This is a genomic window from Halorubrum persicum (assembly GCF_002727125.1).
GTDB lineage: Archaea > Halobacteriota > Halobacteria > Halobacteriales > Haloferacaceae > Halorubrum > Halorubrum persicum.
Genome location: NZ_NHOA01000043.1, coordinates 1 through 52191 on the forward strand (window position 1 = coordinate 1; position 52191 = coordinate 52191).

General features: G+C 69.1%; 65 protein-coding genes and 1 tRNA gene (1 of these 66 only partly in view). 35 read left to right on the forward strand and 31 right to left on the reverse strand.

Translation table 11 applies throughout. From position 1 onward, the window contains the following. Nucleotides 1–46: 46 nt before the first annotated feature. The 4 genes from DJ69_RS06745 to DJ69_RS06760 form a co-directional block, all read right to left on the reverse strand. Nucleotides 47–589 carry a DUF2249 domain-containing protein gene (locus tag DJ69_RS06745; RefSeq protein WP_099254917.1) on the reverse strand — a complete coding sequence of 181 codons (543 nt, stop codon included), beginning with the start codon at nucleotides 587–589 and terminating at the stop codon, nucleotides 47–49. Between the two features lie 71 nt (nucleotides 590–660). Further along, nucleotides 661–1374 carry an alpha/beta hydrolase gene (locus DJ69_RS06750; RefSeq protein ID WP_099254918.1) on the reverse strand — a complete coding sequence of 238 codons (714 nt, stop codon included), beginning with the start codon at nucleotides 1372–1374 and terminating at the stop codon, nucleotides 661–663. Next, a complete protein-coding gene (locus DJ69_RS06755; RefSeq protein WP_099254919.1) occupies nucleotides 1371–2369 on the reverse strand; it encodes a VOC family protein in 999 nt (332 codons plus the stop codon). Before DJ69_RS06755 ends, DJ69_RS06750 begins: the two co-directional genes overlap by 4 nt. 63 nt (nucleotides 2370–2432) lie before the next feature. Then, nucleotides 2433–2798 carry a hypothetical protein gene (locus tag DJ69_RS06760; RefSeq protein ID WP_099254920.1) on the reverse strand — a complete coding sequence of 122 codons (366 nt, stop codon included), beginning with the start codon at nucleotides 2796–2798 and terminating at the stop codon, nucleotides 2433–2435. A gap of 111 nt (nucleotides 2799–2909) precedes the next feature. On the opposite strand from DJ69_RS06760, the gene nth reads away from it, so the two are divergent. The 7 genes from nth (at nucleotide 2910) to DJ69_RS06795 (ending at nucleotide 8290) form a co-directional block, all read left to right on the forward strand. Further along, entirely contained in the window at nucleotides 2910–3593 is a 684-nt protein-coding gene (gene nth / locus DJ69_RS06765; protein WP_099254921.1) for an endonuclease III, read from the forward strand. Between the two features lie 176 nt (nucleotides 3594–3769). After that, entirely contained in the window at nucleotides 3770–4327 is a 558-nt protein-coding gene (locus DJ69_RS06770) for a DoxX family protein (RefSeq protein WP_099254922.1), read from the forward strand. A 312-nt stretch (nucleotides 4328–4639) separates the two neighbouring features. Further along, a complete protein-coding gene (locus tag DJ69_RS06775; RefSeq protein ID WP_245851550.1) occupies nucleotides 4640–5209 on the forward strand; it encodes a hypothetical protein in 570 nt (189 codons plus the stop codon). Between the two features lie 229 nt (nucleotides 5210–5438). Further along, the gene (locus DJ69_RS06780) at nucleotides 5439–6518 is read left to right on the forward strand and encodes a glutamate--cysteine ligase (RefSeq protein ID WP_099254924.1); all 1080 of its coding nucleotides are present in this window, start codon (nucleotides 5439–5441) and stop codon (nucleotides 6516–6518) included. 105 nt (nucleotides 6519–6623) lie between these two features. Next, entirely contained in the window at nucleotides 6624–7217 is a 594-nt protein-coding gene (locus tag DJ69_RS06785) for a winged helix-turn-helix domain-containing protein (RefSeq protein ID WP_099254925.1), read from the forward strand. Between the two features lie 60 nt (nucleotides 7218–7277). Continuing rightward, complete coding sequence (locus tag DJ69_RS06790; RefSeq protein WP_099254926.1) at nucleotides 7278–7772, forward strand: phosphopantetheine adenylyltransferase; 495 nt, start codon at nucleotides 7278–7280, stop codon at nucleotides 7770–7772. After that, complete coding sequence (locus DJ69_RS06795) at nucleotides 7769–8290, forward strand: hypothetical protein (RefSeq protein WP_099254927.1); 522 nt, start codon at nucleotides 7769–7771, stop codon at nucleotides 8288–8290. Before DJ69_RS06790 ends, DJ69_RS06795 begins: the two co-directional genes overlap by 4 nt. Nucleotides 8291–8299: 9 nt before the next feature. Here DJ69_RS06795 and DJ69_RS06800 read toward each other — a convergent pair whose 3' ends face one another. The 5 genes from DJ69_RS06800 to DJ69_RS06820 all read right to left on the reverse strand — a co-directional run bounded on the left by DJ69_RS06800 (nucleotide 8300) and on the right by DJ69_RS06820 (nucleotide 11432). Then, nucleotides 8300–9742, reverse strand: a complete 1443-nt coding sequence (locus DJ69_RS06800; RefSeq protein WP_099254928.1) for an FAD-dependent oxidoreductase — start codon at nucleotides 9740–9742, stop codon at nucleotides 8300–8302. A gap of 80 nt (nucleotides 9743–9822) precedes the next feature. Further along, a complete protein-coding gene (locus tag DJ69_RS06805; RefSeq protein WP_099254929.1) occupies nucleotides 9823–10263 on the reverse strand; it encodes an RNA-binding protein in 441 nt (146 codons plus the stop codon). Between the two features lie 18 nt (nucleotides 10264–10281). Next, a complete protein-coding gene (locus tag DJ69_RS06810) occupies nucleotides 10282–10470 on the reverse strand; it encodes a DUF1918 domain-containing protein (RefSeq protein ID WP_099254930.1) in 189 nt (62 codons plus the stop codon). A gap of 101 nt (nucleotides 10471–10571) precedes the next feature. Further along, nucleotides 10572–11153, reverse strand: coding sequence for a DUF7524 family protein (locus DJ69_RS06815; protein ID WP_099254931.1), 582 nt, complete (start codon nucleotides 11151–11153; stop codon nucleotides 10572–10574). A gap of 84 nt (nucleotides 11154–11237) precedes the next feature. Next, the gene (locus DJ69_RS06820; RefSeq protein WP_180271742.1) at nucleotides 11238–11432 is read right to left on the reverse strand and encodes a methytransferase partner Trm112; all 195 of its coding nucleotides are present in this window, start codon (nucleotides 11430–11432) and stop codon (nucleotides 11238–11240) included. A gap of 133 nt (nucleotides 11433–11565) precedes the next feature. Here DJ69_RS06820 and DJ69_RS06825 point away from each other — a divergent pair, with 133 nt between their 5' ends. From DJ69_RS06825 to DJ69_RS17815, 6 genes are all read left to right on the forward strand, one after another. Continuing rightward, nucleotides 11566–11844, forward strand: coding sequence for a ribonuclease P protein component 4 (locus DJ69_RS06825; protein WP_099254932.1), 279 nt, complete (start codon nucleotides 11566–11568; stop codon nucleotides 11842–11844). A gap of 110 nt (nucleotides 11845–11954) precedes the next feature. Further along, nucleotides 11955–12944 carry a class I SAM-dependent methyltransferase gene (locus DJ69_RS06830; RefSeq protein ID WP_099254933.1) on the forward strand — a complete coding sequence of 330 codons (990 nt, stop codon included), beginning with the start codon at nucleotides 11955–11957 and terminating at the stop codon, nucleotides 12942–12944. A 157-nt stretch (nucleotides 12945–13101) separates the two neighbouring features. Next, entirely contained in the window at nucleotides 13102–13323 is a 222-nt protein-coding gene (locus DJ69_RS06835; RefSeq protein WP_099254934.1) for a hypothetical protein, read from the forward strand. Beyond that, a complete protein-coding gene (locus tag DJ69_RS06840) occupies nucleotides 13310–13696 on the forward strand; it encodes a peptide ABC transporter ATP-binding protein (RefSeq protein WP_099254935.1) in 387 nt (128 codons plus the stop codon). Before DJ69_RS06835 ends, DJ69_RS06840 begins: the two co-directional genes overlap by 14 nt. Nucleotides 13697–14305: 609 nt before the next feature. Further along, a tRNA-Thr gene (locus DJ69_RS06845) sits at nucleotides 14306–14378 on the forward strand. A 123-nt stretch (nucleotides 14379–14501) separates the two neighbouring features. Then, nucleotides 14502–14633: a rubrerythrin-like domain-containing protein gene (locus tag DJ69_RS17815; protein WP_144050396.1), complete on the forward strand. Its 132-nt coding sequence runs from the start codon at nucleotides 14502–14504 to the stop codon at nucleotides 14631–14633. Between the two features lie 8 nt (nucleotides 14634–14641). Here the strand turns inward: DJ69_RS17815 and DJ69_RS06850 are convergent, their stop codons facing one another. The 3 genes from DJ69_RS06850 to proS all read right to left on the reverse strand — a co-directional run bounded on the left by DJ69_RS06850 (nucleotide 14642) and on the right by proS (nucleotide 18845). Then, nucleotides 14642–15838 carry a helix-turn-helix transcriptional regulator gene (locus DJ69_RS06850; RefSeq protein WP_099254936.1) on the reverse strand — a complete coding sequence of 399 codons (1197 nt, stop codon included), beginning with the start codon at nucleotides 15836–15838 and terminating at the stop codon, nucleotides 14642–14644. Nucleotides 15839–15993: 155 nt separating this feature from the next. Next, nucleotides 15994–17265, reverse strand: coding sequence for a hypothetical protein (locus DJ69_RS19005; RefSeq protein WP_099254937.1), 1272 nt, complete (start codon nucleotides 17263–17265; stop codon nucleotides 15994–15996). 104 nt (nucleotides 17266–17369) lie between these two features. Then, nucleotides 17370–18845, reverse strand: a complete 1476-nt coding sequence (gene proS / locus DJ69_RS06860) for a proline--tRNA ligase (RefSeq protein WP_099254938.1) — start codon at nucleotides 18843–18845, stop codon at nucleotides 17370–17372. A gap of 130 nt (nucleotides 18846–18975) precedes the next feature. Between proS and DJ69_RS06865 the strand changes: the two genes are divergently transcribed. After that, on the forward strand, nucleotides 18976–19578 hold the full coding sequence (locus tag DJ69_RS06865) for an NUDIX hydrolase (protein WP_099254939.1): 603 nt from the start codon (nucleotides 18976–18978) through the stop codon (nucleotides 19576–19578). A gap of 24 nt (nucleotides 19579–19602) precedes the next feature. On the opposite strand, the gene DJ69_RS06870 is transcribed toward DJ69_RS06865, so the two are convergent. Together DJ69_RS06870 and DJ69_RS06875 are read right to left on the reverse strand one after the other, a co-directional pair. Continuing rightward, the gene (locus DJ69_RS06870; protein WP_099254940.1) at nucleotides 19603–20130 is read right to left on the reverse strand and encodes a DUF371 domain-containing protein; all 528 of its coding nucleotides are present in this window, start codon (nucleotides 20128–20130) and stop codon (nucleotides 19603–19605) included. Nucleotides 20131–20170: 40 nt separating this feature from the next. Further along, the gene (locus DJ69_RS06875; RefSeq protein WP_099254941.1) at nucleotides 20171–21001 is read right to left on the reverse strand and encodes an amidohydrolase family protein; all 831 of its coding nucleotides are present in this window, start codon (nucleotides 20999–21001) and stop codon (nucleotides 20171–20173) included. 28 nt (nucleotides 21002–21029) lie between these two features. Here DJ69_RS06875 and DJ69_RS06880 point away from each other — a divergent pair, with 28 nt between their 5' ends. Beyond that, nucleotides 21030–21200 (forward strand): N-acetyltransferase, encoded by a 171-nt coding sequence (locus tag DJ69_RS06880; RefSeq protein ID WP_245851552.1) that lies wholly within the window; start codon nucleotides 21030–21032, stop codon nucleotides 21198–21200. Nucleotides 21201–21239: 39 nt separating this feature from the next. On the opposite strand, the gene DJ69_RS06885 is transcribed toward DJ69_RS06880, so the two are convergent. Both DJ69_RS06885 and DJ69_RS06890 read right to left on the reverse strand, forming a co-directional pair. Further along, nucleotides 21240–22427 carry a redox-regulated ATPase YchF gene (locus tag DJ69_RS06885; protein WP_099254942.1) on the reverse strand — a complete coding sequence of 396 codons (1188 nt, stop codon included), beginning with the start codon at nucleotides 22425–22427 and terminating at the stop codon, nucleotides 21240–21242. Between the two features lie 97 nt (nucleotides 22428–22524). After that, nucleotides 22525–23634, reverse strand: coding sequence for an OBG GTPase family GTP-binding protein (locus tag DJ69_RS06890; RefSeq protein ID WP_099254943.1), 1110 nt, complete (start codon nucleotides 23632–23634; stop codon nucleotides 22525–22527). 211 nt (nucleotides 23635–23845) lie between these two features. Between DJ69_RS06890 and DJ69_RS06895 the strand changes: the two genes are divergently transcribed. After that, the gene (locus DJ69_RS06895; RefSeq protein ID WP_099254944.1) at nucleotides 23846–24046 is read left to right on the forward strand and encodes a VNG_1110C family protein; all 201 of its coding nucleotides are present in this window, start codon (nucleotides 23846–23848) and stop codon (nucleotides 24044–24046) included. Between the two features lie 168 nt (nucleotides 24047–24214). On the opposite strand, the gene DJ69_RS06900 is transcribed toward DJ69_RS06895, so the two are convergent. Beyond that, nucleotides 24215–24667 carry a hypothetical protein gene (locus DJ69_RS06900; protein WP_099254945.1) on the reverse strand — a complete coding sequence of 151 codons (453 nt, stop codon included), beginning with the start codon at nucleotides 24665–24667 and terminating at the stop codon, nucleotides 24215–24217. Between the two features lie 272 nt (nucleotides 24668–24939). Between DJ69_RS06900 and coxB the strand changes: the two genes are divergently transcribed. Together coxB and DJ69_RS06910 are read left to right on the forward strand one after the other, a co-directional pair. Then, a complete protein-coding gene (gene coxB / locus DJ69_RS06905; RefSeq protein WP_099254946.1) occupies nucleotides 24940–25728 on the forward strand; it encodes a cytochrome c oxidase subunit II in 789 nt (262 codons plus the stop codon). Next, a complete protein-coding gene (locus DJ69_RS06910; RefSeq protein WP_099254947.1) occupies nucleotides 25725–28223 on the forward strand; it encodes a cbb3-type cytochrome c oxidase subunit I in 2499 nt (832 codons plus the stop codon). The genes coxB and DJ69_RS06910 overlap by 4 nt, the downstream gene beginning before the upstream one ends. Nucleotides 28224–28267: 44 nt before the next feature. Here the strand turns inward: DJ69_RS06910 and DJ69_RS06915 are convergent, their stop codons facing one another. Continuing rightward, on the reverse strand, nucleotides 28268–28741 hold the full coding sequence (locus DJ69_RS06915) for a zinc ribbon domain-containing protein (RefSeq protein ID WP_099254948.1): 474 nt from the start codon (nucleotides 28739–28741) through the stop codon (nucleotides 28268–28270). 79 nt (nucleotides 28742–28820) lie between these two features. Here DJ69_RS06915 and DJ69_RS06920 point away from each other — a divergent pair, with 79 nt between their 5' ends. Together DJ69_RS06920 and DJ69_RS06925 are read left to right on the forward strand one after the other, a co-directional pair. Continuing rightward, on the forward strand, nucleotides 28821–29003 hold the full coding sequence (locus DJ69_RS06920; RefSeq protein WP_099254949.1) for a hypothetical protein: 183 nt from the start codon (nucleotides 28821–28823) through the stop codon (nucleotides 29001–29003). Between the two features lie 52 nt (nucleotides 29004–29055). Next, on the forward strand, nucleotides 29056–30048 hold the full coding sequence (locus tag DJ69_RS06925; RefSeq protein ID WP_099254950.1) for an NAD-dependent epimerase/dehydratase family protein: 993 nt from the start codon (nucleotides 29056–29058) through the stop codon (nucleotides 30046–30048). A gap of 20 nt (nucleotides 30049–30068) precedes the next feature. On the opposite strand, the gene DJ69_RS06930 is transcribed toward DJ69_RS06925, so the two are convergent. Then, the gene (locus DJ69_RS06930) at nucleotides 30069–30818 is read right to left on the reverse strand and encodes a GNAT family N-acetyltransferase (protein WP_099254951.1); all 750 of its coding nucleotides are present in this window, start codon (nucleotides 30816–30818) and stop codon (nucleotides 30069–30071) included. 130 nt (nucleotides 30819–30948) lie between these two features. Next, complete coding sequence (locus DJ69_RS06935) at nucleotides 30949–31224, reverse strand: cytochrome C oxidase subunit IV family protein (protein WP_099254952.1); 276 nt, start codon at nucleotides 31222–31224, stop codon at nucleotides 30949–30951. A 165-nt stretch (nucleotides 31225–31389) separates the two neighbouring features. Between DJ69_RS06935 and DJ69_RS06940 the strand changes: the two genes are divergently transcribed. Beyond that, nucleotides 31390–31908 carry a hypothetical protein gene (locus DJ69_RS06940; RefSeq protein ID WP_099255057.1) on the forward strand — a complete coding sequence of 173 codons (519 nt, stop codon included), beginning with the start codon at nucleotides 31390–31392 and terminating at the stop codon, nucleotides 31906–31908. 101 nt (nucleotides 31909–32009) lie between these two features. Here DJ69_RS06940 and DJ69_RS06945 read toward each other — a convergent pair whose 3' ends face one another. After that, the gene (locus DJ69_RS06945) at nucleotides 32010–32582 is read right to left on the reverse strand and encodes a halocyanin domain-containing protein (protein ID WP_099254953.1); all 573 of its coding nucleotides are present in this window, start codon (nucleotides 32580–32582) and stop codon (nucleotides 32010–32012) included. 135 nt (nucleotides 32583–32717) lie between these two features. Between DJ69_RS06945 and DJ69_RS06950 the strand changes: the two genes are divergently transcribed. After that, complete coding sequence (locus tag DJ69_RS06950; protein ID WP_099254954.1) at nucleotides 32718–33317, forward strand: hypothetical protein; 600 nt, start codon at nucleotides 32718–32720, stop codon at nucleotides 33315–33317. An 11-nt stretch (nucleotides 33318–33328) separates the two neighbouring features. Here the strand turns inward: DJ69_RS06950 and DJ69_RS06955 are convergent, their stop codons facing one another. Continuing rightward, complete coding sequence (locus tag DJ69_RS06955) at nucleotides 33329–33682, reverse strand: helix-turn-helix transcriptional regulator (protein ID WP_004050160.1); 354 nt, start codon at nucleotides 33680–33682, stop codon at nucleotides 33329–33331. Nucleotides 33683–33818: 136 nt separating this feature from the next. Then, nucleotides 33819–34643: an NRDE family protein gene (locus DJ69_RS06960; RefSeq protein ID WP_099254955.1), complete on the reverse strand. Its 825-nt coding sequence runs from the start codon at nucleotides 34641–34643 to the stop codon at nucleotides 33819–33821. Nucleotides 34644–34750: 107 nt separating this feature from the next. Here DJ69_RS06960 and DJ69_RS06965 point away from each other — a divergent pair, with 107 nt between their 5' ends. From DJ69_RS06965 to DJ69_RS06985, 5 genes are all read left to right on the forward strand, one after another. Further along, a complete protein-coding gene (locus DJ69_RS06965) occupies nucleotides 34751–35821 on the forward strand; it encodes a glucose 1-dehydrogenase (protein ID WP_099254956.1) in 1071 nt (356 codons plus the stop codon). Continuing rightward, entirely contained in the window at nucleotides 35808–36443 is a 636-nt protein-coding gene (gene gfcR / locus DJ69_RS06970) for a transcriptional regulator GfcR (protein ID WP_099254957.1), read from the forward strand. The genes DJ69_RS06965 and gfcR overlap by 14 nt, the downstream gene beginning before the upstream one ends. A gap of 109 nt (nucleotides 36444–36552) precedes the next feature. Continuing rightward, nucleotides 36553–36897, forward strand: a complete 345-nt coding sequence (locus DJ69_RS06975; RefSeq protein ID WP_099254958.1) for a glutaredoxin family protein — start codon at nucleotides 36553–36555, stop codon at nucleotides 36895–36897. 268 nt (nucleotides 36898–37165) lie between these two features. Then, nucleotides 37166–37735, forward strand: coding sequence for a DUF7110 family protein (locus tag DJ69_RS06980; RefSeq protein ID WP_008849440.1), 570 nt, complete (start codon nucleotides 37166–37168; stop codon nucleotides 37733–37735). 136 nt (nucleotides 37736–37871) lie between these two features. Then, nucleotides 37872–38588, forward strand: a complete 717-nt coding sequence (locus DJ69_RS06985; RefSeq protein ID WP_099254959.1) for a diphthine--ammonia ligase — start codon at nucleotides 37872–37874, stop codon at nucleotides 38586–38588. Between the two features lie 21 nt (nucleotides 38589–38609). Here DJ69_RS06985 and DJ69_RS06990 read toward each other — a convergent pair whose 3' ends face one another. Continuing rightward, nucleotides 38610–39863: a Glu/Leu/Phe/Val family dehydrogenase gene (locus DJ69_RS06990; protein ID WP_099254960.1), complete on the reverse strand. Its 1254-nt coding sequence runs from the start codon at nucleotides 39861–39863 to the stop codon at nucleotides 38610–38612. Between the two features lie 55 nt (nucleotides 39864–39918). Next, entirely contained in the window at nucleotides 39919–40812 is an 894-nt protein-coding gene (locus tag DJ69_RS06995; RefSeq protein ID WP_099254961.1) for an HpcH/HpaI aldolase/citrate lyase family protein, read from the reverse strand. Nucleotides 40813–40898: 86 nt separating this feature from the next. On the opposite strand from DJ69_RS06995, the gene DJ69_RS07000 reads away from it, so the two are divergent. Beyond that, nucleotides 40899–41366, forward strand: a complete 468-nt coding sequence (locus DJ69_RS07000) for a MaoC family dehydratase (RefSeq protein ID WP_099254962.1) — start codon at nucleotides 40899–40901, stop codon at nucleotides 41364–41366. Nucleotides 41367–41399: 33 nt separating this feature from the next. On the opposite strand, the gene cyaB is transcribed toward DJ69_RS07000, so the two are convergent. Next, a complete protein-coding gene (cyaB, locus tag DJ69_RS07005; protein ID WP_099254963.1) occupies nucleotides 41400–41996 on the reverse strand; it encodes a class IV adenylate cyclase in 597 nt (198 codons plus the stop codon). Nucleotides 41997–42157: 161 nt separating this feature from the next. Here cyaB and DJ69_RS07010 point away from each other — a divergent pair, with 161 nt between their 5' ends. Both DJ69_RS07010 and DJ69_RS07015 read left to right on the forward strand, forming a co-directional pair. Continuing rightward, nucleotides 42158–43075: an FKBP-type peptidyl-prolyl cis-trans isomerase gene (locus DJ69_RS07010; protein ID WP_099254964.1), complete on the forward strand. Its 918-nt coding sequence runs from the start codon at nucleotides 42158–42160 to the stop codon at nucleotides 43073–43075. Between the two features lie 101 nt (nucleotides 43076–43176). Next, entirely contained in the window at nucleotides 43177–43440 is a 264-nt protein-coding gene (locus tag DJ69_RS07015) for a hypothetical protein (protein WP_099254965.1), read from the forward strand. 19 nt (nucleotides 43441–43459) lie between these two features. On the opposite strand, the gene DJ69_RS07020 is transcribed toward DJ69_RS07015, so the two are convergent. From DJ69_RS07020 to DJ69_RS07035, 4 genes are all read right to left on the reverse strand, one after another. After that, complete coding sequence (locus DJ69_RS07020) at nucleotides 43460–44113, reverse strand: RAD55 family ATPase (RefSeq protein ID WP_099254966.1); 654 nt, start codon at nucleotides 44111–44113, stop codon at nucleotides 43460–43462. Nucleotides 44114–44187: 74 nt separating this feature from the next. Next, nucleotides 44188–44862 (reverse strand): MinD/ParA family ATP-binding protein, encoded by a 675-nt coding sequence (locus DJ69_RS07025; RefSeq protein ID WP_180271743.1) that lies wholly within the window; start codon nucleotides 44860–44862, stop codon nucleotides 44188–44190. Between the two features lie 82 nt (nucleotides 44863–44944). After that, nucleotides 44945–45337, reverse strand: a complete 393-nt coding sequence (locus tag DJ69_RS07030; RefSeq protein ID WP_099254968.1) for a YlbF family regulator — start codon at nucleotides 45335–45337, stop codon at nucleotides 44945–44947. A gap of 98 nt (nucleotides 45338–45435) precedes the next feature. Further along, complete coding sequence (locus DJ69_RS07035) at nucleotides 45436–46098, reverse strand: alpha/beta hydrolase (protein WP_099254969.1); 663 nt, start codon at nucleotides 46096–46098, stop codon at nucleotides 45436–45438. 190 nt (nucleotides 46099–46288) lie between these two features. Between DJ69_RS07035 and DJ69_RS07040 the strand changes: the two genes are divergently transcribed. From DJ69_RS07040 to DJ69_RS07050, 3 genes are all read left to right on the forward strand, one after another. Next, on the forward strand, nucleotides 46289–46990 hold the full coding sequence (locus DJ69_RS07040) for a hypothetical protein (RefSeq protein ID WP_099254970.1): 702 nt from the start codon (nucleotides 46289–46291) through the stop codon (nucleotides 46988–46990). Between the two features lie 96 nt (nucleotides 46991–47086). Continuing rightward, nucleotides 47087–48130 carry a diphthamide biosynthesis enzyme Dph2 gene (gene dph2, locus DJ69_RS07045; protein ID WP_099254971.1) on the forward strand — a complete coding sequence of 348 codons (1044 nt, stop codon included), beginning with the start codon at nucleotides 47087–47089 and terminating at the stop codon, nucleotides 48128–48130. Nucleotides 48131–48346: 216 nt separating this feature from the next. Further along, nucleotides 48347–49423, forward strand: coding sequence for a receiver/sensor box histidine kinase (locus DJ69_RS07050; protein ID WP_099254972.1), 1077 nt, complete (start codon nucleotides 48347–48349; stop codon nucleotides 49421–49423). A gap of 11 nt (nucleotides 49424–49434) precedes the next feature. On the opposite strand, the gene DJ69_RS07055 is transcribed toward DJ69_RS07050, so the two are convergent. Continuing rightward, nucleotides 49435–49884 carry a TIGR00725 family protein gene (locus tag DJ69_RS07055; RefSeq protein ID WP_099254973.1) on the reverse strand — a complete coding sequence of 150 codons (450 nt, stop codon included), beginning with the start codon at nucleotides 49882–49884 and terminating at the stop codon, nucleotides 49435–49437. Between the two features lie 93 nt (nucleotides 49885–49977). Between DJ69_RS07055 and DJ69_RS07060 the strand changes: the two genes are divergently transcribed. Then, on the forward strand, nucleotides 49978–50634 hold the full coding sequence (locus DJ69_RS07060; protein ID WP_099254974.1) for an HAD family hydrolase: 657 nt from the start codon (nucleotides 49978–49980) through the stop codon (nucleotides 50632–50634). A 65-nt stretch (nucleotides 50635–50699) separates the two neighbouring features. Next, nucleotides 50700–52191, forward strand: the 5' portion of a protein-coding gene (locus DJ69_RS07065) for an ATP-dependent DNA helicase (RefSeq protein ID WP_099254975.1). Its footprint extends 881 nt past the window's final position; only the first 1492 of its 2373 coding nucleotides appear in the window; its start codon is at nucleotides 50700–50702; its stop codon lies off the right edge, out of view.

A 52191-nucleotide genomic window follows, 5' to 3' on the forward strand; every position in this document is an offset into this window, starting at 1 on the left:
CGTTTTATCTACTCCCCCCAAAACCGACCCATGGAGACGACCCGCCTCACTCGTCCGTGGTCGGCGCCAGCACCACGAGCGCCGCGGCGTCCTCGGTCGCGGTCGGCTCGACCGCCGTCTCACCGTCGAATCGGACGATCTCGCCGGCCTCGACGGCGTGTTGTTCGCCGTCGAGTCGGAGCGCGAACGCCCCGCTCAACGCGTGGAACAGCACCGTCCGGTCGGGATGGGTGTGCTCGGGGACGCTCTCTCCGGCGTCCAGCGACAGCCGAACCGTCTTCGGCTCGCGTCCCGGGAAGACCGCCGCGTGCGGCTCGCCGTCGAGGCCCGCGAGCCGCACGGTCTCCGGACCGGACGCGGGCTCGACCTTCGGGAACTCGGCGACGAACCGAGACGCCTCCTCGCGCTCGACCGCGTAGCCGTCCGCGTCGAACGCGGGTTCCTCCGCCGCCAGCTCGCGGTAGAGCGGCGTCGGCTCGTGGTCGTTGACGACGGTGAGCGTCTCGCCGGGATCGAGGTCAGCAAACGCGGTGCGTATCCGGTCGTGTCGCTCGCTCGGCGGGAGCTGCCTGACATCGAGTTCGGACATCACGCGTCACTCGCCGTCCGGGGACGATGGGTCGTGTCGCGAACACGTTCGGCTCTCCCGCTCTCCGGCTCTCAGTCGTGGACGGCGGAGCTATCGCCGTCGTCGCCGTCACCGTCGACCAGCGCCGCGATCCGGTCGCCGATCCGCGCCATGGTCGCGTCCGAGAGCCCGTGGCCGTCGCCCTCGTCGATCCGGAGATCGACCGCCGCGCCGCCCCGGCGGAACGCCGCCGCGGTCGCGCGAACGCGCTCGGGCGGGACGTACGGGTCGCCCTCGCTGCTGTCGATCGCGACCGGCGTTCCCGCGAGCCCCCCGTTCTCCCCGTCGTCGGCCACCGAGCACGGGATCAGGTCGCCTCCCGGGAGCGCCGCGGAAACGACGAACGCGCCGCCGTACCGCCGCGGACGACGGCGGAGGAACTCGCTCGCGACGGCGCCGCCCTGCGAGACGCCGACGAGCACGACGCGCTCGGGCGGGATCCCGATCTCGGCGGCGGCGTCGACGGCCGCGGCGACGCAGTCGACCGCCGAGGTCAACGCCGGCTCGTTGGCGGCGATCGGTGCCTCATGGCCCGCCGGGAACCAGTTCGAGCGGACCGCGTTCGGGGCGATCAGCGCCGCGCCCGGCCGGTAGAACTCGTCGGCGAGGCGGAGCAGCCCGTCGGCGGTCCCGCCGCGACCGTGGACGAGCACGACCGCGACCGACGCGGCCGCGGCCGGGGCGCCGCCCGTCTCCAGCGTGGCGTCAGCGTGGGGGCCCTCGACGCCGGAGAGCGCCCGCGTCATCGTGGTCGGGAACGGTCGCCTTCGATGTCGAAGTCGGGGAGCTGGCTCTCGATGAGCTCGCGGTCGTCCTCGAACCGCGGCGGGAGGTACAGCTCCGTCGCGTGACCGGTCGCGTCGGGGTCGGCGAGCCCGGGACCCCGCGGCCCGTCGGGCGTCGGCGCCTCCGTCGCGAGCTCGACGAGGAGCCCGCCGGGGCCGCGCACGTACAGCGAGTGGAAGAAGTGGCGGTCCTTCACCCGCGACACGTCGTAGCCGCGCTCGCGGAAGAGGTCGTGCCAGTCGAGCAGCGCCTCGCGGTCGGGGACGCGCACCGCGGCGTGATGGAGCGCGCCCGGCCCCTCGCGGAGGTACGGCGCGTCCCGGTCGAGGAGGTCGACGACCGTCGCGCGGTCGCCCGGGGCGCGGTAGCGGATCCGGTCGCCGGCCTCCGCCTCGTACTCGAAGCCGAGCGTGTCGAGGACGCTCGCCGTCCCGTACGGGTCGGCGGGGAGCGCCGTGACGCCGTACAGCCCGCGGATCGCGGCCGATTCGGGGACCGAGTCGGCGTCCGCGGCCGCCTCCTCATCGCCGAGCCACGGGTCGCCGCCCGCGTCGCTCTCGACCAGTTCGACGCGGGTACCGGAAGGGTCGGCGACCGAGAGCGCGGCGTCGCCGAACCGATCGGACGCCGGGAGGTCCTCGACCGCGACACCCCGATCGGTCAGTCGGTCGCGCCAGTAGCCGAGCGAGTCGGGCGGGACCGCGAAGGCGACGGCGGCGTACCCGGGCTTCCCGGCGCGTCCGGAGTCGCCGTGAGGGTCCGGGAAGACGGTGAACACGGAGCCGGGCGAGCCCGTCGCGTCGCCGAAGTAGAGGTGGTGTTGGTGGATATCCTCGTAGTTCACGGTCCGGCGGAGCAGCCGGAGTCCGAGGGTCTCAGCGTAGAACGAGGCGTGAGCGCCGGCGTCGCCGACGATCCCCGTCACGTGGTGGAGGCCCGGGGTGTCCGAGAGCATGCCCGAACATGATCGCGCCGACGCAAACCGATGTCGGTGGGGACAGTCCGGGGTCGCGACGACTCACGCCATCAGCAGGAGCCGCATATTGCTCGCGGTGAGGTAGGTGCCGACGATCGTCAGCAGCACCGGCGGGAAGTAGTAGAGGAGACCGTCGCCATCGCGGGCGCCGCTGACGCTGATCCAGAGCATGACCAGGTAGACGGCGATCTTCAGGGCGACGAGGCCGCCGAGCCCGAACGAATCGAGCGCGAACGCGACCACCGGATTCGCCTCTTGAATCGTCGGCACGTACTCCAAGAAGGCGATCGTCGAGACCACGTCGCCGACGCCGTACGTCGCCGTCGCGGCGATCCACAGCCAGTAGAACTCCTGTGGCCGCTGGAGGTAGGCCGGGCGTCGGCGCCGTCGGTTTCGGGACCGGGACACGCCTCGACATGTCGAGGAGACGACCTGAATCTATCGGTTCGAAACGGGGGCGCGGGCCGAGAAGCGCGTCGTTTCCGGATCGTTCAATGGCGCCCGCGCGGAGGGATCGCTATGGGCACGCCACTGGAGCCGCGGGAGGAGCAGGTCGAGGAGGTCCTCGACCGGCTCTACGAGGAGTACCCCGATTCGACCATCTCGCTGAACTACTCGAACCGGCTTGAGCTGCTCATCGCCGTGATCCTCTCCGCGCAGTGCACGGACGAGCGCGTGAACGAGGTGTGCGCCGACCTGTTCGAGACGTACGAGACGCCCGAGGAGTACGCGAACGCGCCACAGGAGGAGCTCGCGGAGGCGATCAACTCGATCACCTACTACAACAGCAAGGCGGAGTACATCCGGTCGTCCTGCGCCGACATCGCCGAGAAGCACGGCGGCGAGGTTCCGGACACGATGTCGGCGCTGACCGATCTGGCGGGCGTCGGCCGGAAGACCGCCAACGTCGTGCTCCAGCACGGCCACGACGTTGTCGAGGGGATCGTCGTCGACACTCACGTCCAGCGGCTCACTCGCCGACTCGCGATCACGGAAGAGGAGAGTCCGACGAAGATCGAACAGGACCTCCTCGACGTGGTCCCCGAAGACGACTGGCAGCAGTTCACGCACCTCATGATCGACCACGGCCGCGCGACGTGCACCGCGATCAACCCGGACTGCGGCGACTGCGTGCTCGCGGACATCTGTCCCTCGGAGAAGGGCGACGGCGACGTGGACCTGGCGAGCGGCGAGGCGTGGTGAAACGGGCGACGCACGGGCAGCGTGGCCGAGAAGCGACGAGACGCGACGGTTCGGCTGAGTGGAGTATTTAAAGACCCAACCGACCGGGGGAAGTCGCCGATCCCTTCCACCGGAAAGGGAACTCGCTTCCGTGTTTATCACTGCAACCGGTGTATCCGTAAGTGAGGAGAAACACAATGTCCACAAAAACCACAAACGAGTTCGGCGGAGAGATCGGCGGCGTCACGCTTCTGGGCAAGGCCCACTCGCTGTCGGCGCTGTTCATCGTCATGCTCCGGGCGACGATCGGCGGGATGATCCTGTTTGCCGGACTCGGGAAGATCACCGGGGAGGCGTTCGACGCGAGCGGCTACCTCGTCCACGGCGTCGACGCGGCGAGCCCGGTGAGCGGGCTGTACGCCGCCATGGGCTCGACGGCGTGGTTCGTCGAGTTCGCGAACGTCTTCGTCCCGGCCACGCAGCTGCTCATCGGCATGGCGCTCATCGCCGGGGCGTTCGTCCGGCTGGCCGCGCTCGGCGGCGCGATGCAGATGACGCTGTTCTACCTCGGCGGGTGGAGCGGCGACGCGCTCGCGCTGTTCGACTCGACGCTGGTGTACGCGGTCGTGTTCCTCACGGTCGCCGCGTTCGGCGCTGGCCGCGTCCTCGGCCTCGACGCCTACATCGAGCGGCTCGAGGTGGGCGGGCAGGCGCTGGTCGAGAAGTTCCCGGTGCTCCGCTACGTCCTCGGGTGAACTGAGGCGCGTCGCGAGGGCGTCTGACAAGTGACCGCTCGTCGCCGGCTCGGTTTTCGCTACCTGTTGCGGGCTCGTTTTTCGCTGTCTGTCGTCAGCTCGCTTTTGCGCTGCCTGTCGTCAGTTCGTGTTCGGCTACCGCCTCCAGCCAGCCACCTCGCGCAGACACGGATTCGGTTCGGCGTGTCTGCCGAACCGGTCAACGGGCCGCAGCCGTCGACTCCGAGCGCGCCGGGTCACGGGCCGCGGCCCGTCGTCGACGTCGAGAGCGACAGGTAGGCACATAACCCGAGAGGCAGACGGGACGAGGTGATGACCCGCACTGAATCGCCCGGGGGCGATCGGAACGCCGACATCGATGACGTGCTGACCGAGTTGGACGAACTGGAGGAGATGGTCGACAAAGACGAGGAGTTACAGCAGGTCCGAGAGACCATGCGGACCGCGCGAAAGGTCCGTCCGAGCGGCGTCATCGGCCGATTCCGGACGCAGTTCGGCCTCCGTGACGCCGGCGAAGCGCTGGTGGGAAGTTTCGTCTTCGGCCTGCCGATGATCGTCGAGGACGGCGCGCTCGACATCGGCCGGTTCATCGCCGAGCGGCCGCTGGCTCTCGCCCTCACGCTCCTGTTCGGCGGGGCGGTCGTCTTCGGGATACTGCGCGCCGGCGAGTTCGAGCGCGTCGTCGAAGACCGGATCGGGGGCGTCGTTCCCCTGCGACCCGTCGCGATCGTTACCATCGCGAGCGGGTTGGCCGTCGCGTTGATGACCGGTTGGGGCCGGGTCTCGTGGAGCGAGCCGACGGTCGCGGGCGCACAGACGCTGCTGATCGCCATCGTGATGAGCGTCGGCGCCTCCGTCGGCGACATCCTCCCGGAGAACTAACTGCGGCGGGCCGGGGTGGCCGACCTCGGAGGCGTCCGCGCGGAGTGGGTGGAGTATCGCGGGACGGAGCGAAGGGGCGTGAAACGGCACAGAGCGAACGGGAGTGAAACGGAACAGAAGGGTGTGAAGTGGCGCAGATCTGCGGACCGTTTCGCGTTCGACGACGGCGTCACCGCGCCGCTTTCGGGTTCCAATCCATATAAGACCGCGCGGCCGGTACGGAGCGGTAATGGAACTCGGTTCGCGGGACGCGTTCGCTCGGATGGGGACCCTCGGCATCGAGGAGGAGTTCTACATCGTCGATGCCGACGGCCGCCCGACCTCGGGGACCGACGATCTCGTCTACGGCCGCGATCCGCCGGCTGCGGTGCCGGAGGGGTTCGACCACGAGCTGTTCAAATGCACCATCGAGGCGCAGACGGAACTGATCGAGGATCCGTCGAACGCGGGCGACGCCCTCTCGACGGTGCGGGAGGCGCTCGTCGACCACGCCGCCGCCGACGGCTACCGGATCGCGGCGGCGGGCCTCCATCCGGCGGCGAAGTGGCGCGAGCTGGATCACGCCGAGAAGCCGCGCTACCAGGCGCAGTTGGACCGGATCCAGTACCCGCAACACCGCAACACCACGGCGGGGCTCCACGTCCACGTCGGCGTCGACGACGCGGACAAGGCGGTGTGGATCGCCAACCGGCTCCGGTGGCACTCACCGATTCTGCTCGCGCTCTCGGCGAACTCACCGTTCTGGAACGGCTTCGACACCGGGCTCGCCTCGGCTCGGGCGAAGATCTTCGAGAACCTCCCGAACACGGGGATCCCGTCCGCGTTCGACGACTTCGACGCCTTCCAGCGCTACGAGCGCCGGATGGTCGAACGGGGCGCCATCTCCGACCGCGGCGAGCTCTGGTTCGACGTGCGCCCCCACACCGGCCACGGCACGGTCGAAGTGCGCGCGCCCGACGCCCAGCGCGACCCGGCGGTCACCCTCGCGATGGTCGAGTACGTCCACGCCCTCGTCGTCGACTACGCCGAGCGCTACGCGGACGGCGAGTCCCCGCCGACGCTCCGCCGAGAACTGTTAGACGAGAACAAGTGGCGGGCGATTCGGCGCGGCCACGACGCCTCCTTCATCACCCGAGACGGCGAGGAGACGGTCTCGCTTGGCGACGTGGTCGCCACCGAGTGCGATCGGCTCGGGATCGACGGGATCCGCGCGGTGTACGACGCCGAGAGCGGCAGTCGGCGCCAGCGCCGGCTCCGCGACGAGAGGGGCCTCGACGCGCTCTGCGAGGATCTCGTGTTGTCGCCGTAAGCGGGAGGGCAGGACGCGGTTCGTGTGAGCGGGAAGCCGGGACGCGTTCCGTTGGAACCGAAACGACGAGAAACGCTTTTGGGCGCGCGGACCCCAAATTCCGGTATGACTACAGACGATCACGGCGACGGCGCCGACGACGAGTCGCCGACCGATCGAACCCGCGAGGAGCTCCGGAAGACCAAGGAACGGCTCGGAGAGGGCGCGGACAAGGCCGTCAAGGGGTTCGACGACAACGTCGTCGACCTCCTGTCGTGGCTGCTCGACACCGAGACGCGCGCGCGGATCTACGTCTTCCTCCGCGACAACCCAAACAGCACGAGCGACGAGGTCGCCGACGGCACCGGCCTCTACCCGAGCACGGTCCGCGAGGCGCTCGCGGAGCTCCACGACGAGGGAACCGTCGAACGCGACAAGCGCGAGGCCAGCGGCGCCGGCAACAACCCCTACGAGTACGAGGCGATCGCCCCGAGCGAGCTGGTACAGGGCGTCGTCGGCGACGTGCAGCGGGAGCTCAACGCCGTGTTCAACCTCGATCGGCGGCTCGGCGGCGAGTCGCCCGACGGCGACGCGGAGCCGGTCCAGATATCTGTCGACGGCGACGACGGCGAAGTAGACGGCGACGGCGACGACGGCGAAGTAGACGGCAACGCCGACAGCGACGACGGCGAAGGAGACGCCGACAGCGACGACCGGTAGGGCGCACTCGTTCGCTCCCGCTTCGAGACGTTTTAAGTCCCGTCCGCGCAATCAGTGTGCATGAACGTCGCGCTGGGTGGTACGTTCGATCCCGTTCACGACGGCCACCGGAAGCTGTTCGAACGGGCGTTCGAGCTGGGTGACGTGACCGTCGGACTCACGTCGGACGAGCTCGCGCCGAAGACCCGCCACGTCGAGCGGTACGTCCGCCCGTACGACCGGCGCAAGCGCGACCTCGAAGCCGAGCTGTCCGGGCTCGCCGACGAACACGACCGCGAGTTCGAGGTCCGCAAGCTGACGGATCCGACCGGCATCGCGGTCGAGCCCGAGTTCGACGCGCTGATCGTGTCCCCGGAGACGAGAGACGGCGGCGACCAGATCAACGAGATCCGCCGAGAGCGCGGCCACGACCCCCTCGAACTCGTCGTGGTCGACCACGTCCCGGCCGAGGACGGCGAACGCATCTCCTCGACCCGGATCGTCGCCGGCGAGATCGACGAACACGGCAACCTCACCCCCGAACGGGAGGGGCGGGGCGCGACTCGCCTGGAATGACGACGGACGACGGATCCGGGCGCCGCGCCGCCCGCGTCGCGCTCGGTGAGACGGGGTTCGAACGCGCCGCCGTCTGGAGCGCGGTCGGCTTCGCGGTCTCCTACGTCGCCTTCGACGCGGTCTCGATCGCCACCGCGGCGGCGGCCTCGCTCGGTGCGACGGGCGTCCCGCAGAGCCTCGCCGCTCCCGTCGCCGGGGGGATAGCGGTCCTGACCGCGATCGGCGTCGCCGCCTTCGCCGCGGTCGGCGGGGGCGTGCTCCCCGCGGCCCTCCTCGCGTACGGCCCCTTTGCAGCGGTCCTCCTGCGGACGGTCGGCCCGGCGCCGTACACGCTCCCGTTCGCCGACCCCGTCCCCTTCCTCGCAGCGCTGATCGAGCCGCTGGGCGTCGCCTCGGCAGGCGCGGTCGCGGTCGGCGCCGCCGGCTACGCGGTCGGGCGCGTCGTCAGCGGAATCGGCGACGGTCCGACCGGGAGCGATTCGTCCCCCGCCGACGGAAGCGCAGGCGCGGACGACTGAGTCGCACCGTCAGTCGTCGTCGAGCGCGCCGTTGAGCACCTTCGCAGCGACGAGGATCGGGTCCCACACCGGCGAGAACGGGGGCGCGTACGCGAGGTCCAACCGCTCGACCTCCGGAACGGTCATGTCCGCCTCCAGCGCGGTCGCGAGCGTGTCGATCCGGATCGCGGCGCGGTCGGGGCCGACGATGCTCCCGCCGATGAGCCGCCCCGTGTCGCGGTCGGCGACGAGCGTCACGTCGGTCGGCGCCGCGCCGGGGTAGTAGCCGGAGCGCGAGCCGGCAGTCACCGTCTCGCGGACCGGGTCGAACCCCGCTTCGCGGGCCGCCGCCGCGTCGATCAGACCGACTCGGCCCGCCTCCATGTCGAACGCCTTCACGGCCGCGGTGCTGGCGATCTCACCCACCGGCGAGGGGTCGCCGGCGACCGTGGCACCGACCGCTCGGCCGGCCCGGTTGGCGGTGAGCCCGAGCGGCATCCACGCCTCCTCGCCCGTGACGGCGTGGATCGCGGTCGCGCAGTCGCCCGCGGCGTACACGTCGGGGAGGCTGGTCCGGCCGTACTCGTCGGTGCGGATCGCGCCGCCGGCGCCCAGGTCGACTCCCGTCCCGTTGAGGAGTTCGGTGTTCGGTTGGATCCCGACGCCGACGACCGCGAAGTCGACCGGGAGCGTCTCCACACCGTCCGCGCCGTCGAAGGCGATGCCCTCGATCCGGTCGTCGCCGACGAGCCCGTCGACGGGGGCGTCCGTGCGGACCGTCACGCCCTTCTCCGTCAGTTCGGTCTCGACGCGCTCGCCGACGGCTTCGCCGAAGTCCGAGAGGAGGTGTCCGGAGCGGTGGAAGAGATGTACGTCGAGCCCGCGCCCGACGAGCGCCTCGGCCATCTCGATCCCGACGTAGCCGCCGCCGACGATCGCCGCCGTTTCGGGGGCGGGCATCGAGGCGTTGCGGTCGACGCGCTCGCGGTCGACCGCGCTCACGTCGGCGCGGGCGGGGTCGTAGGCCTCCGGCTCGGCGATGTACGCGTCGATCGCGGCCGCGGCGTCCATGCTGTGGAGCGTGAAGGCGCCGTCGAGCCCGCGCACGTCGAAGGCGCCGGTCGACGCGCGGCCGCCCGTGGCGACGAGCAGGTCGCCGTAGCTCTGTTCAAGAGTGTCGCCCGCGGCGGTCTCGACGGTGACCGTGTTCGCGTCCGGATCGACGCCGACGACCTCGTGGCCGCGCCGGAGGTCGATCCCGCGCTCGTCGACCTCGCTCGGCGAGAGCGAGAGGAGGTTCGACATGCGCTCGATGAGCCCCTCGATGAAGTACGGCATTCCGCAGTAGGCGTACGAGATCCATCGTCCCTTCTCGAAGACGACGACCTCGCGGTCGGGCGCTTCGCGGCGACACTTGCTGGCCGCGCTCAGCCCGGCGGCGTCCGCACCGACGACGACGAACGGGTCGCTCATGGACGGGTCGACGGTAGGCGATGATAAAAATCCACGCCGACGGGGCGACGGGGGAACTCGGCTACCTGTGAGGAGCCCGGCTACGTGTCGTCGTCCCGCAGTCGCGACAGCGTCTCTCGGGCGTTCTCGACGGCGGCCTCCTTCTTCGCCGGGTACGCCTCGACCTTCGCGCGGACGGTGACTCCGGGGCCGAGCCGGACCTCGCCGCGAAACGCGGCCTGCTTGTCGACGCGGAGGAACAGCGCGCAGTTGTCGTCGACCCGCTGGTCGAGCTCGTCGATCACGCGGTCGACCTCGTCGAGCTCGGAGAGTCGGTCGAGGACGTGACGCATTCCGTCGGCGTTCTCGATGCGAGCCGAGAGCACGGCGATCCGGTCGCCGTGGTGACCGACGTTCTCGACGCGGTCCAGCTCGACGTCTTCGGGGAGGAACGTCCGGAGGGCGTCCGCGACCCGCTTTTCGTCCTCGGTGGCGTACGCGAACGCCCGGAGGTCGACGTAGTGGAAGGGGACTTTGGCCATGCGGGTCGGGAAAAGGAGTTACTCCTCGCTCTCGACGGCGTCGAGGGCGTCCTCGGGGACGCCGGTCTCCTGCCCGTCCTCGAAGCTGACCGTGTAGGTCGCGTCGCCGAACATCGTCTCCATCACCTGCGTGATCGTGCCCGCCTCACCGTCGTAGTCGCTGTGTTTGTCGTGGAGGACGACCTCGTCTTCCTTCTCGAAGCTCATGCGCGATCGTTCCGCTGGCACGGTTAAAAGCGCCCGGATTCGCGGCGATCGGCGGGAGCGGTCGGCGGCGAGGAGAACGCCACACCACCCGCCCGCTCCCGTCACCACGCCGCCAGAAGCACCGTTCCGATCGACACCATCAGCACGATGGCGACGACCGCGGTGACGATCGCACTGTCGAGCGCGAGCGCGACGGCGACGCCCGCGGCCAGCGCGAGGAACGCGGCGATCGCCCCGGGAACGCCGCCGCGCTCGATCAGCCGGTCGACCGCGTTCGCCGCGCGCTGCGAGGGCGGGACCTCCGGCGGGCGCTCCGGGGGTTTCGTGAACGCATCGTCGACCACGACCTCCTCGGGGACGGTCTCTTCGGGCGGTTCGAGCCGAAGGTCCACGTACCGGGTCTCCGAGCCGTAGCCGGTGACGATCTTCAGCTTTCCCCGAACCGGCTCCGACGCGTCGTCGACGGAGACGTGGACGTGTTTCGTGGCCTCGTCGTCGACGAAGTGGTTCGTCTCAGTCACCGAAGCGACCCGGTCGAGGTCGTCGTCGAAGTGCAGGTGGACGTGCGTAGAGCGGCCCGCGTTCTCGAGCGCGACGGCGAACGGGCCGGTCGTTTCGAACCGAGCGGGCGCCCGGATCGAGTGGACCGCGTCCCCGTTCAGTTCGACGGAGAGTGTCGACACGCTCGGGTCGACGCACTCACACTAAAAAAAGATGCAGTACGGAACGGGCGGTCGGCAGCCGGGGACGGGAGCGGCGTCTGCGCCCTACGCCGTCGCCTCCTCGCGCATGTCCGGCGGGAGGAGGTTCGGGATGCCGTCCTCGATCGGGTAGGCCTCGCCGCACTCGGTGCAGGTGAGCGTCCCCGCGAGGATCTCCTCGCCGTCCCGATCGTCGACGTCGAGGTCCAAGTCGGCCTTGTCGAGCGGGCAGCAGACGACGTCCATCAGGGATTCCTTCATGGCGCGTCGTTCGCGCGGACCGATAAAAAAGCGTGCGGGTTGGGGAGCGCGGCGACGGGGCGCGTTCCAGTCGCGTCCGGAGCGACGCTCCTCGATGGCAACGACTTTGCCGGTCGGTCACCCCCGGCGAGGTATGGGGATCCCGTCGGAACGGATCGACCGGCTGTTGACGCTCGCCCGCGAAGCCGTCGTCGACGGCGAATACGACCGCGCGCGGGAGTACGTCGCGCTCGCGCGGCGGATCGCGGAGCGGAACCGCTGTGGCGTCCCGGCCGAGTTCTCCCGGAAGACCTGCGACGACTGCGGCGTCTACCTCCGACCGGGGAAGACGAGCCGGGTCCGGCTCCGACCCGGCCGGGTGGTCGTCCGCTGTCGCGAGTGCGGAGCGACCGCGCGATACCCGTTCGACTGATTCGGCCCGACCTCGCGAAGCGCCTCCGGCCCCGAAGCGTCCTCGGCCACCGAAGGGCCACCGACCGCCAAAGCGTCAGCGTTTATGGCTCCCCCCGCGTTCCCGCGACAATGAGCGTTCCCTGCGTCGCGGTCGAGCGCGAGCGCGGCGAGACGGTCCGCGAGCGGCTCGCCGACGCCGACGCCCTCGACGGCGACCACGAGATCGCGGTCGACGGCGACACGATCTACATCCCCGTCACGGACCCCGACGCGGCTCCCGCCGACCTCGCCGCGACGATCGTCGAGCGCGACGCCGCCGAGCGCGACCGCCCGCGGACACCCGCCTCGATCCTCGGCTACGAGCCCTCGCTGGAGCGGCTCGGCGACATCGTCATCGTCGACGAGGACGACGACGAGCGCGCCCGCGAGATCGCCGAGGCGGTGATGGCCTCCGACGTGCCCTGCGAGACGGTGCTCAACCGGGCCTCCCCGATCGAGGGCGAACTGCGCGTCCGGCGCTGGGACGTGCTGGCGGGGAACGGCACCGAGACGGTCCACCGCGAGTACGGCCACGAGTTCCTGCTGGACGTGGCTGAGGTGTACTTCTCGCCGCGGCTCGCCACCGAGCGCCACCGCGTGATCGAGCAGGTCGGCTCCGACGAGACCGTCGTCGACATGTTCGCCGGCGTCGGGCCCTACGCCGTCCCGATGGCCGCCCGCGGCGCCGACGTAGTCGCCTGTGACCTCAACGAGCACGCGATCGAGTACCTCCGGGAGAACGCCGAGCGCAACGGGGTGGCGGACCGCGTGACCGCGATCGCCGGCGACGTGCGGGAGATCGCCGACGACCACGCCGGGAGCGCCGACCGACTCGTGATGAATCTCCCGCACTCCGCCGACGAGTTCCTCGACGCCGCCGTCCGGCTGGCGGGCGACGACTGTGTCGTCCACTACTACGACATCCAACACGAGGACGACCCGTTCGGCCCCGGTACGCGGGCGATCCGCGCGGTCGCCGGCGATGCGTACGACGTGACCGTCGAGACCGAACACGTCGTCCGGTCGTACGCCCCCCACGAGTACAACGTGTGTCTAGACGTCAGGCTGACGCGAGCCTGAAGCGCCGCCCCGCCGGTGTGCACTCCACCGTCGCCCGCACCTGCGAACAGTCACCGAACACCTCGAGAATCCGTGCGTCGGTGGTCCGTAAGGAGTGGCACGGGTGTAGTTTTGATAGAGTGACATCTTTATGCGACTGCAACCCGTGGTATCGTGTATGAGTGATAGCGCGGACCCCGAAGAGCGCATCGACGAGACGACGACGTGGCCGGACCTCGCCATCGGCCTCTACGATCGGCTGACGGGCCGCAACGCCGAGATCGTCTACGAGTTCGAGGAGATGACCGTCGATGTCCCGAGCGGCACCGGCGACGACGTCGAACACGCCAACTGGCGCCTCGACGGCACCGTTCGGGTCACGACCCGTGAACGAGACTGACGCGCGGGCACCGCTCTCAGTTACCACGGAGGACCTGACGCTTACCGTCGAGGGCGTCGATCTCGACGTTCGATCGACTGGAGACCGCCTGTTCGTCGAGGTGCAGACGGTCCGCGACGCGATCCGGGTCGCTCGGAGCCTGCCGGACGACGCTGACGCCGGTGGCTTCGCCGCGTTGTTGACCGGGACGGACCTCACCGCCGAGATCCGCGTCCGGGGGCGAACGGTCGCGCTCGTCGGCGCCGACGCCCGCCCAGGAGCGGTCTCCCGCGAGCTCGGGACCGCGCCGGCGGAGGTTCGACTCGCCGGAGGGTTCGGAGCCGCGGTGAGCGGGCTCTCGGCGGTCGTGAGCGCGCTCCGGCGGCGCTTCTAGGCGGGAGAACGCCTCGGCGGACTCTCCGCCTGATTCGGACGCCCCGCTCGCCGGCGACCGCTGGCGAGGTGGCGCGTCGGCATCGACAGCATGACCGCCGTCCCGACCCGGCAGCGGGTCGAGACGGCTACGGGCCCGTCACATGACAAGAGTCTACGGCCGTGGGGGGGTCGGGGCCAGAGGCGATTTCGCGCTTGGCACGTCGGAGACGTGAGGTACACGTCGGCCGTGTCGGATCACTGATAGTGGTGACAGTCGCGCCGGGTCGCGGTGGGGGTCGCGACCGGCGGGACGAGCGACGCCCGGTACGGGCTCCGACCGGGCAGACACCGTCGGGGGAGTTGATCCCCGCCATCACGGCACACGATCGGTGTGATCACGTCTCAGATGAAGTACGAACAAGTATATATGCTTTTTCCTTATATTCCTGTGGCGATCGCTTACTATGCACCGTATTCCAACCGATAACCAGTGTATTTCAAAACGAACGCGAACTCTGGTCCGGTCGCGATCGACGGGCCGGAACCGGGAGATGTCGCGTGATCTCGCGGACCGTGGCGTCGCGGTTTCGGAACCCTTATTTTTCCGTTCGGGAATGGTTAGATGCGCGCCGGGGTAGCTCAGCTGGCAGAGCGATTCCTTCGTAAGGAATAGGTCGAGGGTTCAAATCCCTCCTCCGGCTTTTCTGTCCGGTTCGCGTCTCTCGCCGAACCGATCGTTCGTTCACAGAGCGTCCGGTGTCTGATTATACTCTGTAAAGAATATTAGGGTCGTTTCTATGACACTCGGTATCGTATGTCATCATATGCGACCAGAACCAGAGGTGAGCGGTCAAGAACTGTACGAGTGTTTCAAATGCGGTGCGCGCTCGGAGACGAGCGGCACCTGTGAGTGCGGCGGCGACCTCCAACATCTCGGGCGGTCACGAGATCTGTAACGAGAGCGCTACTCCTCGTCGTCGTCGCTCTCGGTCTCCTCGCCGGCGTCCGCCGCCGCGTCGTAGTCGGGGAGCGAGAGAACGTTCTCTCGCCCGAGCCGGAACCCGTCGAGGTCGTCCTCGTCGCGGAGCCCCGTCACCACCTGGCTCGTCTTGGCGGCGGTCCAGTCGAGCTCCTCGGCGACCTGCTTCTGTTTCATCCGCCCGCCGTTGGCTTCGATGAGCCGGAGCACCTGCTCCTCGTTGCTCAACAGGTTGTCGTTGATCGGCGGCGCCGAGTCGGCGTCGGCCTCGCCTTCAGCCCCGCTCTCGTCGCGCTCGGTTCCATCCTCGGAGCCGTCGTCTCCGCCGGCATCGGTCGCGGCCGTCGCGGCCGCCGCGCCCTCGGAGGCCTCCGCGTCGTGCTCGTCGCCCGAATCGGTCGCCGCCGAGTCAGCCGTCGCGGTCGGCGCGTCCGACGAGCGTTCGGGCTCCGACCCGCCCCACGGTCGGCGCCGGTAGCCGACGACCGCGACGACCGCCGCGAGGAGTCCGACCGCGGCGAAGACGAGCGGGCCGGCGGCGCGGCCCTCCGGCTCGATCGCCACGCGCGGCTGGCCTTCCGTGAAGTCGACCGGCCCCTGCCAGACGACCGCGCTGTCGCGGGTCTCGGTCGGCGTTGGCGACGCGTCGCCGAGCCGGTAGCCCTCCTCCCACGAGACGATGAGCGACGTGGTTTCGTCGAGGAACAGCGCGTCGATCGCGTCGCCGACGACGAGTCGGTCCCCGTCGACGGCCGCGAAGTTGCTCCACTCGAACCGGTACGTGAGCACGCCGTACGACTGCGGGAGTTCGCGCCGCTCGGCGGTCACCGTGACGTTCGTGACGTTCATCTCCCGGCCCGTCGCGTTCTCGGCGGTGGCGGCCGTCGCGCGCATGCGCTCGCCGAACCGCCCCGTGTACGCGTCCGGGTCCGACTCCACGTCCGTTCGGAGTTCCTCGAAGGCCTGCTCTTCGTCGTCGTTCGCGAGCCGGACGCGGTACTGCGTCTCCCAGACGGCGTCGCCGTCGGGTTCGACGGTGGCCTCGATCAGGATGTCGTCCGGGCTGACATCCATCTGTCCGAAGCCGCCGGCGGGGACACCGGCCCCGCTCTGTGCGGCTCCGATCGACGCGAAGCCCGCGCAGGCGACGACCGCGACGACGAGGAGCACCGTTCGCTGCACGGACGGATAGTTACGAGGCTCCGATAAATCGCTTCCCATCTCAGGAGTGCGGACGGTCGTGAGGCCGGCCCCCGCGCGATCCTCCGATTGGGCGCGGGTGACTGCCGATTCGCTCGCTCGCGGTCATCCCGCGGCGGGACCCGATCGACCCGCGCCTATCCATCGATACCGACGACGCGTCTGAGGAAGTCCGCCCCGTCCGTCAGCGGCCCGGCGAGACGCTCTGTGACCGGACCGACGGCGATCACGGTGTCGGTGCCGGAGTCCCGTCCGTTGCCGCCTGATCGGTCGCTGCCGTCAGCGCCGGGACCGTTCCCGGTACCGCCCGATCGGTCGCCGCCGTCAGCACTGGGACCGTCCCCGGTACCGCCCGATCGGTCGCCGCCGTCAGCGCCGGGGGTGCTCTCGCTCCCACTCGGTCCGTCCTCGCCGTCGCCGCCGTTAGCGCCGTCTCCGCCATCAGCGCCGTCTCCGCCATCAGCGCCGTCTCCGCCATCAGCGCCGTCCCCGCCGGGCGCGGACGGGTCGTCGCGCGGGCTCGTCGCGTTCCCGTCACCGCTTCCGACCCCCTGACCGGCGCCGCTGCGCCCGTTCGCGCCGTCTCCGTCCTCGCCCGTCGGATTCCGGACCGCATTCGTCGAGTCGTCGGTGGCGTTGCCGTCGGCGTCAGTCCCGTTGCCGCGGTCCCCCGGTCCGTTGCCGGCTCCCGGTCCGTCGCCTGGACCCGAACGGTCGTCAGCTCCCGGTCCGCCCCCGCGCTGGGGGCCCTCACCGGCGCCCGCGCCGTCCGGCGGACCGCGTCGGTCGGACGCCAGCGGACCGCCCACGCCGTTGCCGGCGACGCCGCGAGCGATGGCCGCGACCTCGGGGCCGCTCGCCTCGCTCGCCCGCTCGCGGAGCTCAGTGATCCGCTCCTCGTTGAGCCCGCGGTTCGCTCTCGCCGCCTCCGGGAGGTCGCGGGCGACAACGGCGCTCCGGTTCGCCTCGCGCTTGATCGTCTCGGCCCGAGCGCTCGTCTCCGCCATGCGGGCGGCGAACGCGCCCTGACTCAGCTCGCCGGCCTCGCGGCGGTCGCGGAGCTCCCGCTGGCGCCGCTCGATTTCGGACAACCGCTCCGCCGTTCCGTTCAGCCGCCCGGCGACCAGCGCGGCCCGCTCGTCGGGCGCCTCCGTCCGGTTGAGCGCGACCTCGAACGCGCGGGAATCGACCTCGCCCGAGATCTCGGCCTGCTGGACCCCGATCACGCCGGAGAACCGCTCTCCGGGGCTGATGTCGGTCCCGTTCGCCGTCTCGTTGCCCCCGTCCGTCCCGTTCGTCGCCACCGGGTCGTCCTGCGCGACTGCGGTCCCGACCGGACCGGCTGCGGCGAGTCCGGCCACGCCGACCAGCACGACCGCGACGGCGACGAGCGCGATCCTCCGATTCATTACCTGACGGTACGCGACGTATCCGTATATATACCCATCTCCGTTAAGCCGGATCAACGCGGATTAAACGCGAGACTGCGAGGGGGAGGCTCTCCCGCCCGGCGTCAGTACGACTTCGCGAAGTACGCCGTCCGCTCGGCGTCGTCGTCGCAGATCGCGCAGGTCTCGTCGTGGTCTCCCTCGGCGAGGGGGTCCTCCTCGTCGAACGGGACCATCACGATCTCGGCGGCCATCGGCTCCTTGATCGGCTCTTCGCAGTCCTCGTCGCCGCACCACGGCGCCTTCACGTAGCCGCCGTGCTGGCCCAGCGTACCGAGGATGTCGGCGCGGTCGTCGGCCTCCCGCACCTCGCCGTCGAGGGTCTCCTCGGCGGCGGCGTACAGCTTCGCGTACACCTCGTCGAAGTGGTCGTGGACCGTCTCGACGACCCCGTCGCGCTCCTCGACGACGCTCTCACCGTCGGGACGGTGGACGAGGGTGAGCTCGCCGTCCTCCACCTCGTGGGGACCGATCTCGATCCGGAGCGGGACGCCGTTGAGCTCGTGTTCGTTGAACTTGAAGCCGGGGTTGCGCTCGTCGCGGTCGTCGAGTTCGACGCGGATCCCCGCGTCGTCGAGGTCGTCGGCGACGCCCTGAGCGTACTCCAGCACGTCGTCTTTCGTGTCCTCCTGCCAGATCGGGACGACGACGACCTGCTCGGGGGCGACGCCGGGCGGGAGCACGAGCCCCTGCTCGTCGGAGTGCGTCATGATCAGCGCGCCGAGCGCGCGCCACGAGAGCCCCCACGAGGTGGTGTGAGCGAGCCGCTCTTCCTCGTCCTCGTCGGAGAAGGTGATGTCGAACGCCTCGGCGAACGACTGCCCGAGGTGGTGGGAGGTACCCGCCTGCACCGACTTCCCGTCGGGCATCAGCGCCTCGACGGTCGTGGTCGTCTCCGCGCCGGGGAACTTGTCGTGGTCGGGCTTTTGGCCCTTCAGCACGGGCATCGCCAGGAGGTCCTCGTAGACGGAGGCGTACTGGTCGAGCCGCGTCATCGTCTCCTCCCAGGCGTCTTCGGCGCTCGCGTGGGCTGTGTGGCCCTCCTGCCAGAGGAACTCCTTCGTGCGGAAGAACGGCTTCGTCTCCGTCGCCTCCCAGCGCACGACCGAGCACCACTGGTTCACGCGCAGCGGGAGGTCGCGGTGGCTCCGGACCCACTGGCTGATGTACGGGGTGATGATCGACTCGGAGGTCGGGCGGACCGCGAGCCGCTCGTCGAGCTCCTTGTTGCCCGCCTCGGTCACCCACGCGACCTCGGGGTCGAACCCTTCGACGATGTCCTTCTCCCGTTCGAGGTACGACTCGGGGATGAACATCGGGAAGTAGGCGTTCTGGACGCCCGTGTCCTTGAACTTCGCGTCGAGGAACCCCTGCAGTCGCTCCCACACGGCGTACGCGCGCGGACGGGTGACGATGAAGCCGCTCATCCCCTCGGGGCCGTAGTCCGCCAGCCCCGCCTTCTGTACGACCTCGGCGTACCACTCGCCGGTGTTGTGTGACTTGGACTCGGTGATCCCGAGCTCCTGGTCGTCGTCGCTCATTGTCCAGTGAAGGGTGGGTCGCGTGCTTAAAACGTCCGAAGCCGCGCGGCCGGGGGACGCCCTCGACGGGTCGTTTCAGACCGCCGGAACACGGAGAAACGTTAACCCCGCCCGAGCGCCTACGGCCGACATGGACCTGACGGGGCTCCGCCGACACACGCCCAACGAGGTGACCCGAGCGCGTCGCGAGGCGGCCGTGCTGGCACCGGTCATCAAGCGGGGCGGCGAGGCCCACATGCTGTTCACCAAGCGCGCGGCCCACCTTGGGAGACACCCCGGACAGATGAGCTTCCCCGGCGGCGGCCGCGAGCCGATCGACCGCACCCTGACGGACACCGCGCTCCGCGAGGCCAACGAGGAGGTCGGCATGCGGGCCGACGAGGTCGACGTCGTTGGGCGGCTCGACGACACCCGGACCTCCTCCGCCTACCGGATCCGCCCCTTCGTCGGAGTCGCGCCCGACCGCGAGTACGTCCCCGACGAGTCGGAGGTCGCCGAGGTGGCCGTGCTGCCCGTCAGCGGGCTGACCGACCCCGCGAACTACGAGACGGAGCGTCGCACGGGTCACCCGGAGTACGGCGATCACCGCATCCACTTCTTCCACGTCGACGGCTACACCGTCTGGGGCGCGACCGGCCAGATGGTCGTGCAGCTGCTGGAACGGACGACCGACTGGCGCGCGCCCGAGGAGGTCGATCGCGTGGTCGGCGCAGACGCGGAGCTTCCGATCTGAGACCGAGAGCGGCGTCCCGCCCGGTCAGTCGGCGGACTCGACTGCCAGCCGCAGCGCGACCGGCGCGCCCTCGGCGAGCGCGGCCACGAGGTCCCGGTCGAGATCCGCGGCGGCGCCGTCGCCGTCGACGAAGATCGTGCGCTCGTCGTCGGTGTAGTCGCTGGTCCGCCCGACCATCGACCGATCGTCGAGGAGCGTGAGGTCGGGGTCGCCGCGGCCGACGATCTCGTCGACGTGGGCGGGGGAATCGATGTCGACCGCGTCGTCGGTCGGCTCGCCGACGGCGACCGTCGCCGTGATCGTCGCGGTCGCGTCCCGACACGCGTCGCGGAACGCGGCGGAGAACTCGCGCGGCGTGCGGTCGGCCTCGACGCCGACGATGCAGTCGCCGGCGGGGGTGAGCCAGTCGTCGGTCGTGAGCTCGAGGGTGCTCGCGTGCTCGGCCGTGACGTGCTCGTGGCCGACGGCGCGGACGACCTCGACGAGAGCGTCGTCGCCGGGGTCGCCCGCGGACTCGGCGTCGTTCGGACCGGCGTTCTCGGCGTCGCTCATGCAACCTCGGTCCGCGACCCCGCGCCAAGTGCCCGTCGCTTCAGACGTCGGCCCCCTCGGCGAGCGCGGGGATCAGCCGGGCGGGGTTCTTCGCGAACACGCGGCGCATCAGATCCTCGGAGACGTCGAGGGTGAGCACCTCCATCACGCCGACGTTCGGATGCACGTCGGGCGCGCCGGAGCCGAAGAGGACGCGGTCGGGGTGTTCCAAAACTCCCCGCTCGAGCACCTCCCGATACCGCACGGCGCTTGTCTCGACGTACAGTCGGTCGTACTCCGCCAACAGGTCGAGGGTCTCGTTCATCAGGTCGGCGTCAAGGGGGTAGCCGCCGAAGCTGGCGAGCACGATCGATATGTCGTAGTCGAGCAGTTCGCGCTCGACCGCCGCGGGCGGGAACTCCGTGCCGGCGTGGACGATCACCGGGAGATCCGCGGCCTCCAGCCGGGTGAGCACGTCCTCGTTCGGGAGCCCGTCGACGTGCGGGACGAGGGTGAACCCGTGGAAGCGGTCGTCGTAGGAGTACTGCTCGACATCGTCCGGGCGCGCGTGGTGGTCGTCGCGCTCGGCGCGGAGGTTCCTGACCGCGGAAACGGGACCGCTTCCCGGATCTCGAGGGCCGTTGAGCCGCGCGAACGCGACGAACGGCCGGTCGATCGAGAGCCGCGCGACGGCGTTGTTCGCCCGGAGGTAGCTCTGTTCGGGCGCGCGCCGCCCCGGGCTCGCGACCGCGCGGACGACGCCGGCCTGCAGCATCTCACGTTCCAGCAGCTCGGGAGAGATGTCCCGCCCGTGGGTCGCTACCGACGACTCGTCGGGGTCGAGCGTCGCGCGGGTGTCGACGATCCGGAAGTCGTGCTCCAGCCCGAGCATCTACCGGCCAGTCTCGGGCGATCCGCATGTGCCTGTCGGTCGCACGGCGGTCGTCGAACGGGTCGAAGAGCTGGCCCGCGAGGCCGACCGTGACTCCCTCACCGCCTCCTGCGAGTGGCGCAACGACGGCGCGCGACGCTTCTACCGCGGCGCGGGCTTCGAGCCGAAGCCGGTGACGTACGCGCGACCGCCGGAGTGAGTCGGGGTCCGCCGACGGCGACACCCGCCGCAGCCCCGATTACGGCCCCGCGGTCGAGACGATCTTCACCACGTCGCCCTCCGAGAGCTCGTGCCCTTCGCCGATCCGGCGCGAGGAGCGGGCGTCGACCGCGTGGAGGTACCCCTCACCGATGTCGGTGTGGACCGCGTACGCCAGGTCGGGCGGCGTCGCGCCCGACGGGAGGAGAAACGCGTCCGGGAGGACGTTTCCGGTCCCGTCCGTCCACTTGGAGGCGTCCTGCACCGGGTAGACGGTGATCCGGTCGAGCAGGTCGTACACCGCCGCGTTCAGCGCGGTCTGGACCCCGGTGCCGCCGTGGTCAGTCATCGCGCCGCGGATCGCCTCTAACCCCTCGCGCTGGCCGTCCGAGACGTCGCCGACCACGTCGAACCCGTCGTCGCCCGGATCGTAGTCGACGACGCCGGCCTCAGCGGCGCGGCGCAGGCCGAGCTCCCCGTCGGCCGTGGCCGGCACCACCGGCTTGTCCGTCCCCTCGCGGAGCCGGTCGATCGCCCCCTCGGGCGCGGCGTCGACCTTGTTGGCGACGACGACGATGGGTTTGGTCCGGCGCCGGATCGCCCGCGCGAGGTCTTCGCGGTCGTCGTCGGTCCACTGCTTCGGGTCGTCGGGGTACTCCAGTCCGCGGAGGACCGCCGTCACGTCGTGTTCGGTGGCGCCGAACCCCGTGAGCAGATCGGTGACCGCCGCCTCGAGATCGAAGTCGGGCGAGCGCGACTGGCGCTCGACGCCCTCCCAGTTGCGGTCGACGATCCCCGCGAGCCACAGGTCCATCTCCTCCTCGATGAAGTCCACGTCGTCGAGGGGGTCGTGCGCGCCGACCGCCACGGGCTCGCCCTCCGCGTCGGTCGCCCCCGAGGCGTCGACGACGTTCAACACCACGTCCGCGTTCGTCAGCTCGTCGAGGAACTGGTTACCGAGGCCCTTCCCCTCGTGGGCGCCCGGAACGAGCCCGGCCACGTCGAGGAGTTCGACGGGGACGTACCGCTTCCCGGCCCGGCAGTTCTCGTTGCCGCAGCGCTCGTCGCGGTCGAGACAGGGGCACTCGGTGCGGACGTGAGTCACTCCGCGGTTGGCGTCGATCGTCGTGAACGGGTAGTTCGCCACGTCGACGTCGGCCATCGTGGCGGCGGTGTAGAAGGTGGACTTGCCGGCGTTCGGCTTGCCCGCCAGCGCGACCGTGATCATGGTGGTGCGTCGCGGCCGCGCGAAAAGCGCCTTTCGGTCGGGCCTCGCGGTGACCGACCGTGTCCGACCGAGCTCGGTTACTTCGGACCGAACCCGGTTACTTCCGCGCGACGATGCGGAGCACGTCCTCGTCGGCCAGTTCGTGTCCCTTGCCGACCTGCTGGTCGTCGTGTTTCGCGCTGGGGCCGGAGACGCGGGCGAACTTGAACCGGTCGTCGAACTCCCCGCCGATCTTCGCGCAGGCGTCGCCGACCGTGTCGCCCTCGAAGAGGACCAGCGGCTCCTCGTAGTCCACGCCGCGGCCCGGCTTGTCCATGTAGATCCGGATGAGACCGAGCTCCTCCCAGAGCCGCTCTTTGAGCCCGTCGAGCCCGCGCTCCTTCGCGGCGGAGATGAAGATCACGTCGTCGGGGTCGAGTCCGCGCTCGCGGAGCTCCGCCTCGACCGTCGGGAGGTACTCCTTGTCGATGAGGTCGGCCTTGTTGACGGTGACCATCGAGGGGAGGTACTCGCGGTTGTCCATCACGGCGTCGACCAGCTCGTCGATCGTGAGGTCGTGGGGGATCGTCACCTTGGCGTTGACGTAGCCGTACTCGCGGAGCACCTGTTTGACGGTGTTCTCGTCGAGGCTCACGTCGTCGCTCATCGTCACCCCGATCCCGTCCTTGTGGGTCTTCCGGATGTTGATGTTGGGCGGCTCCGTGTCGAGGCGGATGTTGGTGTTGTACAGCTCCTCGCTCAGCCGGTCGTACTGCTCGATCTCGAACACGGAGAGGACGTACACCACGAGGTCCGCGGTCCGGACGACGGAGAGCACCTCCTTGCCGCCCCCGCGTCCCCCCGCGGCGCCCTCGATCAGCCCCGGCACGTCGAGGATCTGAATGTTCGCGCCGCGGTACTGCAGCATGCCGGGGTTGACGTCGAGGGTCGTGAACTCGTAGGAGCCCACCTCGCTGTCGGCGTTGGTGAGGGCGTTGATCAGGGTGGACTTCCCCACGCTCGGGAACCCGACGAGCGCGACCGTGGCGTCCCCGTGTTTCTCGACCGCGTACCCGTGGCCGCCGCCGGCGGAGGACTGGTTCTCCAGTTTCTCCTTTTTCTCCGCGAGCTTCGCCTTCAGCCGCCCGATGTGTGCCTCGGTGGACTTGTTGTAGGGCGTCTCGGCGATCTCCTCGCGGAGGTCCTCCATCTCATCCTCCAGTCCCATTGACCTACAGTCGGCCGTTCGACTCGTTAAAGGTGTTCTTTCCGCCTCACGATCGCGTCGCCCGCCCTCGGTGGCGTGATTTTCGGCGGACGCCCTCGCGCCCGGACCGCGACCGCCCCACTGCGACCGGATCCGCCGGCGGCGGGCCGGCGTCGATTCGGCAATCTTTCGACACGATTATACCGGTTTACTGCGACGGACGACACGTCGAATGCCCGATCCGTCGAGTCTCCGTGACAGCACGCAGATCGTCCTCCCGCGTCGCGCGCTCGACGGGCTGCGGGGCGGCATCTGCGATCGGTTCACCGTGACGGTGGTCGAAGGCGACGACCACTACCGGATCATCGGGAGCCCCGTCGAGATCAAGGCCGCGAGCGACTTCCTCGCCCGGAACGGCGTCGCGGTCGCCTGATCACAGCGGTTCGTGACGGGCGCTTCGAGAAAGCAGACTCGAGAGAGCGGACTGTTCCAGCGGACGGCGGTCCGGCTCGAAGTCGGTCGTCCCTGTTCGGATCCGGGAGTCCCCGCTCGGATCCCGACCGCCGCCTGACCAGCTATCCGGAGATTTCGGTCCGACCGCCTAGCCGAAGAGACCGATGAGCAGTTCGGCCGCGATGAGCACGAGAAACACGAGCCCCGACGCGAACGACCCGGCGGCGACGCCGTGGGCGTTGCCGAGGCCGCGACCGCGAGCGCCGAAGTAGGCGCCGAGGAAGACGAATCCGGTCAGCAGGATCCCGACAGCGACGTACACGAGGGTGAGGAGGCTGCCGGACAACCCTTCCGGCAGTCCGAAGTTCCCGACCGCGAGGAGCGCGACCGCGCCGATCCCGACGGTGATGGCGACGAAGGAGACGGCCCACGTCACCGGCTTTCGGGCGATATCGCCGAGGACGCCGGTTATCGCGTCGTACCTGCTGACTGACTCGGCACCGGGAGCGGTGCGTTTCCCGCCGATCTGTGCGACGGCGACGAAGGTGCTCACGACGAGCAGCCCCATCAGTGCCGTGCTCAAGAGCGTGAGTGAGACCATGGTGAGTTCGTTGTTAGGCGGTCCGTTCCCGCGTACAAATAGCCTTCGTATGTTCCGCCGATTCGTGTGTTTCGCCGAGCGACTCTCCAGCCCCGTCTCGTCGACCCGTTCGATCACCCGGTCAAGCGTCCCGTCCCGACACGTCGTGACCGCGGGTCTCTTCCCCCGAGCACTGCCGTCCTTCCGACGGCCAAGCGGTTCGCCGCTCGGTCGGTTCACACAAGAGTTAACTGCGCCTTCGCTAAGGGACGTACAAGAGCAGAGAGACGAACATGATAGATTCACTCATCCTGCAACAGGGGAGCGACTGGCGCGCACAGGCGGAGGTCTTTGACGAGATCTTCTTCGTCTTCCTCGCGTTAGGGACCCTCATCGGAACCATCGTCGTCGCGTACACGCTGTGGAACGTGTACAAGTACCGCGACGACGGCGGCGAGCCGAAGGAGGACTTCGACGCGCCGGAGGTCGGCGAGCTCCCGACGGGACAGGGCGGTCCGAAAGCAAAGAAGCTCTTCCTATCGTTTGGGTTGAGCGCGATCGTGGTGATCAGTCTCGTTGTGTACGCGTACGGGATACTCCTCTACGTCGAGGAGGGGCCCGACTCTCCCGAAGAGAACATCGAGATCATGGTCGAGGGGTACCAGTACGGCTGGGATTACGAGTACCCGAACGGTCACACCGAGAGTGGTGAGATGGTCGTTCCCGCCGACACGCGGATCGACATCACGGTGACCTCACGGGACGTGTGGCACAACTTCGGATCGTCGGAGCTACGGATAAAATCCGACGCCATTCCCGGAGACACCAACGAGAACTGGTTCTCTGTGAGCTCCGAAGAGGTCCAGGCGCAGGGCGGCGAGGCGACGTTCATGGTCGAGTGCTTCGAACTCTGCGGCCCCGGTCACTCGGCGATGAAGAGCCAGATCACCGTCATCCCCGAAGACGAGTGGGAGACGTGGTACGAGGGGACCGGCGGTAACTCCTCCAGCGTCGAGGGCGGCGTGACCGCCGACGGCGCCGCAAGCATTAACGCCGCCGCCATCGGAGGTGTGAGTGCATGAGCGAGCTTCCGCCGACGACCTCGGTCAAGCGCTGGTTCGTCACCACGAATCACAAGGACATCGGGATCCTGTACACGATCACCGCGCTGTTCTTCCTGCTGTTCGGGGGGGTGCTCGCGCTGCTGATCCGGATGCAGCTGTGGGACCCGACGAGCCAGATCCTCTCCGGGCTGGCGTACAACGAGGCCGTCACCGCACACGGGCTGATCATGGTGTTCTGGTTCCTCTCGCCGTTCGGATTCGGCTTCGCGAACTACTTCGTGCCGCTCCAGATCGGCGCTGACGACCTCGCGTTCCCGCGTCTGAACGCGCTCTCCTACTGGATGTACCTCTTCTCGGGCATCCTGCTGGGAATCAGCTTCTTCCAGGGCGGAACGCTCAGCGCCGGGTGGACGATGTACGCCCCGCTCAACATCCCGATGTATACGCCAAGCATCGGGTCGACCGGGGCGGTGCTCGCGCTGTTCATGTTCGTCGTCGGCATCACGGCGTCGACGGTGAACTTCCTCACGTCCATTCACCACTCGCGCGCTGAAGGGATGGGGATCATGGACATGCCGATGTTCACCTGGTCCATCCTCGCGACGGTGTGGATGATGCTGTTCGCGTTCGCGGCGCTGCTGGCGGTCGGACTCATCCTCGCGTCCGACCGCGTGCTCGGGAGTGTGTACTTCTCCGCGACCGAAGGGGGATCCCTGCTGTGGGGCCACCTCTTCTGGTTCTTCGGTCACCCCGAGGTGTACATCGTCTTCTTCCCGGCGCTCGGCGTGATGTTGGAGCTGTTCCAGACGTTCTCCGGGCGGCGGCTCGTCGGCCGGAAGTGGGTGATCATCTCCATCTGTCTGATCTCGGTCCAGTCGTTCCTCGTCTGGATGCACCACATGTTCCTGACGACGATCAACCTCGAGATCAAGACGCTCATGATGGCGACCACCATCGGGATCTCGCTACCGTTCGACCTCGTGGTGTTCTCGCTGATCTACACGCTGATCAAGGGGCGCATCCAGTTCACGACGCCGTTCCTCTTCGCGTTCGGGGCGCTGCTGCTGTTCATCCTCGGCGGCATCACCGGGGTGTTCCTCGGCGCGATCGTGCTCGACTACGAGTTCCGCGGCACCTACTGGGTGGTCGCGCACTTCCACTACGTGATGTTCGGCGGTGCGACGGCGCTGTTCGGCGGGGCCTACTACTGGTTCCCGAAAGTGACCGGGAAGATGTACGACGAGCTGCTCGGGAAGATCCACTTCGTGATCTTCTTCATCAGCTTCAACATGGTCTACTTCTCCATGTTCCTCGGCTGGGAGACCCCCCGCCGGGTGTTCGAGTACAACCCCGAGTTCCAGATCTACCATCAGTTCGGGACGATCGGCGCGTTCGTGCTCGGACTGTCCTTCTTCATCATGTTCTACAACTTCGCGAAGTCCTACGTCTCCGGCGAGCCCGCCGGGGACAACCCGTGGGACTACTCGCGGACCGCGGAGTGGGCGGTCTCCTCGCCCCCGCCGCTGGAGAACTGGCCCAACCGCCCCTCGTACGCCTCGGGCAAGCTGGAGTTCGTGAAGGATTACGTGCCTGACGGCGGCCCGGCGGTGAAGGCCGACGCCGAGGGCAACGCCGCGACGGACGGCGGCGACAACCATGAAGAGCACATCTCGGAGTACCCGTACTGGGATAAACACCCGAGCCACGCGAGCATCTGGCCGTTCGCGATCTCGCTGGCGCTCGGGACCGTGCTGCTCGGCCTCTCCGGGTTCAGCGAGTCGCTGTCGTTCGTCCTCGGCGACTCGATAGCGAGCACCACGCTCAACGTCTCGAACCCCGTGTACCCGATACTCGTCGTCGTCGGACTGGTCGGAATGGTCTGGTCCGGCGTGAAGTGGGGGCTGCAGGACTTCTACGCCCCGCCGAGCGAGTTCGCCGAGCGGTGGCCCTTCGAGGGCGTCGAGAAGGTGAAGCTGGGGATGTGGTTCTTCCTCGCGTCGGACGTGATCGTCTTCGGCGCGTTCCTCTCCGCGGCCATCTTCGTCCGGTACAACGCCGGCTGGATGACGTGGGAGCCGCTGACGGAGTCCCTCCCCGGCCTCATCAACACGTTCGTGCTGATCACCTCGTCGTTCACCGTGATCCTCGCGCTGGTGGCGGCTCACCGTAAGAGCCGGCAGGGGCTCCTCGCCTCGCTCGGCGCGACGATCGCGTTCGGCTTCGTGTTCCTCGCGATCAAGCTGTGGGAGTGGAACCACGAGATCTTCGACCGCGGCGTGACGATCAACGCCAACGCCCACGGCGATCCGGTCCAAGCGTCGATCTACTACGTGACGACGGGGCTCCACGGGATCCACGTGGTGATCGGCCTCCTGATCGCCATCTACCTGTTCGTCCGGGCGTATCAGGGCCACTACCTGGACGACGAGCGGCCGATCGAGTACTTCGGCCTCTACTGGCACTTTGTCGACATCGTCTGGGTGTTCATCTTCCCGCTGTTCTACCTCTTCTGAGGAGACGGCGGACGCCACGGCCCGGCTTTTTTTCGACGACGCTGTTACGGCTCCAGCGGATCCGCACACCACTGACAGAAGTCCAGCTTTGCGTCCGTGTCGCGGCCGCAGTGGGGACACGAGACGGTCGAATCACCCGGTCCGGACGAGTCGGGCTCGTCGCCGTCCTGCGTCGCTTCGTCTCGGCTGGACTCGGACGCGTCCGGGGCGGCGTCAGTCGACGCCGACTGGCGCTCGCGAGCGGGGTTGTTCCGGACGGCGAGGACGTACGCGTCGACGACGCTGGCGCCGACAGCGACGAGCGCCGGGGCGAGCGCACCGATCGGCGGACGGTCGCCGGCGACGAGCTGATCGATCGCCCCGTCGGGGACGAGGAACACGAGCGTCGCTGTGACTACCGCGTACCACCCGAAGGCCCGCGCCCACCGGCGGAGGTAGGCGTGACCGAGTCCGGACACCAGAAGCGCCAGCGCCGCCGCGAGCCACGGTCGACGCCGGCTGATATCGGGATCGCTCATGTCGTCGCGGACGAGCGCCAGCGCCGAGAAACTACCCCTCCCTCGGAGCGTTTATGTGGCCGAGACGCCGAAGGTGGGTATGTTCGGCGTGCCGACCGGAGAGTTCCTCATCGGGATCGGGTTCGCGGTCGCCGGGGTCGGGACCTGGTTTGTCGGGCTCGGCGTCGCATACCTCCTGTACCGGCGGTGGCGCGGTGACGGGCCGCGCGCTGACGGCGAAGACGGCGGGACGGCCGACGACGAGCCGCGACCGGAGAACTGATCGCCCGCTTCGGTTCGGGCACGCTTTTGAGTCTGCTTCCCGGAGGATCTGTATGACCGACACGGCGCTCGTCATCGGTGGGACGCGATTCATCGGTCGGCACACCGTATCCGATCTGCTCGCGAACGGCTACGAGGTCGGGATGCTGAACCGGGGGACCCACGAGAACCCGTTTGCCGACGACGATCGGGTGACACACGTCGAGGGCGACCGGAAGAACGAGCGGGACCTCCGGACCGCGAATCTCTCCGTCGACCCAGATATCGTGATCGACTGCGTCGCCTACCAGCCGGGCGACGTGGAGACGGCCACGGAGGTGTTCGCCGACGTTGAGGGGTACGTGTACATCTCCTCGGGCGACAGCTACGCGACCGAGGAGATCCCCAAGCGCGAAGGAGAGACCCCGCTTCGCCCGTGTACGCCCGAGCAGGCGACCGACGACGAGCCGGACACCTACGGGAATCGGAAAGCCGAGGGCGACCGTGCCGTGTTCGCAGCCGCCGAGGAAGGGGTCAACGCGATGGCGGTGCGCCCGTGTATCGTCTACGGGCCGAACGACTACACGGAGCGGCTCGACTACTGGATCGATCGGGTGCTCTCTCACGACCGCGTCGTCGTCCCCGGCGACGGGCAGAACCTCTGGCACCGCGCGTACGTCGAAGACGTCGCGAGCGCGCTCCGGATCGTCGCCGAGCGCGGCGAGGCGGGACGGGCGTACAACGTGGGCGACCGCCGGGCCCTCACGCTCGAAGAGACGCTGGAGACGATCGCCGACGCGGCCGGCGTCGACTGCGATGTCGTCACGGCGAGCGACGACGCGCTGGCGGCCGGCGGTCTCGAGCCGGACGACTTCGTGTTGTACCGGGAGTATCCGCACCTGCTCGACACATGCGCGCTCGCCGCCCTCGGGTGGGAGTCGACGCCGGTCGAGGAGGCGATGGCGCGGACCGTCGCCGAGCACCGTGACGCCGATCGCGACGGGAGCGAGTGGGATCCGGGACGAGAGGCCGAGGAGCGCGTGCTGGGCGTGAAAGAGACGCTGTAGCTCGGACCGGGAGGCGCGCGTCAGTACGCCGCGTCCCATCGGGCCGGCTTGCGCCGGTTCCCGCAGTCGCGGCACTCCATCCGGTCCATCGTGTCGATGGCGACGTTCGTCCCCTCGCAGTTCCCGCAGAGGTAGCCGTAACGCTGCGACAGTTCGGCGTCGGCGTACGCCACGTAGAACGGGGCGTGGGAGCCGCGGTCGCTCTCGTCGAAGGCGACGTGGACGGTCTCGCCGTCGTCCGTCTCGTACGTGCCCTCGGAGATGCCGGTCAGCCGTCCGATCTGTTTGCGGTACTCCCGCTCGTCGAACGTCTCGTCGCCGACCTCCACCGACCGCTCGCCGTCGAGGTCGTACCCCTCGCGCTCGTAGAACGCCGTTCCCGCCTCGTTGGCGACGAGGACGCGCGCTTCGATGCGGTCGACATCCGCCGCGCGCAGGTCCGACTCCACCTCCTCGAGGAGCGCGGACCCGATCCCCGACTCGCGGTGGTCCGGGTGGACGTGGAGCCAGTCGATCTCGCCCACGCGCTCGCGCCGACCGACGACGTAGCTCTCGGCGAAGCCGACGACCGACCCGTCGACGACGGCGACGGGGAACACCGTGTCTTCGTCGCCGATGTCCGCCCCGAGGTCGTCGGGGTCGTACCACTCGTCGACCGCCTCCGCGAGCAGGGTCTCGTCGACCGCGTGACCGTAGGAAGCGACCAGCGATTCGCGCGCGACCGTCCGGATCGCGTCGATGTCGTCGAGCGTTGCCGTTCGAGTATCCATACCAGTTCATTCGCGCGGGGCCACAAAAAACACACAGGCGGGACGGGTCGAGAACGGAGAGGGGGGTCGAGGTCGAAATCGGAACGAGAACGGACAGAGACGCGAGGGCGCCGGAGCGCCGCGAGCCGGTCTACGAGATGGAGTACGTCGCCGCGGCCATCAGCAGCATGGTAAGCGCGAGGGCGAGCGACATCACGTAGGTGAGCGAGCGGTTCTCCCACCGGAGGTGCTGGAAGTAGGCGACGATGAGCAGCGTCTTGACCGTCGCGATCACCAGCGTTCCGCCGAGCGCCTGGGCGTAGGTGAAGTTGAGGAACTCGGCCTCGAAGAGGACGAAGTTGAGCGACGCCGCGACCAGGAGCGCGACGTAGATCGCCGTGTACAGTTTGAGCGAGTCGTCCGACATTGCTTGCCTTCGCCTTCGTCCGTACGCTTAAAGAATTAACCATCCGGGGGGCGTTACCGCGCCGGCCACGCCGGCCACACCGACCGTGCCGGCTTCGGCTCCCGAAACGCCTATCCGCGCGACGCACCCACCTCACACCGGTCGCAGTTGCCGACCGGTATCATCGTGGACCCGCTCGAACCGACGGACGATCTGCTCGAATCGCTGTACGTCGTCAACAAGGTCGCAAAGCAGTTCGCCGACGAGGCGAGCGCCGCCTACGAGCGCGGCGATCTCACCGAAAGCAACGTCCGGTCGGCCCGCAAAGACGCCCTCTACCGAACGAAGACGGCCGTCCTCTCTCGCGTCGTCGCCCACGATCCGTCACGCGTTTCCGGGGAGTACCACGCGATCAACGGCGACGTGTGGCTCTTTCTCGACGTCGACGGGTGGAAGTTCCATCAGCCGGCGTACGCGATCGGCGGCGAGCTCACGGACGCGATCGACATCGCGAACGCCCGGTCGGACCCCCTCGACGCGCCGTACGTCCGCGATTCGGCCGTCGAGCGCTCGGACCGCACGCTGGCGGAGGCCCTGTCGCGGCTGGCCGACGCCGGCGTCAACGCGAACGACCACCTCGCGCGCCCGACGGTCACGAGCGAGCACGACCGGATCGTCGACGTGCGGTGGTCGTTCCTCCCGTAGCCGTCCTCTTTCTCAGCCGGGCGGCGCTGGCGTCCGACCCGAGAACGGTCGCACCGCTGCCGGACCGGCGCGCCGTAAAAATCGAACCGCAGTCAGGGGCGTTACGCCTCGACGACTTCGATGGCGCCGAGCATCCCGACCGCTTCGTGGGGGGTGCAGTAGTAGAGCTGAATCCCGGTGTTGTCGAACGACTGCTCGAAGGTATTGCCTTCCTCGCTCACGGCGTCGCCGCTCTCGAAGTCGGACTCGGAATCCTCGGCAGAGGCCACGTTGTGCGCGCCGCCCTGTCCCGTCCACTCCCAGACGACGGTCGTGCTGGAGTCGATCCGGATCGCGGGCGGCTCGAACGCCAATCCGTCGCTGCCGCCGCCGACCGCGACGGTGACCTCGTCCTGTCCGGTGTAGTCCATGATCTGGCCCTCGTACAGCCGGGCGTCGGCGAGGTACTCGTCGATCTCGCTCGGGACGTCGTCGGACGCGGAGCCGCCGCCGTCGGATCCGTCCGAACCATCAGAACCGTCGGATCCGTCCGAACCGTCGGATCCGTCCGAACCGTCCGAACCGTCCGAACCGTCACCGCCGTCCCCGCCGCCGGAACAGCCGGCGAGCGTTCCCAGGGTCAGCGCGGCTCCGGTTCCGGCGACGTACCGCCGTCTAGACAGTCTATTAGACATCACTATTCGGTAGGGGTTGGAGCCTTACAAACCCCTTGATGCGCCTCACCGTTCGGGAACTGAGCGACGGTTCTTGAGCGGGAGAAACGGCCCGCCGTCGGCGGCTTTATTCGCTGTCGCCTCCGAGGTCGGTCCATGCGGGAGGACGAGCTGGCGACGCGCGTGGTCGACCACTACGCCGCGGTCCACGACGACCCCGAGATCCGGTTGGAGGAGCCGTACGACGCGGAGGGTCGTCGCGGGGTCGTCGACGTGTACGTCCGGGTTCGCACGCCCGAGCGCGTCGACCACGTCATCGAGCTCAAGGGCGACGCCGCCGTGCGGGGCGCGACCGGCGCCAACGAGGTCCTCCGGCAGTACCGCCGGATGGAGCGGTACTTCCACGCCGACGCGAGCCACGCGCTCCGCCCGAAGCTCGGGCGCACCGAGCCGGGCGCGCGGTTCCTGCTCTGTTTCGCGCCGACTCCCACGTGCGTCTATCACGTCGCGACCCACCGGTCGCTCTACGGCACCGTGGACCAGGCGGGGCGGGTCGACGACGTACCCGCGGTGCGGACGGTCGCATTCCTCACGGGGCTCGACGACGACCCCGCCGACCTCGGCATGGTGTCGGTCAACGCGGACGCGCCGTTCGGTTCCGCGGCGTTTCTCAGCGCCGTGCCGGACGGCTCGCGGCTGGCGGAAAGCATCCGACGGGTCGACGACGACGTGATCGACCCGGAGAACGAGAAATAGCGGCCGGAGGCTCAGTACTCTTCGTACGCGAGGTTCATCATCCACTGCGAGAAGGCGTCAGCCTGCGCGTCGACCTCTTCCTCGCCGATGAACGGCGACAGCATGTCGCCGGCCATGAGCAGGGAGAAGTCGAGGTCGCGGGGCGCGGGTTCGAGGTAGTAGGTGTTGTGGCCGTCGTAGACGGTGTCGGACCGCTGGATGAGCCCGGACTCCTCTAACGCCTCCGCGATCCGGCTCCCCTTCCGCGAGGAGACGTCGAGTTCCTTCCAGAAGTCGCTCTGGTGGATGCCACCGGTCTCGCGGATGAGTTCGAGGCCGGCGCGTTCGTCCTCGGAGAGGTCGGCCTCGAGTTCGGACACACTCATATCATACAGGGCGCCCGCGAGTCGCTTAAAACTGGCTTTCCGCGCCGTCGCCGTCGCTGCGGCGATCCATCCGATCCGCTCGGTGGCTCCGCTCCGTCGGATCCGCCGGCTCGTAGCTTCCGCCCGCTCGGCTTCCCTACCGGCTCTCGCCCGACCCGAATCCCGCCGGCAGCGGCACCGTCTCCGCGGGCGTCTCGCAGGGCGGGCCGGCGGCGTACGCGAACTCAGGGGAGGCCTCGGAGGCGGAGGTGGAAGCGGTCCGAACACGGGTGAACGACCGCGTTCCGAAGCCGTCGCCGTGCAGGCAGGCCCCGTACTCGTGGTCCGCGAGCACGGCGCTCGCGCGGTCGAGCCACGCCTCGCCGAACTCGCCGGGCTCGGGCGCCAGCGCGGCCGCGACCGCCCGGGCGCTGTCGGCGCGCTCCGCGCCGAACTCCCGTCGCCGGTCCGGGATCGCGAAGCGCTCGACGCCGTTGACAACGCCGCCGACGTTGCCGACGACGTGGACGCCGGGATCCAGCCGGGTGATCGCCAGCCCGCCGTCGTACGAGAGGAGGAAGGCGGCGATCTCGTCGGCGAGCACCAGGTTGAACCCGTCGTACGACCGGGTTTCGAGGTCGCGCTCGACGGCACGCACCGCGGCCTCGGCCGAGTCCGCGGTCAGGCAGTCTCGCACGAGGAGTCCTCTGGAGCGGTCACGCTCGCGGTCGGCGTCGAGCCAGCGGTTCGTGACCGCGGCGACGACCCCCGACTCGGCGAGCCCGATCCACGTCCCGCCGGCGTCGGCGTCGCGGGGAGCGACGTACCTCGCGTCGCCGCTGCCGTCGCTGTCGCCGTCGAATTCGCCGTCGCCGCGGAGGGTCGGCGGCTCGGACGGCCGGTCCAGCGCCTCGTCGCGGTTCGCGGCGAGCGCGATCGGCGCGTCACCGAACGTCCGCCACGCGAGTGTGAGCGTGCACACGGCGGTGGTCCGGGGGCCGACGAGGAAAAACCCGCGGTCGGGAGAGGCGGAGATTCTTTACTCATAATAAAAGAAATCTTTTGGTGGCTGACCGTCAAAGCAGTTTCATGAAAGCGATCGCCGTGTACGACGGGACGGACGAACCGGTCGTGACAGAGAAGCCGCGACCGGACCCGGCACCCGGGGAGGCGCTCGTCAGGACCCTCCGGGTCGGCGTCGACGGGACGGACCACGAGGTCATCTCCGGAAGCCACGGCGGCTCTCCCGAGGGCGAGGACCACCTCGTGTTGGGCCACGAGGCGGTCGGCGTGGTCGTGGAGCCGAACGACACGCCCTTCGACGCCGGCGATATCGTCGTGCCGACTGTCCGGCGACCGCCCAACGGGGCGAACGAGTACTTCGCGCGCGGCGAGCCCGACATGGCGCCGGACGGCCAGTATCACGAGCGCGGCATCGTCGGCGCCCACGGGTTCATGGCGGAGTATTTCACCAGCCCGGCGGAGTTCCTCGTCGAAATCCCGCCGGCGCTGGCCGAGTGGGGGTTCCTCGTCGAGCCCGTCTCGATCGCGGAGAAGGCGATCGAGCACGCCTACGCCAGTCGGTCGGCGTTCGACTGGGAGCCCGAGTCGGCGCTGATACTGGGTAACGGCTCGCTCGGGCTCCTGACGATCGCGACCCTCGACGAAGAGTTCGACCGGATCTACTGTCTCGGCCGCCGCGAGCGCCCGGATCCGACGATTGACATCATCGAGTTCCTCGACGCGACGTACGTCAACTCCAACGAGACGCCGGTGCCGGCGGTGCCGGCGGCTCACGAGCCGATGGATCTCGTCTTCGAGGCGACCGGCTACGCGCCGCACGCCTTCGAGACGATCGAGGCGCTCGCGCCGAACGGCGTCGGCGCGCTGCTCGGGGTCCCGGGGGACTGGGAGTTCGAGGTCGACGGCGGGCGGCTCCACCGCGAGTTCGTCCTCCACAACAAGGCGCTCGTCGGCAGCGTCAACTCCGGCTACGAACACTTCGAGGCCGCCGTCGACTCGCTGTCGGGCTTTTCGGACGCCTTCCTCACCGATCTCGTCACGGGCGTGCACGGGCTCGACGACTTCGAGGCCGCGTTCGCGGATGACGACACGACTATTAAAACGGCGGTCGAATTCAGCGCATATGAAGAACGTTGACGACCTGATAGACAGCGCAGCCGAGCTCGCGGAACACGGGCTCTCGAAGGGCGAAATCGCCGACGAGCTGAACGTCTCCCGAGAGACTGCCAGCTGGCTCGTCGAGCGCGGCGGCGGCAACAGCTCGAGCGGCGAGGTCGCGGCGACGACCTCGACGGCGGACATCCACGTCGATTGGTCGGCGCTGGGGCGCGACTCGACGCGGCTCCAGTACGCCGCGAGCGCGATGGCGGACCTGCTCGCCAAGCAGGGGGAGAACGTCGACCTGACGGTCGGCGTCGAGAAGGCCGGCGCGCCGCTCGCGACCGCGGTCGCGAATAAGCTCGACACGGATCTGGGCACGTACGCGCCCGCGAAACACCAGTGGGACGAGGGCGACATCGACGAGCAGGGCGGCGGCTTCTCCCGGAACTTCGCCGCCATCCGCGACCGCGACTGCTACGTCGTCGACGACATCATCACCTCGGGGACGACGATGCGCGAGTCGATCGACGCGATCCGCGAGCAGGGCGGCGAGCCCGTCGCGTGCGTCGTGCTCGTCGACAAGCGCGGCTACAACGAGATCGACGGCGTCCCGGTGTACTCGCTCGTCGACGTGGTCCGGGTCGACCGCGAAGAGTAACCCGCGCGTCGCGCCCCCGCAGAACGCGGGCTGGAAACACCGATCCCGTGCGAGGCGAACGCCGATCCCGTGCGGAACCCATTTGCATCGCCGGCGCATACCGGCCGTCATGACGTTCCAACCCGAGACCGACGCCGAGCCCGACGAGATCGCGGCCCGAGTCGAGGAGACGATCGCCGACAACGACGTGGTGCTGTTCATGAAGGGGAACCGCCTGATGCCGCAGTGCGGCTACTCGAAGCGCGCCGTCGAGCTGATCGGCCAGCACGTCGAGGAGTTCGAGACGGTCGACGTGCTGCCGGCGCTGCCGCACTACCGCGAGGCGCTGGAGTCTCACAGCGGTTGGGAGACGATCCCGCAGACGTTCGTCGACGGCGAGTTCGTCGGCGGGAGCGACGTGCTCGCGGAGCTCGACGAGCGCGGCGAGCTGGCCGCTGAGCTGGGCGCCGAGTAACCAGAGCCGAACACCCGGAGCCGATCGTCTCGCGTCCCGATTTTTCCCGGATGTCACCGATCTACCTCGACTCCGTCAAACGGGTCCCGATCCGTCGAAACGACGCTCGCGGCGGAGCCGACGCCGCCGGCACGTCGGCGTGTGCCGTGTTCGATCTTCGAAAGTCGAAGGGCAGGCGATATAAACCCACGGACCGTAAGTAGGGTAGGTGCAGCAGTCGTTGCTGCCGCCGTGGCGATCGGTTCGACCCCACCTCACCCAACTAACAATGACAGGCCGCGTGTTCAGACTTCATTCGACGCTCGAACTGCCACTCGAAGACGTGGAGACGTACTTCGAAGAAGATCCCGACCTCCCGCCGGAGATCGACGACATCGACATCACGCGTCGAAACAACACCCTCATCATCAAGGCCCTGTCCGACGACGAGAGCATTAGTAAGTACACGCCGACCGCCCAGCTGAAGGCGTCGGTCACCGAGACGCGCGTGTGGGAGGAAGAGCCCCCGCGCGCCGGCGGTCCCCAGTGGATGGACGACGAGGAGGAGGAGATCCCCTCCGAGCTCGTCGAGTTCGCCTGCTTCAAGGGCGATCGCGAGACCGTCCTGCAGAACTCCGCGCTCCAGTACCCGATGTTCCTGGTGCTTCGGAAGATCGCGACCCTCTCCGAGAAGGGGACGCTCACCGCGATCACCGAGGAGGACGGCGAGCTGGAGGCGACCCGCATCGTCGAGGGCGAACCGCGCCCCGCGAGCATCGAGGTCGTCGAGAGCCCACAGGGGGCGGGCGACGGCGACGGCGGCGTCAACTGGCGCGACAACGAGTTCATCTCGGACTGAGACCCGGTTCGGAGCGGACGATTCGTCGGCCCGACCCAGATGCTTACCGTTTTCCTCCGCTGTTCCGCCGTTCACCGCCCCAGCGACGGCGTCGCGGACCGCCGACGCTTTAGGCGCGCCGAGCGTTCTCCCGCCAATGACCGACGACTGGGTGAGTCTCTTCTCGGGCGGGAAAGACTCCTCGTGGGCGCTGTACCGCGCGCTGGAGGCGGGCCTCGACGTCTCGCGACTTCTGACGGTTCACCCCGCAGGCGACTCGTACATGTATCACACGCCGGCGACCGAGCTCGCCGAACTCGCCGCCGAGAGCGTCGGGATCGACCTCGTCGAGGTGTCGCCCGATGACTTCAGCGCCGACGACGTCGACGACGCGGGCGCGCAGGGAGACGCCGAGCTGGAGCCGATGGAGGCGGCGCTTCGCGAGATCGCCGCGGGAGACGACATCGACCTCGCGGGCGTCACCGCCGGCGCGGTCGAGAGCGAGTATCAGACGAGCCGTATTCAGGGAATGTGCGACCGGCTCGGGATCGACCTGTTCGCGCCGCTGTGGCAGGAGGACCCGGTCGAGCTCGCCGAGGCGATGTTCGAGGCGGGGTTCGAGATCCGGATCGTGCAGGTGGCCGCCTACGGGCTCGACGAGTCGTGGCTCGGCCGACGCTACGACGCGGCGGCGCTCGCCGAGCTCGTCGATCTCAGCGAGGAGTACGGGGTCCATCCGCTGGGCGAGGGCGGCGAGTTCGAGACGTACGTCGTCGACGGGCCGCATATGGACCGGCGGATCGACATCGAGTACGACGCGGTCTGGGAGGGCGACCGCGGCCACATCGAGATTCGGGACGCGCGGCTGGAGTAGACTCCTTCTCGAAGGGCCGGACTACGGCCAGTTGCCGGCCTGTTCGGAGGCGTCGACGATCCGACTGATCGCGACGACGTACGCCGCGGTCCGGAGGTTCGGCGCCTCGGTGGCGTCGAAGGTGTCGACGATTCCGTCGAACGCCTCGGTGATAACGCGCTCTAGCTCCTCGTTCACCCGCTCTTCCGTCCAGTGGAACCGCTGCCGGTTCTGGACCCACTCGAAGTACGAGACGGTGACGCCGCCGGCGTTCGCGAGGATGTCGGGGACGACGTACACGTCCTTCTCGGCGAGCACGTCGTCGGCGGTGGGGGTGAGCGGTCCGTTCGCGGCCTCGACGATCACGTCGGCGCGCACGTCGGCGGCGAGGTCGCCGTCGATCGCGTTCTCCAGCGCGGCCGGCACGAGGAGGTCGACATCGAGCGTCAGGAGCTCCTCGTTCGTGATCGGCTCCGCGTCGCCGTACCCGCTGATGCTCCCCGTCTCGGCCTTGTGGTCCTTCGCCGCGCGCGGGTCGAGTCCGTCGGGCACGCGGATGCCACCCGAGGAGTCGGAGGCCGCGACCACGTCGGCACCGAGGTCGTCGAGCAGCGCGGCGGCGATCGAGCCCGCGTTCCCGTACCCCTGAACCGCGACCGTCGCACCCTCGATGTCGCGGTCGAGCCAGTCGAACGCCTCCCGTGCCGCGAGCGCGACGGAGCGACCGGTCGCCTCGACGCGCCCCTCGCTGCCGCCCGAATCGAGCGCTTTCCCGGTGATGACGCCGGGAGCGGTCGTGTTCTCTAACGTCTCGTAGGTGTCTTTGATCCAGTTCATCTCCCGCTGTCCGGTGTTGACGTCAGGTGCGGGGATGTCGCGGTCCTCGCCGATCAGCGGGCGGAGCTCGGTCGCGAACGCGCGGGTGAGCCGCTCCAGTTCGCTCTCGGAGTAGGTGGCGGGATCGATCGCGATCCCCCCCTTGCCGCCGCCGTACGGGATGTCGACGACGGCGCACTTGTACGCCATCCACCCCGACAGCGCCTTTACCTCGTCGCGGGTCACGCCCGGGTGATACCGGATCCCGCCCTTGTACGGGCCGCGGTCGCCGTTGAACTGCGACCGGTACGCGCGGACGGTCTCGAGCGAGCCGTCGTCGAGCTCGAAGGTGAGGTTCGTCTCCAACACCCGCTCGGGGTTCTTCAGGCGGGTGACTACACCGGACGGCGCGTCGAGGAAAGACACGGCGTCGTCGACTTGTTCTTTGAGGCTCTCAAAGGGATTAGCTTGACCGTCCATACTTCTGTCTCCCTGCGGATTGTGGTTAACTGTGACGAACGGTTCGGTTCTTGACTCAACCGGAGCCCTCCGAACCGCCCGCGGCGGCCCGCTCGACGATCCGCTCCGCCTGCGCGATCAGGGGTGCGTCGATCATCTCGCCGTCGACTTGGAAGACGGCCCGCCCCTCGCGATCCGCGGCGTCGCGGGCGCTGAGCACCGTCTCGGCCCACTCGACCGCCTCGGCGTCCGGCGTGAACGCCGCGTTGATCGGGTCGACCTGAGCCGGGTGGATCGCGAGCTTCCCGTCGTAGCCGAGCGTGAGCGCGAACGCGGCCTCCTCGCTGAGCCCTTCGGTGTCAGAGAAGTCGGTGTACACCGTGTCGATCGCGTCGACGTCGGCGGCGCCGGCCGCGAGGACGACGTGCTCGCGGGCGTACAACACTTCGGTCCCGTCGTCGGTACGGGTGGCGCCCACGTCGGCCGCGAGGTCTTCGGCGCCGAAGACGAGCGCGTCGGTCGCCGGGGCGGCCGCGATCGACTCCGCCGAGAGGACCCCCGACGCGGTCTCGACGAGCGCGAACACCGCCGGGTCGAGTCCGCGTTCCGCACAGAGCGCCGCGGCGTCTTCGACGCGATCCGGCGACTCCACCTTGGGGAGCATGACCGCGTCGAGCCGCAACGATCCGTCGGGATCGCCCGAGTCGCCGCCGTCCGCGGGTCCCGAACCACACAGCGCGTCGAGGTCGGCAACCGGGTCGGCGGCCGTGATCCGGACGCACACCTCCGCGTCGGGGTCGAAGTCGGGGTCGGTGAGCACCGCGCGGACCGATTCGCGGGCCTCCGCCTTCCGATCGGGCGCGACCGCGTCTTCGAGGTCGAAGCAGATCACGTCGGCGCCGGCGCCGGGTGCCTTGCGCATGAGCTCCGGGCGGTCGCCCGGCGAGAACAGCAGGCTTCGTCGTGCCATGTCGCCCGGTCCGCACGCATCGACATAAATCGTCCCGACGCCGGGAGAGCGGTAGCGATTTGACCCCGCCCGCCGACGGTGGCGCCATGTCCGGACGCTACTACGAGGAGTTCGCGGTCGGTGAGACGATCGAGCACGCGAAGCGGCGAACGATAAGCGAGGCCGACAACCAGCGGTTCTGCGACATGACGATGAACCAGCAGCCGCTGCACCTCGACGCGGAGTTCGCCGAGGAGACGCAGTTCGGCGACCGGCTGGTCAACGGGCTCTACACCATGTCGCTCGCCGTGGGGGTGTCGATCCCGGAGACGACCGACGGCACCATCGTCGCGAACCTCTCGTACGACAGCGTCGAACACCCGAATCCGGTGTTCCACGGCGACACGATCCGCGCGCGATCGACCGTCACGGACAAGCGGGAGACGAGCGACGGCGAACGCGGCGTCGTGACGATGCACGTGGAGGCGTTCAAGATCGACGAGGGCGACGACGTGCTCGTCTGCGAGTTCGACCGGACCGTGCTCTCGGAGAAGCGGCCCGACGGCGAGGAGTAGCCGGCCGTCGGGAACCCGCCGTCGGGCGCCGGCTCAGTCGTCCCGCTCGCCGTCGGCCAGCAACAGCCCGAGATACGACGTGCGGACCTGCGAGTCGCCGTCGAGCCCGAGCCGGTCGAGGGCCGCCAGCGCCTCGTCGCGGGTGGCCTCGATCGCCCCCTCGTCGCCGATCTCGCGCTCGATCTCGACGAACTCGCCGACGCCGTCGACCGCGTCGAGAGTGACGGTGAACCCTTCGAACGACCAGAACTCGCGGCGCTTCTCGACGACCGCGGCCGGGTCGAATCCGAGTTCGGAGAGCACGCCGGCCATCGCCTCGCCGTCGTCGACGGCGGTCTCGTGTTCCACGCGCGTCTTCGACTCCCGGTCGAGGCGGGGCCCCTTGTACGTGAGTTTGGTCGTCTCCGCGGACGAGTCCGCCGACGACCGGGGCTCTCCGTCGATCCCGTCCGAGAGGGGGACCTCCCGTCTGACCCGAAGCGCCTCGTCCGTCTCGGCGAAGTCCCGGTGGGGGGCGTCGTAGTACGCGTCCCGCTGGCGCCGGGCGTCGACGCGCTCGGCGCCGGCCTCCCGCAGTCGCTCTCGAACGACACCGACGTCCGCCGGGACCTTGATCTCGACCTCGTACATACCCGGACTCCGCCGGCGCGGTTGTTAAGCGCGATGGGACGCGCTCGCTGGGAAGGCCCGTTCTCGCGGCCGTTCGCTCCGTTTCGACGGGAGCGTCGTGAGCCGCTGCGACGCCGGGTCGAACCGTGCGCCTTAAGGGTGTAACAAGAGACGTTCAGGGTATGAGCGATCAGGAGCAAGCGGACGCGGCCGAAGACGCCGACGAGGCCGAGACCGAGGGACTCGCCGACGGCGACTTCGTGCGCGTCGCGTACACGATCCGAACGGCCGACGACGGCCGCGTCATCGACACGACCGACGAGGAGACCGCCGAAGAGGCCGAGATCGACACCGAAGAACACGAGTTCGAGCCGCGCATCATCGCGCTGGGCGCGGGTCACGTGTTCCCGTCCGTCGAGGAGGCCTTCATCGGCGCCGCGGTCGGCGACGAGGGCGTCGTCGACGTGCCCGCCGAGGACGCCTTCGGCGCGTACGACCCCGAGGAGGTCGAGACGGTCAAGGCCGACAAGATCCCCGAAGACAGCCGCTACCCCGGCGCACAGGTCCAGATCGACAACCAACAGGGCTACCTCGAGACGATCATCGGCGGCCGCGCTCGCGTCGACTTCAACCACCCGCTGGCCGGCGAGGATCTCGAGTACGAGTACGAGATCTTAGAGCAGATCGACGACCGCGAGCAGCAGGCGTCCGGTATGCTCGGGATGTACCTCCAGGAGGCGCCCGAGGTCCGCATCGAGACGGTCACCGAAGAGGAGGAGAGCGTCACCGAGGACGACGACGGCGAGGAAGTCGTCGAGACCGAGGAGGTCGAGAAGGACGTGCTCTACGTGACGGCGACGCAGGCGATGCAGATGAACCAGCAGTGGATGTTCCAGAAACAGCAGATCGCGCAGGACCTCATGAGCCGACTCGACCTCGACCGCGTCGTCGTCGAGGAGGTCATTGAGGGCGGCGGCATGGGCGGTCTCGGCGGTATGATGGGCGGCATGGGCGGCGCCGGTGCGGGCGACATCGAGGAGGCGCTCGAAGACGTCGACGTCGACGCCGACGAGATCGTCGACGAGATCGACGAGGAGTAACTCCGACCCCGGTCGAATACATCGGACCGGCCGGATCGGCCGAACCGTTCGTGCGACCGCGAACCGATCCCTTTTGAACTGCGGTCGACCCACGGAGAGACATGGAAATCGAACGTGCGCGCGACGACCTCGTCGTCGCCGCGAGCGCCGGGGGTACGACGATCGCGATCGCCCTGCTGTCCGGCGTCGCCGGCGTCGTCGAGGTGTCCACCGTGCCGACGCTGGCGCCGCTCCTCGTCTATGCGGGGTACCTCTTCTCGCGGAAGGGCGGGCCGTACGGCTCGCTCGACCGCCCGCGGAACTGGGCGGCGACAGCGGTGCTCGTGGGCAGTATCGTCGTCGCGGCGTCGATGCTATCGGGGTGACGCCGGCCCGCGCGCCGGCTCAGGCGATGTCTCGACTCGTGTCAACCGACACGGTGTCGGTGAGTTTCAGTTTGAGGGGCTCCTCGAGGGCCGCGCCGCCGCGGAACTTCGGCACGATCAGGCGATTCACGATCTCCGTGCCGGTGACCGTCGTCCGGAGGTCGAAGACCACGTCCGCGATCTGCTCAGTGACGGTCCGGTTTTGTCCGTTCTCCCCCTTGAGTGCGTGTATCACCGCGATTCCCCCCGACTCGGCGACGTGGCCGCGAAGGTCGGTGAGAAACGACCCGTATCGCGATCGGTCGGCCGCCTCCAACGGCTCGACGGAATCGACGACGAGCGTCGCGCGTTCCGGGAGATCCGCGGCGGCCGCCAACACGTCGTCGATCGGGTCCTCGCGGTCCGTTTCCTCGACGACCGTGTCCCCGTCGTCTCCTTCCGTCCCGTCGCCGTTATCTCCCTCTCTCTCCTCGTCGAGGACGAGGGACGCTTCGACCGCGTCGGCCGAGCGCACCGTCGTGAGGTAGCGACACTCTCGCGGGCGCGAGAACCGGTCGACAATCAGCTCCGACTGGCTTGCGGGGTCCGCCTTCAACACGACGAGGCTGCCGCTCGGGAGTCCGCCGCCGAACTCCCTGTCCAGCACGGAGATCCCAGTCGGGAGCGTCTCCATACCCTCGCTGCCGGCTCTGGAGGTTTGGCTCTGTCGATGGGGGACGAGCGCCCGACCTGAACCGGGTGCGGGGCTCACGCGACCCGCCAGCGCTCCGCCCCGTGTGCGTCGGCGAGGCGGCGAGCCAGGTCGTCGTACGCCGCTCGCACCGACGAGTCGGACAGCGGCTCCGGTTCGGCCCGCGGGACACGCCCGAGCACCTGACAGCCGAGCAGGTCGCTCACTCCCGCCGGGACCGACTCGGCCCGGACGGCGACGACGCCGATCGGAGCGCAGTCCAGTCGACGCGCGAGCGCAGCGGTCTTCGCGGCGTCTCGGAGCGCCGCCCGCCGAAGCGGCGTGACGAGGAGAGATCTGTCGGCAGCTCGGAGCGGGGCCGCGGCGTCGGGCGACGCTCCCGCGGGACAGTCGACGAGAGTCGGCGAGTCGTCGGGAACCGCCGCTGACAGCGCTCCGAGGGCTCGCCTTGCATCGGCATCCGCGGGCGCGTCCGGCGGCGAAAGCACCGTCGGCGCCCGGCGGTCCGGGGAGATTTCTCTCTCGCCCCGGACCGCGTCGAGCACGGTCGGCGCGTCCGCGGCGGACTCGCGGTCCGCACCGGTCGCGCTCGCCAGCCGTGCGAGGTTCGGGAGGTCCCAGTCGGCGTCGGCGGCGACGACGGGGGCGCCCCGCCGCGACAGCGCCCGCGCGAGCCCCAGCGTGGTGGTCGTTTTCCCGCTTCCGCCCTTACCGCCGGCCACAGCTATCACGGGGTGTGTGCGGCGGGATCGCCGATAAAATACGGGAGAGGAACAGGGAGGGTCGGGGGGAGGCGGGTGAGGTCGGAACGACTCAGTCCTGACAGCAGCCGCCGGCCTCGCCGCCGAAGTCGACCGCGAGCGGCCCCGAGATGGCCTCGTTCACGGCCTCGAGAGTGTCGGTCAGCTCCGCCTGGGCGTCGAGGAACTCGCTCATGACGGGCATCGAGTGAAGCTCGTCTTGGGCCGCTTGGACCTTCTGGAGCCCGGAGTTCGTCGCCTGTCCGGTTTCGCGAGCCTGCATGAACTCCGCGCGGAGCTGCTCGAACTCGTCGATCTTCGCCTGGACTTCCTCGTCGCGCTGGACCGCTTCGCGAGCCGACTCGAACCGCTCGTACTCCTGCGTTCGGGCGATTCGCTCGCCGAGCTCGCGACCGAGGTCCTCGATGGTGGCCTGTTCGTCCGGAGAGGCCTGTTCGACGCTCATACCCGATCCTCGGGACGGATCGGTTTCAACCTGCCGGAGCCGGGGGTGTCTGGGTGCGTCGGTCGGGACGCCGACGAGCCGCCGTTTCGGCCGTCCGGTCACTCGGCTCCCGCGACCTGCGACTCCACGAACGCCACGACATCGCTCAGCTCCCGTTGGCCGATACCGTGACCGCCCGGGTAGCTCCCCCGCGTCACGGCGGCGCCGACCTCGGCGAACCGGTCGGCCGCGGCGGCCGACCGCGACTCCGGAATCACGCGGTCCCCCGCCCCGGCGCCGACGAACACCGGCTTTCCCTCGATCCCGTCCGGCTCGAGGTCGCCGTGCGCGTCCGCGAGGTAGCCGTGGAGCGCGGCGACCCACGCGTAGCGGTCCGGGTCCTCCAACAGGAGCGAGAGGCTCGTGATCGCCCCCTGGCTGAATCCGAGCAGGCCGATCCGGTCGGCGTCGAGGCCGTACTCGTCGACCGCGGCGTCGACGCTGTCGGCGACCAGGTCGAGGCTCCGTCGGAAGCCCGCCGCGTCCGGCTGGCTCGCTTCGAGGCCCCCGGCGGAGAGGTCGAGCTCGTACCACGTGTACCCGCCCTGCAGCGGGTCGGGCGCGCGCAGGCTCACGACGTGAAGCCGGTCGGGGAGGCGCTGCGCCACCGGCAGCAGGTCCTCCTCGTCGGCCCCGCGGCCGTGGAGCACGAAGACGCCGGGGGCGTTCTCGGGGTCGTCGTCGGGCGCGACGTGAACGTGTTCGAGGGGAAGGTCGGCCATGTGTCCCGCGTTCGTCGGCTCGGGGGTTGTATCCGTCGGCCGCGGCAGCGATCGGGCAGGCAGAGAGGTGGACCCGAAACCGGACCAAGTGGGTGGATCGGACGGCGAGTCGGGGGCCAATCAGACGGCGGCCGCGATCCGCGACGATCCGCGCGTGACCTATTTGTGGGTCGCGTCGGGAGTGCACATCATGGATCCCCGCACCACCGCCGCCGTAACCGCGACCCTCCTCCTCGTGGCCGGAATCGCCGCCGCCCCGATGGCCGACGCGCGCGCACCGCCAACGCCGATATGCGGCGTCTGTGACCTCGATCGGACGGCGCCGGACGGAACGAAAGTGACCGCCGGCGAGAGCTCCCTGACCGTTACGCTCCACGGGAACGGGTCGACGACGTGGGAGGCGCGGGCCGATCTCGCGGCCGGCAGCGACGCGCTCACGGCGAACGAGTCGCTCCGACGAACGGTCGTCGCCGAGGCGGTTCGCGACGGGATCGCGGAACCGAGGGACGTCGACGCCCGCATCGACGGAGACACGCTCTCGGTCGAGTATCGCGATCCGAACGTCACGGAACGCCACTTCGGCGTCGTGGTGTTCACGCCTCTGACGCCGGCATCCCCCTCGGGTCTACTCGTCGCCGGTGGCGAGGGGCCGCGGTACCTCGGCGCCGATCGGCTGACCGTCCGCGGGGCACCCGGCTGGGAGGTCCGCGGCAACGCGAGCGCGAGCCGTTCCGACGGGCGTCTCGTCTGGACCGACGACGCCGGCGAACCCGACGATCGGGGGCGGGTCTTCGTCGGCGTGGAGCAGGACCCGGTCGCCGTCGAGGAGCGTGCGATACTCCCCGGCCCGCGGGCGTGGATCGGGCGGCTGCTCACGAGCAACACCCTCTGAGGTCGTGCGCACCGCTCTGGAACGTTCACGAACGTCTCGGACGGAACTCACGGTCGAGCGCGCCGTTTAACCGTCCTGCCGCACAATTCGTTCGACATGAGCGGCTCCACGGAGGGCGACCTCACCAAGACGGGGATGGCCCTGAAACACGATCGCGAGTGGGACTACGAACTCGACCGGATCGTCGAAGCCATCGAAGAGCGCGACGCCTCCAAGGTCGGCCTCCAGTTCCCCGAGGGACTCAAGCGCCGCGGCCCGAAGGTCGCCGACGACCTCCGCGAGGTGGCGCCGGACGACGTCACCTTCATGCTGTCCGGGCAGCCCTGTTACGGCGCCTGCGACCTCGACACGTACCTGATGCGCCGGACGGACGTGTTCGTCCACTTCGGCCACACGCCGATGAAGGAGTCCGACAGCATCGTCTACGTCCCGCTGTTCTCGAACGTCGACCCGTTCTCGATCATGGAGGACGCGCTGGAGGAGGAGCTCGCGCCGCCCGAAGAGGACGCCGACGTGGGGCTCGTCACGACTGCCCAGCATATGAACCGGTTCGAGGAGATGACCGACTGGCTGGAGGAGCGCGGCTACGAGGTCCACACCCGCCGGGGCGACGACCGACTCACGAAGGAGGGGCAGGTGCTCGGCTGTAACTACGCCTCCGCGGACATCGACGCCGAGCAGGTGTTGTACGTCGGCGGCGGGAAGTTCCACCCGGTCGGGCTCGCGATGGAGCACCCCGACAAGCGGGTCGTCATCGCCGACCCCGTCAACAACGCGGTGTCGGTCGCCGAGCACGACCAGTTCCTCAAGCAGCGCTACGCCTCGGTTCACAAGGCGATGGGCGCCGAGAAGTGGGGCGTCATCTTCTGTACGAAGATCGGCCAGGGCCGCTGGGAGAAGGCCCAGGAGATCGTCGAGAACAACGAGAACGCCTACCTGATCACGATGGACGAGGTGACGCCGGACCGCCTCCGCAACTTCGACATGGACGCGTTCGTCAACACCGGCTGTCCCCGGATCACGACCGACGACGGCCCGCGGTTCCACAAGCCGATGTTGACGCCCGGCGAGTACGAGGCCGCGATCGGCGAGAAGCCGCTCGACTCGATCGAGTTCGACACGTTCCACGACACCTGGTAGGCCCGCGGGACGCCACGGCTCGCCGTGCCGCCGGCTAGGCCCCTTCGCCGTACCGCCGGTTGACCCCCATTCGCCATTTCGTCGGTTGACGCACTTTCGCCGTGCCACAGTAGCGGCGTCGGCCGTGGATCGCAGTTCTTCCTCGGGCACCGGCTCCGAGTCAGCGCCAATACTTATACCGTGAGCGACCGCGGGATCAGTACACGGGTTAGCGAAATGGCATCGGCCGGCAACTCCGTCACCGTCGCCCTCGCCGCGAGAACGCCGAAGCGAGCGGCAGCGATGGCGACATCGCTGGAACGCACGGACGGTCGCTTCGTGGTCGAGCCGGTGTCGGGAACCGACGCAGCGCTGAGCATGCTCGAAAACTCGGCGGTGGACTGCGTGGTCGCCGTGGGCGACCCCGCCGGCGCGACCGGGGTTCGGTTCGTTGAATCGGTCCGGGACCGGCACCCGACGCTCCCGATCGTGTTCTGTCCCGGCGGAGCGCGCGAGCCGGAAGCCGTAATTGAGGCGTTCGAGGCGGGCGCGACCGATGTCGCGCGAGCGTGCGGAGAACCGAACTGGACGCCCGTTCTCCGACGCCGGATATCGAACGCCGTCGCGTCCGCCCGCGCCATCGCCGAGGCCGAGCGACACCGCAAGCGCCTCGAAGCGTTCGTGAACGGGGTGTCACACGACCTTCGGAACCCGCTCAACGTCGCGCAGGGGCGGCTCGACCTCGTGCAGCGCGAGGGCGACCTCGAACACGTCGACGACGCGGCGGCCGCGGTCGATCGGACGCTCGAACTGATAACTGACCTGCTGACCCTCGCGAAGCAGGGGGAGCGACCGGAGGAGCTGGAGTCGATCGAGCTGTCCGAACTCGCCGACCGCTGTTGGGGGAACGTCGCGACCGGCGACGCGACGCTCGTCGTCGACAGCGACCGGACGGTGGTTGCGCATCCGAGCCGGCTGAAACAGCTGTTGGAGAACCTGTTCCGGAACAGCGTGGAACACGGCGGAGACGACGTGACCGTCACCGTGGGGGACATCTCACCGATGTACACCACGACGCGCGCCGAGGCCGTCCTTCCCTCTGGATTTTTCATCGAGGACGACGGACCGGGCATCCCCCCCGCCGACCGCGAACGCATCTTCGAGGTGGGGTACACGACGGACGAGAACGGCACGGGGTTCGGCCTCAACATCGTTAGCGAAGTCGCCAGCGCCCACGGGTGGAACATCGAGGTGTCCGAAGGGACCCGCGGAGGCGCCCGGTTCGAGATCACGGGCGTCGAGAGCGGCGGCTGATCGCCGGGCTGTCAGTCCGTTCTCGCGGCGCGCTCGACGTATGCCACCGCGTCGCTCGGCGATCCGACCGCTTCCACGCCGGCGACGTCGTGCGTGTCGAGCCCGGCGACGGCGCGTCCGTGCGCGAGCGCCAGCCCGATCTCCGAGAGCGTGCCGTGTGCCCCGTCGACCGCGATCGCGGCGTCTCCGTTCAACACGACCAGCGCGTTCCGGGCGTGGCCGAGGCCCGTCGCGATCGGGACGGTGACGTGGGGGTTCGCGTCCGCGCGGCTGTCGGTCGGCAGGATGCCGATCGTCTCCCCGCCGGCGTTTGCGGCGCCCCGGCAAACGGCCGCCATCACCCCGCCGAGCCCGCCGCAGACGACCGTGTGACCACGGTTCGCGAGCCGTTCGCCCAGCTCTTCGGCGACCGCCGCCGTCTCGGGCGGAACCGAGCTCCCGCCGATGACGCTGACGCGCATACTCCGGGTCGGGGGACGGGAGTATATAAACGAACGCCGTATCCGCCGTGGGATTGGTGAAACCCTTTTAAGTGCTGAGCGTCGATGGTTCCTATGACGTACGATACCGTCGTGTTCGACAACGACGGTGTCCTCGTAGGCCGCACGCGCTTCGACGTGCTCCGGGATGCGACCCGGGACGCGTTCGAGGAGTGCGGCGTCGAGGAGCCCGATCCGGACGACGTAGAGCGCATGACCATCGGTGCGACCCCCGGCAGCGTGGGGACCGTCTGCCAGACGTACGACCTCGATCCGGGGTCGTTCTGGCGGACTCGCGACGACGTGGTCTCGAAGGCCCAACAGCAGGAGGCGCGCGAGGGACGCAAGACGCCCTACGACGACCTCAACGAGCTACAGAGCCTCGACGTGGAGATGGGAATCGTCTCCTCAAACCAACAGGCGACCGTCGACTTCCTCGTGAACCACTTCGACGGATTCGACCGATTCGGCGCCGCATACGGCCGAGAGCCCACGATCCACTCGCTCCAGCTCCGTAAGCCGAACCCTCACTACATCGAACAGGCGCTCGGCGACCTCGACGCCGGGAACGCCCTGTTCGTCGGCGACAACGAGTCCGACGTGCGCGCCGCCGAGAACGCGGGCATCGACTCCGCGTTCATCCGCCGGCCCCACCGGCGCGACTGGGAGCTGAACGTCTGGCCGACGTGGGAGATCGATCGGCTCTCGGACCTCCACGACATCGTCGGCTAGGACGACCTCGCCGGTCGGCACCGTTCTCTCAAGCTTTAACTCCGGTCGGGAGCAACGCCGCCACAGTGACAGACGCCCCCCCGTGGACCGACTTCTTCGGCCACGAAGAGCCGTATCCGGAGCAGGCCGACGGGATCGACGCGGCGATCGACGCCGCCGAGGACGGCGGCTTCCTCGCGCTCGAGGGCGCGTGCGGGACGGGGAAGACGATGCTCGCGCTCACCGCCGGGATCGACCGCGTCCGAGACCCCGACTCCGACTTCGAGCGCGTTCTCGTCCTCACGAGCGTCAAACAGCAGCTCCGCCAGTTCGAGACGGACCTGGAGACGGTCAACGCGAACCTCCCCGACGGCTACGACCCGGTCTCCGGACTCACCTTGGTCGGGAAGGCCGACGTGTGTCCGTACGCCCGCGAGAACCGCGGCGGGATCGACCGCGAGAACGTGTACGAGCGCTGTGAGGGCCTCCGCGAGCGCACCCGCAACCTGGTCGGCGATGGCGGCGCGACGACGACCTCGAACCTCGTGAGCGAGGCGCGGAACCAACAGGTCGGGCTGCTGGACTCCGGGACCGCAACCGCCTCGACCGGCGACGGAGGCGGCGGCTCCGGCGCCGCCGACTACCTCGCCGTCGACGGCGAACCCACTCCGTACAGGCCGGACACCGAGGAGTTCGAGGGCACCGAGTTCTGCCCCTTCTACGCCGGCTTCCTCGACGACCTCCCGGAGGACGGCGACCCCGCGGAGGCGGTCCCGTTCGACGTGACCGAACTCGGCCACGTCGGGCCGGCGGAGCTGGTCCGGCTCGCCGCCGGCCACGGCACCTGCCCCCACTCGATCATGGGCGCGCTCGTCCCCGAGGTCGAGGTCGTGATCGGCAACTACTACCACGCGTTCGACCCCGTGACGACGGGAACGTTCACGGGCGCGCTGCTCGACGACTCGACGTACGTCGTCTGTGACGAGGCCCACATGCTCGAACCGCGCGTGCGCGACCTCGTGAGCGACCGGGTCGCCGACGCCAGCCTCCGGGACGCCGAGAACGAACTCACGCGCGTCGTCCAGCCGCTTTCCTTCGAGACGGCGGGCGCGGAGTCTGACGACGCCGCGCTGGTCCGCGGCGAACTGGAGGACGCCGACGTAAGCGTCGACGAGATCCAAGCGGTTCGGGAGTTTTACGCCGATCTTCGCGGCGAGCTCGATCGCCGGGTTACCGAACGACTCGACCGCGAGCGTCCGGACTGGCGGGCGTCGATGCGCGATCTCGACGACGATGAGATCGCGCTCCGCGACCCCGAAGAGCCGGCCGAAGACGATATCACGACGTGGGCGAAGCGGGAGGGGTACGCAGACCGCGTCTGGGCCCGCGCCGAGCAGGTCGGGGCGGTCGTCAAGCGCGTGCTCGACTCGCTGGAGGAGGAGGACAAGAAGCGCGCCGCGCCGGGTGTCGGTCGCACCCTCAACGCGTGGTACCGCGAGGACCACGAGGAGTTCTTCCGCGCGATCGACTTGGAGCGGACGTGGGACGAGACTGCGCCGCCCGACTCGTGGCGGCGCG

Coding starts and splice junctions, on each gene's coding strand:
- DJ69_RS06820 (WP_180271742.1), bottom strand. CDS start 11,432: ATGAAGGAATCCCTGATGGACGTCGTCTGCTGCCCGCTCGACAAGGCC.
- DJ69_RS06800 (WP_099254928.1), bottom strand. CDS start 9,742: ATGAGCGACCCGTTCGTCGTCGTCGGTGCGGACGCCGCCGGGCTGAGC.
- DJ69_RS06955 (WP_004050160.1), bottom strand. CDS start 33,682: ATGAGTGTGTCCGAACTCGAGGCCGACCTCTCCGAGGACGAACGCGCC.
- DJ69_RS07040 (WP_099254970.1), top strand. CDS start 46,289: ATGGATCCCCGCACCACCGCCGCCGTAACCGCGACCCTCCTCCTCGTG.
- DJ69_RS17815 (WP_144050396.1), top strand. CDS start 14,502: ATGCGACCAGAACCAGAGGTGAGCGGTCAAGAACTGTACGAGTGTTTC.
- DJ69_RS06950 (WP_099254954.1), top strand. CDS start 32,718: ATGCGGGAGGACGAGCTGGCGACGCGCGTGGTCGACCACTACGCCGCG.
- DJ69_RS06895 (WP_099254944.1), top strand. CDS start 23,846: ATGCCCGATCCGTCGAGTCTCCGTGACAGCACGCAGATCGTCCTCCCG.
- DJ69_RS06830 (WP_099254933.1), top strand. CDS start 11,955: ATGAGCGTTCCCTGCGTCGCGGTCGAGCGCGAGCGCGGCGAGACGGTC.
- DJ69_RS06975 (WP_099254958.1), top strand. CDS start 36,553: ATGACGTTCCAACCCGAGACCGACGCCGAGCCCGACGAGATCGCGGCC.
- DJ69_RS06915 (WP_099254948.1), bottom strand. CDS start 28,741: ATGAGCGATCCCGATATCAGCCGGCGTCGACCGTGGCTCGCGGCGGCG.
- DJ69_RS06810 (WP_099254930.1), bottom strand. CDS start 10,470: ATGAGCTTCGAGAAGGAAGACGAGGTCGTCCTCCACGACAAACACAGC.
- DJ69_RS07055 (WP_099254973.1), bottom strand. CDS start 49,884: ATGCGCGTCAGCGTCATCGGCGGGAGCTCGGTTCCGCCCGAGACGGCG.
- DJ69_RS07030 (WP_099254968.1), bottom strand. CDS start 45,337: ATGAGCGTCGAACAGGCCTCTCCGGACGAACAGGCCACCATCGAGGAC.
- DJ69_RS06750 (WP_099254918.1), bottom strand. CDS start 1,374: ATGACGCGGGCGCTCTCCGGCGTCGAGGGCCCCCACGCTGACGCCACG.
- DJ69_RS06755 (WP_099254919.1), bottom strand. CDS start 2,369: ATGCTCTCGGACACCCCGGGCCTCCACCACGTGACGGGGATCGTCGGC.
- DJ69_RS06910 (WP_099254947.1), top strand. CDS start 25,725: ATGAGCGAGCTTCCGCCGACGACCTCGGTCAAGCGCTGGTTCGTCACC.
- DJ69_RS06835 (WP_099254934.1), top strand. CDS start 13,102: ATGAGTGATAGCGCGGACCCCGAAGAGCGCATCGACGAGACGACGACG.
- DJ69_RS06990 (WP_099254960.1), bottom strand. CDS start 39,863: ATGGACGGTCAAGCTAATCCCTTTGAGAGCCTCAAAGAACAAGTCGAC.
- nth (WP_099254921.1), top strand. CDS start 2,910: ATGGGCACGCCACTGGAGCCGCGGGAGGAGCAGGTCGAGGAGGTCCTC.
- DJ69_RS06775 (WP_245851550.1), top strand. CDS start 4,640: ATGACCCGCACTGAATCGCCCGGGGGCGATCGGAACGCCGACATCGAT.
- cyaB (WP_099254963.1), bottom strand. CDS start 41,996: ATGTACGAGGTCGAGATCAAGGTCCCGGCGGACGTCGGTGTCGTTCGA.
- DJ69_RS07035 (WP_099254969.1), bottom strand. CDS start 46,098: ATGGCCGACCTTCCCCTCGAACACGTTCACGTCGCGCCCGACGACGAC.
- DJ69_RS06995 (WP_099254961.1), bottom strand. CDS start 40,812: ATGGCACGACGAAGCCTGCTGTTCTCGCCGGGCGACCGCCCGGAGCTC.
- DJ69_RS06825 (WP_099254932.1), top strand. CDS start 11,566: ATGGGGATCCCGTCGGAACGGATCGACCGGCTGTTGACGCTCGCCCGC.
- DJ69_RS07050 (WP_099254972.1), top strand. CDS start 48,347: ATGGCATCGGCCGGCAACTCCGTCACCGTCGCCCTCGCCGCGAGAACG.
- proS (WP_099254938.1), bottom strand. CDS start 18,845: ATGAGCGACGACGACCAGGAGCTCGGGATCACCGAGTCCAAGTCACAC.
- DJ69_RS19005 (WP_099254937.1), bottom strand. CDS start 17,265: ATGAATCGGAGGATCGCGCTCGTCGCCGTCGCGGTCGTGCTGGTCGGC.
- DJ69_RS06920 (WP_099254949.1), top strand. CDS start 28,821: ATGTTCGGCGTGCCGACCGGAGAGTTCCTCATCGGGATCGGGTTCGCG.
- DJ69_RS06780 (WP_099254924.1), top strand. CDS start 5,439: ATGGAACTCGGTTCGCGGGACGCGTTCGCTCGGATGGGGACCCTCGGC.
- DJ69_RS06870 (WP_099254940.1), bottom strand. CDS start 20,130: ATGAGCGACGCCGAGAACGCCGGTCCGAACGACGCCGAGTCCGCGGGC.
- DJ69_RS06980 (WP_008849440.1), top strand. CDS start 37,166: ATGACAGGCCGCGTGTTCAGACTTCATTCGACGCTCGAACTGCCACTC.
- DJ69_RS07015 (WP_099254965.1), top strand. CDS start 43,177: ATGGAAATCGAACGTGCGCGCGACGACCTCGTCGTCGCCGCGAGCGCC.
- DJ69_RS07020 (WP_099254966.1), bottom strand. CDS start 44,113: ATGGAGACGCTCCCGACTGGGATCTCCGTGCTGGACAGGGAGTTCGGC.
- DJ69_RS06770 (WP_099254922.1), top strand. CDS start 3,770: ATGTCCACAAAAACCACAAACGAGTTCGGCGGAGAGATCGGCGGCGTC.
- gfcR (WP_099254957.1), top strand. CDS start 35,808: ATGAAGAACGTTGACGACCTGATAGACAGCGCAGCCGAGCTCGCGGAA.
- DJ69_RS06865 (WP_099254939.1), top strand. CDS start 18,976: ATGGACCTGACGGGGCTCCGCCGACACACGCCCAACGAGGTGACCCGA.
- DJ69_RS06745 (WP_099254917.1), bottom strand. CDS start 589: ATGTCCGAACTCGATGTCAGGCAGCTCCCGCCGAGCGAGCGACACGAC.
- DJ69_RS07060 (WP_099254974.1), top strand. CDS start 49,978: ATGACGTACGATACCGTCGTGTTCGACAACGACGGTGTCCTCGTAGGC.
- DJ69_RS06935 (WP_099254952.1), bottom strand. CDS start 31,224: ATGTCGGACGACTCGCTCAAACTGTACACGGCGATCTACGTCGCGCTC.
- dph2 (WP_099254971.1), top strand. CDS start 47,087: ATGAGCGGCTCCACGGAGGGCGACCTCACCAAGACGGGGATGGCCCTG.
- DJ69_RS06790 (WP_099254926.1), top strand. CDS start 7,278: ATGAACGTCGCGCTGGGTGGTACGTTCGATCCCGTTCACGACGGCCAC.
- DJ69_RS06925 (WP_099254950.1), top strand. CDS start 29,056: ATGACCGACACGGCGCTCGTCATCGGTGGGACGCGATTCATCGGTCGG.
- DJ69_RS06890 (WP_099254943.1), bottom strand. CDS start 23,634: ATGGGACTGGAGGATGAGATGGAGGACCTCCGCGAGGAGATCGCCGAG.
- DJ69_RS06965 (WP_099254956.1), top strand. CDS start 34,751: ATGAAAGCGATCGCCGTGTACGACGGGACGGACGAACCGGTCGTGACA.
- coxB (WP_099254946.1), top strand. CDS start 24,940: ATGATAGATTCACTCATCCTGCAACAGGGGAGCGACTGGCGCGCACAG.
- DJ69_RS06805 (WP_099254929.1), bottom strand. CDS start 10,263: ATGGCCAAAGTCCCCTTCCACTACGTCGACCTCCGGGCGTTCGCGTAC.
- DJ69_RS06785 (WP_099254925.1), top strand. CDS start 6,624: ATGACTACAGACGATCACGGCGACGGCGCCGACGACGAGTCGCCGACC.
- DJ69_RS07010 (WP_099254964.1), top strand. CDS start 42,158: ATGAGCGATCAGGAGCAAGCGGACGCGGCCGAAGACGCCGACGAGGCC.
- DJ69_RS06875 (WP_099254941.1), bottom strand. CDS start 21,001: ATGCTCGGGCTGGAGCACGACTTCCGGATCGTCGACACCCGCGCGACG.
- DJ69_RS07000 (WP_099254962.1), top strand. CDS start 40,899: ATGTCCGGACGCTACTACGAGGAGTTCGCGGTCGGTGAGACGATCGAG.
- DJ69_RS06945 (WP_099254953.1), bottom strand. CDS start 32,582: ATGTCTAATAGACTGTCTAGACGGCGGTACGTCGCCGGAACCGGAGCC.
- DJ69_RS06885 (WP_099254942.1), bottom strand. CDS start 22,427: ATGATCACGGTCGCGCTGGCGGGCAAGCCGAACGCCGGCAAGTCCACC.
- DJ69_RS06900 (WP_099254945.1), bottom strand. CDS start 24,667: ATGGTCTCACTCACGCTCTTGAGCACGGCACTGATGGGGCTGCTCGTC.
- DJ69_RS06795 (WP_099254927.1), top strand. CDS start 7,769: ATGACGACGGACGACGGATCCGGGCGCCGCGCCGCCCGCGTCGCGCTC.
- DJ69_RS06985 (WP_099254959.1), top strand. CDS start 37,872: ATGACCGACGACTGGGTGAGTCTCTTCTCGGGCGGGAAAGACTCCTCG.
- DJ69_RS06930 (WP_099254951.1), bottom strand. CDS start 30,818: ATGGATACTCGAACGGCAACGCTCGACGACATCGACGCGATCCGGACG.